60 protein-coding genes and 2 pseudogenes (2 of these 62 only partly in view) are annotated in these 54384 nt (G+C 71.5%); 27 read left to right on the forward strand and 35 right to left on the reverse strand.

Features of this window, described 5'->3' with window-relative positions:
• On the reverse strand, positions 1-197 hold the 5' end (the start) of the coding sequence (locus tag D0Z08_RS10910; RefSeq protein WP_118925263.1) for a protoporphyrinogen/coproporphyrinogen oxidase. It extends 1147 nt beyond the left edge of the window; the window shows 197 of its 1344 coding nt (coding positions 1-197); its start codon is at positions 195-197; its stop codon lies off the left edge, out of view.
• Between the two features lie 41 nt (positions 198-238).
• Here D0Z08_RS10910 and D0Z08_RS10915 point away from each other — a divergent pair, with 41 nt between their 5' ends.
• Positions 239-1117, forward strand: coding sequence for an NYN domain-containing protein (locus D0Z08_RS10915; RefSeq protein ID WP_118925264.1), 879 nt, complete (start codon positions 239-241; stop codon positions 1115-1117).
• 17 nt (positions 1118-1134) lie between these two features.
• Here D0Z08_RS10915 and hemE read toward each other — a convergent pair whose 3' ends face one another.
• On the reverse strand, positions 1135-2187 hold the full coding sequence (gene hemE / locus D0Z08_RS10920; RefSeq protein ID WP_118925265.1) for a uroporphyrinogen decarboxylase: 1053 nt from the start codon (positions 2185-2187) through the stop codon (positions 1135-1137).
• A 95-nt stretch (positions 2188-2282) separates the two neighbouring features.
• Between hemE and D0Z08_RS10925 the strand changes: the two genes are divergently transcribed.
• The gene (locus D0Z08_RS10925) at positions 2283-2897 is read left to right on the forward strand and encodes a DUF3000 domain-containing protein (RefSeq protein WP_118925266.1); all 615 of its coding nucleotides are present in this window, start codon (positions 2283-2285) and stop codon (positions 2895-2897) included.
• Positions 2897-4276: an HRDC domain-containing protein gene (locus D0Z08_RS10930; RefSeq protein ID WP_118925267.1), complete on the forward strand. Its 1380-nt coding sequence runs from the start codon at positions 2897-2899 to the stop codon at positions 4274-4276. Before D0Z08_RS10925 ends, D0Z08_RS10930 begins: the two co-directional genes overlap by 1 nt.
• Here the strand turns inward: D0Z08_RS10930 and D0Z08_RS10935 are convergent.
• The 6 genes and pseudogenes from D0Z08_RS10935 to D0Z08_RS10955 form a co-directional block, all read right to left on the reverse strand.
• A complete protein-coding gene (locus tag D0Z08_RS10935; protein WP_118925268.1) occupies positions 4273-5673 on the reverse strand; it encodes an extracellular solute-binding protein in 1401 nt (466 codons plus the stop codon). The genes D0Z08_RS10930 and D0Z08_RS10935 overlap by 4 nt on opposite strands.
• A 264-nt stretch (positions 5674-5937) precedes the next feature.
• Entirely contained in the window at positions 5938-6537 is a 600-nt protein-coding gene (locus tag D0Z08_RS10940) for a hypothetical protein (RefSeq protein WP_118925269.1), read from the reverse strand.
• Between the two features lie 80 nt (positions 6538-6617).
• Positions 6618-8960 (reverse strand): annotated as a pseudogene (gene hrpA, locus D0Z08_RS32945) (ATP-dependent RNA helicase HrpA); the annotation flags it as partial.
• A 127-nt stretch (positions 8961-9087) separates the two neighbouring features.
• Positions 9088-10512 (reverse strand): annotated as a pseudogene (gene hrpA / locus D0Z08_RS32950) (ATP-dependent RNA helicase HrpA); the annotation flags it as partial.
• A gap of 163 nt (positions 10513-10675) precedes the next feature.
• Positions 10676-11572: a hypothetical protein gene (locus D0Z08_RS10950; protein WP_118925270.1), complete on the reverse strand. Its 897-nt coding sequence runs from the start codon at positions 11570-11572 to the stop codon at positions 10676-10678.
• Positions 11572-12072: a SigE family RNA polymerase sigma factor gene (locus D0Z08_RS10955; RefSeq protein WP_118925271.1), complete on the reverse strand. Its 501-nt coding sequence runs from the start codon at positions 12070-12072 to the stop codon at positions 11572-11574. Before D0Z08_RS10955 ends, D0Z08_RS10950 begins: the two co-directional genes overlap by 1 nt.
• 229 nt (positions 12073-12301) lie before the next feature.
• Between D0Z08_RS10955 and rocD the strand changes: the two genes are divergently transcribed.
• Together rocD and D0Z08_RS10965 are read left to right on the forward strand one after the other, a co-directional pair.
• Positions 12302-13528: an ornithine--oxo-acid transaminase gene (gene rocD / locus D0Z08_RS10960; protein WP_118925272.1), complete on the forward strand. Its 1227-nt coding sequence runs from the start codon at positions 12302-12304 to the stop codon at positions 13526-13528.
• Positions 13529-13590: 62 nt separating this feature from the next.
• Positions 13591-13803: a hypothetical protein gene (locus D0Z08_RS10965; RefSeq protein WP_118925273.1), complete on the forward strand. Its 213-nt coding sequence runs from the start codon at positions 13591-13593 to the stop codon at positions 13801-13803.
• A 4-nt stretch (positions 13804-13807) separates the two neighbouring features.
• Here the strand turns inward: D0Z08_RS10965 and D0Z08_RS10970 are convergent, their stop codons facing one another.
• Genes D0Z08_RS10970 through D0Z08_RS10980 form a run of 3 tightly spaced genes read right to left on the reverse strand, consistent with a single transcriptional unit; the run spans position 13808 to position 15871 of the window.
• Entirely contained in the window at positions 13808-14617 is an 810-nt protein-coding gene (locus D0Z08_RS10970) for a hypothetical protein (RefSeq protein ID WP_147381397.1), read from the reverse strand.
• Positions 14614-15222: an RNA polymerase sigma factor gene (locus D0Z08_RS10975; RefSeq protein WP_118925275.1), complete on the reverse strand. Its 609-nt coding sequence runs from the start codon at positions 15220-15222 to the stop codon at positions 14614-14616. Before D0Z08_RS10975 ends, D0Z08_RS10970 begins: the two co-directional genes overlap by 4 nt.
• 55 nt (positions 15223-15277) lie before the next feature.
• Entirely contained in the window at positions 15278-15871 is a 594-nt protein-coding gene (locus tag D0Z08_RS10980) for a TetR/AcrR family transcriptional regulator (protein WP_118925276.1), read from the reverse strand.
• 49 nt (positions 15872-15920) lie between these two features.
• On the opposite strand from D0Z08_RS10980, the gene D0Z08_RS10985 reads away from it, so the two are divergent.
• Both D0Z08_RS10985 and D0Z08_RS10990 read left to right on the forward strand, forming a co-directional pair.
• Positions 15921-17468, forward strand: coding sequence for a flavin-containing monooxygenase (locus D0Z08_RS10985; protein WP_118925277.1), 1548 nt, complete (start codon positions 15921-15923; stop codon positions 17466-17468).
• Entirely contained in the window at positions 17465-18298 is an 834-nt protein-coding gene (locus D0Z08_RS10990) for an SDR family NAD(P)-dependent oxidoreductase (RefSeq protein WP_118925278.1), read from the forward strand. Before D0Z08_RS10985 ends, D0Z08_RS10990 begins: the two co-directional genes overlap by 4 nt.
• Positions 18299-18301: 3 nt before the next feature.
• Here the strand turns inward: D0Z08_RS10990 and D0Z08_RS10995 are convergent, their stop codons facing one another.
• Positions 18302-19666: a threonine/serine exporter family protein gene (locus D0Z08_RS10995; protein ID WP_245993867.1), complete on the reverse strand. Its 1365-nt coding sequence runs from the start codon at positions 19664-19666 to the stop codon at positions 18302-18304.
• Positions 19667-19695: 29 nt separating this feature from the next.
• Between D0Z08_RS10995 and D0Z08_RS11000 the strand changes: the two genes are divergently transcribed.
• Entirely contained in the window at positions 19696-20211 is a 516-nt protein-coding gene (locus D0Z08_RS11000) for a ribonuclease FAU-1 family protein (RefSeq protein WP_118925279.1), read from the forward strand.
• Positions 20212-20266: 55 nt separating this feature from the next.
• Here D0Z08_RS11000 and D0Z08_RS11005 read toward each other — a convergent pair whose 3' ends face one another.
• From D0Z08_RS11005 to D0Z08_RS11020, 4 genes are all read right to left on the reverse strand, one after another.
• Positions 20267-20629 (reverse strand): hypothetical protein, encoded by a 363-nt coding sequence (locus D0Z08_RS11005; protein WP_182481268.1) that lies wholly within the window; start codon positions 20627-20629, stop codon positions 20267-20269.
• A gap of 5 nt (positions 20630-20634) precedes the next feature.
• Positions 20635-21852, reverse strand: coding sequence for a fatty acid desaturase family protein (locus D0Z08_RS11010; RefSeq protein ID WP_118925281.1), 1218 nt, complete (start codon positions 21850-21852; stop codon positions 20635-20637).
• 15 nt (positions 21853-21867) lie between these two features.
• On the reverse strand, positions 21868-22956 hold the full coding sequence (locus tag D0Z08_RS11015) for a ferredoxin reductase (protein WP_118925282.1): 1089 nt from the start codon (positions 22954-22956) through the stop codon (positions 21868-21870).
• 75 nt (positions 22957-23031) lie between these two features.
• The gene (locus D0Z08_RS11020; RefSeq protein ID WP_245993870.1) at positions 23032-24159 is read right to left on the reverse strand and encodes an FUSC family protein; all 1128 of its coding nucleotides are present in this window, start codon (positions 24157-24159) and stop codon (positions 23032-23034) included.
• Positions 24160-24199: 40 nt separating this feature from the next.
• Here D0Z08_RS11020 and D0Z08_RS11025 point away from each other — a divergent pair, with 40 nt between their 5' ends.
• Together D0Z08_RS11025 and D0Z08_RS33715 are read left to right on the forward strand one after the other, a co-directional pair.
• Positions 24200-25330, forward strand: coding sequence for a glutamate--cysteine ligase (locus D0Z08_RS11025; RefSeq protein ID WP_118925284.1), 1131 nt, complete (start codon positions 24200-24202; stop codon positions 25328-25330).
• Positions 25331-25651: 321 nt separating this feature from the next.
• Positions 25652-25759, forward strand: a complete 108-nt coding sequence (locus tag D0Z08_RS33715) for a hypothetical protein (protein WP_425454050.1) — start codon at positions 25652-25654, stop codon at positions 25757-25759.
• Between the two features lie 88 nt (positions 25760-25847).
• On the opposite strand, the gene D0Z08_RS11035 is transcribed toward D0Z08_RS33715, so the two are convergent.
• From D0Z08_RS11035 to D0Z08_RS11055, 4 genes are all read right to left on the reverse strand, one after another.
• Complete coding sequence (locus tag D0Z08_RS11035) at positions 25848-27077, reverse strand: DNA polymerase IV (RefSeq protein WP_118925285.1); 1230 nt, start codon at positions 27075-27077, stop codon at positions 25848-25850.
• Positions 27078-27151: 74 nt separating this feature from the next.
• Positions 27152-27499 (reverse strand): hypothetical protein, encoded by a 348-nt coding sequence (locus D0Z08_RS11040; protein WP_118925286.1) that lies wholly within the window; start codon positions 27497-27499, stop codon positions 27152-27154.
• Between the two features lie 148 nt (positions 27500-27647).
• Positions 27648-29237 carry an FG-GAP repeat domain-containing protein gene (locus D0Z08_RS11045; protein WP_147381399.1) on the reverse strand — a complete coding sequence of 530 codons (1590 nt, stop codon included), beginning with the start codon at positions 29235-29237 and terminating at the stop codon, positions 27648-27650.
• A gap of 51 nt (positions 29238-29288) precedes the next feature.
• Positions 29289-30809: an FG-GAP repeat domain-containing protein gene (locus D0Z08_RS11055; RefSeq protein ID WP_147381400.1), complete on the reverse strand. Its 1521-nt coding sequence runs from the start codon at positions 30807-30809 to the stop codon at positions 29289-29291.
• A 99-nt stretch (positions 30810-30908) separates the two neighbouring features.
• Here D0Z08_RS11055 and D0Z08_RS11060 point away from each other — a divergent pair, with 99 nt between their 5' ends.
• On the forward strand, positions 30909-32345 hold the full coding sequence (locus D0Z08_RS11060) for a WS/DGAT/MGAT family O-acyltransferase (protein ID WP_245993872.1): 1437 nt from the start codon (positions 30909-30911) through the stop codon (positions 32343-32345).
• On the opposite strand, the gene D0Z08_RS11065 is transcribed toward D0Z08_RS11060, so the two are convergent.
• The gene (locus tag D0Z08_RS11065; RefSeq protein ID WP_425454049.1) at positions 32342-33532 is read right to left on the reverse strand and encodes a site-specific DNA-methyltransferase; all 1191 of its coding nucleotides are present in this window, start codon (positions 33530-33532) and stop codon (positions 32342-32344) included. The genes D0Z08_RS11060 and D0Z08_RS11065 overlap by 4 nt on opposite strands.
• A gap of 49 nt (positions 33533-33581) precedes the next feature.
• Between D0Z08_RS11065 and D0Z08_RS11070 the strand changes: the two genes are divergently transcribed.
• Positions 33582-34847, forward strand: a complete 1266-nt coding sequence (locus D0Z08_RS11070; protein ID WP_118925290.1) for a phosphodiester glycosidase family protein — start codon at positions 33582-33584, stop codon at positions 34845-34847.
• Here the strand turns inward: D0Z08_RS11070 and D0Z08_RS11075 are convergent.
• Entirely contained in the window at positions 34844-35320 is a 477-nt protein-coding gene (locus D0Z08_RS11075) for a hypothetical protein (RefSeq protein ID WP_118925291.1), read from the reverse strand. The genes D0Z08_RS11070 and D0Z08_RS11075 overlap by 4 nt on opposite strands.
• Before the next feature lie 66 nt (positions 35321-35386).
• Here D0Z08_RS11075 and D0Z08_RS11080 point away from each other — a divergent pair, with 66 nt between their 5' ends.
• Both D0Z08_RS11080 and D0Z08_RS11085 read left to right on the forward strand, forming a co-directional pair.
• A complete protein-coding gene (locus D0Z08_RS11080; protein ID WP_220454141.1) occupies positions 35387-35977 on the forward strand; it encodes a mismatch-specific DNA-glycosylase in 591 nt (196 codons plus the stop codon).
• Between the two features lie 45 nt (positions 35978-36022).
• Positions 36023-36442, forward strand: coding sequence for a hypothetical protein (locus D0Z08_RS11085; RefSeq protein WP_118925292.1), 420 nt, complete (start codon positions 36023-36025; stop codon positions 36440-36442).
• Positions 36443-36469: 27 nt separating this feature from the next.
• Here the strand turns inward: D0Z08_RS11085 and D0Z08_RS11090 are convergent, their stop codons facing one another.
• Positions 36470-37213, reverse strand: coding sequence for a hypothetical protein (locus D0Z08_RS11090; protein ID WP_147381401.1), 744 nt, complete (start codon positions 37211-37213; stop codon positions 36470-36472).
• 169 nt (positions 37214-37382) lie between these two features.
• On the opposite strand from D0Z08_RS11090, the gene D0Z08_RS11095 reads away from it, so the two are divergent.
• From D0Z08_RS11095 to D0Z08_RS11105, 4 genes are all read left to right on the forward strand, one after another.
• Positions 37383-37787 carry a hypothetical protein gene (locus D0Z08_RS11095; RefSeq protein WP_118925294.1) on the forward strand — a complete coding sequence of 135 codons (405 nt, stop codon included), beginning with the start codon at positions 37383-37385 and terminating at the stop codon, positions 37785-37787.
• 15 nt (positions 37788-37802) lie between these two features.
• On the forward strand, positions 37803-38297 hold the full coding sequence (locus tag D0Z08_RS11100) for a hypothetical protein (RefSeq protein WP_118925295.1): 495 nt from the start codon (positions 37803-37805) through the stop codon (positions 38295-38297).
• A gap of 109 nt (positions 38298-38406) precedes the next feature.
• The gene (locus D0Z08_RS32075) at positions 38407-38565 is read left to right on the forward strand and encodes a hypothetical protein (RefSeq protein WP_182481269.1); all 159 of its coding nucleotides are present in this window, start codon (positions 38407-38409) and stop codon (positions 38563-38565) included.
• A gap of 124 nt (positions 38566-38689) precedes the next feature.
• Positions 38690-39022: a WhiB family transcriptional regulator gene (locus D0Z08_RS11105; protein WP_118925296.1), complete on the forward strand. Its 333-nt coding sequence runs from the start codon at positions 38690-38692 to the stop codon at positions 39020-39022.
• Positions 39023-39042: 20 nt separating this feature from the next.
• Here the strand turns inward: D0Z08_RS11105 and D0Z08_RS11110 are convergent, their stop codons facing one another.
• From D0Z08_RS11110 to D0Z08_RS11120, 3 genes are read right to left on the reverse strand one after another with little or no spacing between them, the layout of a single operon-like run.
• Positions 39043-39810 carry a class I SAM-dependent methyltransferase gene (locus tag D0Z08_RS11110; RefSeq protein ID WP_182481270.1) on the reverse strand — a complete coding sequence of 256 codons (768 nt, stop codon included), beginning with the start codon at positions 39808-39810 and terminating at the stop codon, positions 39043-39045.
• Between the two features lie 43 nt (positions 39811-39853).
• Positions 39854-40456 (reverse strand): hypothetical protein, encoded by a 603-nt coding sequence (locus tag D0Z08_RS11115; protein WP_118925298.1) that lies wholly within the window; start codon positions 40454-40456, stop codon positions 39854-39856.
• On the reverse strand, positions 40453-40887 hold the full coding sequence (locus tag D0Z08_RS11120) for a MarR family winged helix-turn-helix transcriptional regulator (RefSeq protein WP_118925299.1): 435 nt from the start codon (positions 40885-40887) through the stop codon (positions 40453-40455). Before D0Z08_RS11120 ends, D0Z08_RS11115 begins: the two co-directional genes overlap by 4 nt.
• A gap of 97 nt (positions 40888-40984) precedes the next feature.
• Between D0Z08_RS11120 and D0Z08_RS11125 the strand changes: the two genes are divergently transcribed.
• Both D0Z08_RS11125 and D0Z08_RS11130 read left to right on the forward strand, forming a co-directional pair.
• Entirely contained in the window at positions 40985-42268 is a 1284-nt protein-coding gene (locus D0Z08_RS11125) for a cytochrome P450 (RefSeq protein ID WP_118925300.1), read from the forward strand.
• A 26-nt stretch (positions 42269-42294) separates the two neighbouring features.
• Positions 42295-43578: an MFS transporter gene (locus D0Z08_RS11130; RefSeq protein ID WP_245993874.1), complete on the forward strand. Its 1284-nt coding sequence runs from the start codon at positions 42295-42297 to the stop codon at positions 43576-43578.
• A 6-nt stretch (positions 43579-43584) separates the two neighbouring features.
• Here the strand turns inward: D0Z08_RS11130 and D0Z08_RS11135 are convergent, their stop codons facing one another.
• Positions 43585-44391 (reverse strand): thermonuclease family protein, encoded by an 807-nt coding sequence (locus D0Z08_RS11135; RefSeq protein WP_118925301.1) that lies wholly within the window; start codon positions 44389-44391, stop codon positions 43585-43587.
• 118 nt (positions 44392-44509) lie between these two features.
• On the opposite strand from D0Z08_RS11135, the gene D0Z08_RS11140 reads away from it, so the two are divergent.
• The gene (locus D0Z08_RS11140; protein ID WP_118925302.1) at positions 44510-44905 is read left to right on the forward strand and encodes a DUF2237 family protein; all 396 of its coding nucleotides are present in this window, start codon (positions 44510-44512) and stop codon (positions 44903-44905) included.
• On the opposite strand, the gene D0Z08_RS11145 is transcribed toward D0Z08_RS11140, so the two are convergent.
• Complete coding sequence (locus D0Z08_RS11145; protein WP_147381402.1) at positions 44902-45717, reverse strand: hypothetical protein; 816 nt, start codon at positions 45715-45717, stop codon at positions 44902-44904. The two genes, D0Z08_RS11140 and D0Z08_RS11145, sit on opposite strands and share 4 nt — an antisense overlap.
• 164 nt (positions 45718-45881) lie before the next feature.
• Between D0Z08_RS11145 and D0Z08_RS11150 the strand changes: the two genes are divergently transcribed.
• From D0Z08_RS11150 to D0Z08_RS11170, 5 genes are all read left to right on the forward strand, one after another.
• On the forward strand, positions 45882-46994 hold the full coding sequence (locus tag D0Z08_RS11150) for a sensor histidine kinase (protein ID WP_118925304.1): 1113 nt from the start codon (positions 45882-45884) through the stop codon (positions 46992-46994).
• The gene (locus D0Z08_RS11155; RefSeq protein WP_118925305.1) at positions 46991-47659 is read left to right on the forward strand and encodes a response regulator; all 669 of its coding nucleotides are present in this window, start codon (positions 46991-46993) and stop codon (positions 47657-47659) included. Before D0Z08_RS11150 ends, D0Z08_RS11155 begins: the two co-directional genes overlap by 4 nt.
• A 62-nt stretch (positions 47660-47721) precedes the next feature.
• Positions 47722-48351 (forward strand): hypothetical protein, encoded by a 630-nt coding sequence (locus D0Z08_RS11160; RefSeq protein ID WP_118925306.1) that lies wholly within the window; start codon positions 47722-47724, stop codon positions 48349-48351.
• Between the two features lie 39 nt (positions 48352-48390).
• Complete coding sequence (locus D0Z08_RS11165) at positions 48391-48822, forward strand: hypothetical protein (RefSeq protein ID WP_118925307.1); 432 nt, start codon at positions 48391-48393, stop codon at positions 48820-48822.
• A 77-nt stretch (positions 48823-48899) separates the two neighbouring features.
• On the forward strand, positions 48900-49391 hold the full coding sequence (locus D0Z08_RS11170) for a hypothetical protein (RefSeq protein WP_118925308.1): 492 nt from the start codon (positions 48900-48902) through the stop codon (positions 49389-49391).
• Positions 49392-49429: 38 nt separating this feature from the next.
• On the opposite strand, the gene D0Z08_RS11175 is transcribed toward D0Z08_RS11170, so the two are convergent.
• Positions 49430-50569, reverse strand: a complete 1140-nt coding sequence (locus tag D0Z08_RS11175; protein ID WP_118925309.1) for a WD40 repeat domain-containing protein — start codon at positions 50567-50569, stop codon at positions 49430-49432.
• Between the two features lie 110 nt (positions 50570-50679).
• Here D0Z08_RS11175 and D0Z08_RS11180 point away from each other — a divergent pair, with 110 nt between their 5' ends.
• Positions 50680-51099, forward strand: a complete 420-nt coding sequence (locus D0Z08_RS11180) for a (deoxy)nucleoside triphosphate pyrophosphohydrolase (RefSeq protein ID WP_281271724.1) — start codon at positions 50680-50682, stop codon at positions 51097-51099.
• On the opposite strand, the gene D0Z08_RS11185 is transcribed toward D0Z08_RS11180, so the two are convergent.
• The 6 genes from D0Z08_RS11185 to D0Z08_RS11210 all read right to left on the reverse strand — a co-directional run.
• Entirely contained in the window at positions 51068-52042 is a 975-nt protein-coding gene (locus D0Z08_RS11185; protein WP_118925311.1) for an ERCC4 domain-containing protein, read from the reverse strand. The genes D0Z08_RS11180 and D0Z08_RS11185 overlap by 32 nt on opposite strands.
• A gap of 52 nt (positions 52043-52094) precedes the next feature.
• Positions 52095-52481 (reverse strand): PIN domain-containing protein, encoded by a 387-nt coding sequence (locus tag D0Z08_RS11190; RefSeq protein WP_118925312.1) that lies wholly within the window; start codon positions 52479-52481, stop codon positions 52095-52097.
• Entirely contained in the window at positions 52474-52716 is a 243-nt protein-coding gene (locus D0Z08_RS11195; protein ID WP_147381403.1) for a hypothetical protein, read from the reverse strand. The genes D0Z08_RS11190 and D0Z08_RS11195 overlap by 8 nt, the downstream gene beginning before the upstream one ends.
• A gap of 133 nt (positions 52717-52849) precedes the next feature.
• Positions 52850-53248 carry a carboxypeptidase-like regulatory domain-containing protein gene (locus D0Z08_RS11200; RefSeq protein ID WP_118925314.1) on the reverse strand — a complete coding sequence of 133 codons (399 nt, stop codon included), beginning with the start codon at positions 53246-53248 and terminating at the stop codon, positions 52850-52852.
• Positions 53249-53303: 55 nt separating this feature from the next.
• Complete coding sequence (locus D0Z08_RS11205) at positions 53304-53717, reverse strand: PLD nuclease N-terminal domain-containing protein (protein ID WP_220454142.1); 414 nt, start codon at positions 53715-53717, stop codon at positions 53304-53306.
• 76 nt (positions 53718-53793) lie between these two features.
• Positions 53794-54384, reverse strand: partial view of a hypothetical protein gene (locus tag D0Z08_RS11210; protein WP_147381404.1) — the 3' portion only. The gene runs 579 nt beyond the window's last position; only the last 591 of its 1170 coding nucleotides appear in the window; its start codon lies beyond the right edge, outside the window; it ends in the stop codon at positions 53794-53796.

Here is a 54384-nt window from a genome sequence, read left to right on the forward strand (position 1 = left end):
TCGACCCCCTCCGGGCGGCGGTTGATCATCGCCTCGGCGCCGACGTCGACCGTGATGCCGGCGACCTCGCCGCGCCGCAGCTTGCCGCCCACCCGGTCGGTCGCCTCGAGGACCAGCACCTCGTGGCCGGCGTCGGCCAGGCCGCGGGCCGCGGTCAGCCCGCTGATCCCGCCACCCACCACGATGAACCGGCTCACGGCACCAGCGTGGCAGACGCTGACAGGACATGATGGGTCGCATGTCGACCCCGAACGCGCGCCTGGCTGTCCTGATCGACGCCGACAACACCTCGCCGAAGCACGCCAGTGCCCTGCTCGACGAGCTGGCGTCGTACGGCGTCGCGTCGGTCAAGCGTGCCTACGGCGACTGGACGACCCCGCAGCTGGGCGGCTGGAAGAGCGCCCTCAACCAGCACGCGATCGTGCCGATCCAGCAGTTCGCCTACACGACCGGCAAGAACTCCACCGACTCGATGCTCATCATCGACGCGATGGACCTCCTTTACTCGGGCAACCTCGACGCGTTCGCGCTGGTGTCGAGCGACAGCGACTTCACCCGGCTCGCGACCCGGATCCGCGAGTCCGGCAAGACCGTCTACGGCCTCGGGCTGCGCAAGACGCCGGCGTCGCTGGTGGCCGCGTGCGACCGGTTCATCTACCTCGAGGTGCTGGGGCGGGAGCCCGCCCAGCCCGCCAAGGTGTCGTCGCCGGAGGAACCGCCGCTTCCCGATCTCGAGAGCCTGCTGACGCGCGCCGTCGACCACTCGTCCTCCGATGAGGGCAGCGTCGGTCTCGGGTCGCTCAGCAACTACCTGCGGAGCCAGAGCGCCTCGTTCGACCCGCGCCTCTACGGCTACTCCAAGCTCTCCGCGCTCGTGCAGGCCCAGCCCTACCTGACCGTCACCGGCAGCGGGAGCGGGATCCAGGTGAGCCTGAAGTCGGCTGCTCAGGCACCGCCCGCCAAGAAGGCGACGGCGAAGCGGGCTTCCGCACGGCGGACGCCGGCCAAGAAGGCGACGGCCGAGAAGCCGGCCGAGAAGGCCGTCGAGCAGCCGACGGAGAAGCCGGAGAAGCCCGCCTCGCAGAACACGGCGTCCAAGAGGCGGCGCGCTGGCTGACGCCCGCGGCTCCAGGACTAACCGAGCGGGTAGGACTGCACGAACTCCGTCAGCCGGGCCAGCTGGTCGGGATCGGTCGACGGGATCACACCGTGCCCGAGGTTGAAGACGTGGCCGCGGGCGGCCCGCCCGGCGTCGATGATCTCGGCCGCGCGGGCGGTCATCACGTCGGTCGGGGCGAAGACCAGGGTCGGGTCGAGGTTGCCCTGGACGGCCCGGTCACCGACGACCGGGATCGCGGACGCGAGCGGGGTGCGCCAGTCGACACCGACCACGTCGGCACCCGCCTCCCCCATCAGGCCGAGCAGGTTCGTCGTACCGACGCCGAAGTGGATCCGGGGTACGCCGAGGGCGCCGACCCGCGCGAGCACGGCGGCGGAGTGCGGCATGACGTACTGCTCGTAGTCGGCGGGCGTCAGCGCGCCGGCCCAGGAGTCGAAGAGCTGGACGGCGGAGGCGCCGGCAGCGACCTGGACCTCGAGGAACGCCGCAGAGACGCCGGCGATCTTGCGCATCAGGGCGTCCCAGACGTCCGGCGCGCCGAACATGAGCGCCTTGGTCTTCGCGTGCTCCTTGGAGGGCCCGCCCTCGACGAGGTACGACGCCACCGTGAACGGCGCGCCGGCGAAGCCGATGAGCGGCGTGCCACCGTTGATCCCGGCCAGCTCGCCGACGAGCGACCGGACCGCCTCGGTGATGAACGGGACGTGCTCGGGTGTCAGGTCCGGGATCGCCTCGACGTCGGCGAGGGTGCGGACCGGCTGGGCGACGACCGGGCCGACCCCCGGCTTGATGTCGAGGTCGACACCGACGGCCTTGAGCGGCAGCACGATGTCGGAGAAGAAGATGGCCGCGTCGACGCCGTACCGCCGCACCGGCTGGAGGGTGATCTCGGTGACCAGCTCGGCGTTCATGCAGGACTCGAGCATGTTGGTGCCCTCGCGGATGGCGAGGTACTCCGGCAGCGATCGGCCGGCCTGGCGCATGAACCACACCGGGGTGTGGGGCACGGGCTCGCCACGCACCGCCTTGAGGAATGCGCTGTCGCTGAGGTCGTGAGGCTCGCCCATATCGGACCTAGGATCTCAGGCGGCCCCGGGTCGGCGCACACCGGTAGGCGGCGTGCCGCGGACCCGATCCCGCCGCCGTCTCCTATGGTGGCTTCATGGTCGCCCGGCAGGAGTCGCACCAGGGGTCCGGCGCGGCCGGCGAGCCCCCGGAGTTCAGCGCTGCCGTGGCGGCGATGCGTGAGGCGGTCCTGCGCCCCGAGATCTTCTGCGAGGAGATGCCCGCGCCGCAGCGGATCGCGCCGTTCGCGACCGCTCTCTCGGCCGACGTCACCCTCGATGACGAGGAGGTCGCGACCGGCCGGATCGTGCTGCTGCACGACCCGGCGGGCAACGACGCGTGGGACGGCACCTTCCGCTGCGTGGCCTACTGCCGGGCCGAGATCGACCGCGACCTCGCCACCGACCCGATGCTCACCGACGTGGGCTGGACCTGGCTCACCGACGCGCTGGAGTCGCACGCGGCGGCGTACACCGCGCTGTCGGGGACGGTGACGCGGGTCGCGACCGAGAGCTACGGGACGATGGCCGGCGACGGCGGCTCGGCGCAGCTCGAGGTCCGGGCCTCCTGGACCCCCACCGACGCCCCGGCGCTCGGCGCCCATGTCGAGGCCTGGGGCGAGCTGCTGTGCACGGCAGGCGGACTCGAGCCGGTGCCCGACGGAGTCGCGGTGATGCCGTCGCGACGTGGCCAGCGGGGCGCCCCACTCTGATGCCGCAGGACGACCAGCCCGCACCGGAGACCGATTCGGCGCCTGCGGAGGCTGTGCCGGAGCCCGAGGTCGCGCTGCTCGCGCTGTCCGAGGGGCTGCCGCCGCTCATCGACACCGACGAGGCGCTGGCGGAGTACGCCGCCCAGGTCGCCGCAGGGAGCGGACCGGTCGCGATCGACGCCGAGCGGGCCTCGGGCTACCGCTACTCCAACCGCGCCTACCTGATCCAGGTCCGCCGAGAGGGCGCCGGCACCGGCCTGATCGACCCGATCACCCTGTCGTCGCTCGAGCCTCTGCAGGAGGCGATCGGGGACGCCGAGTGGATCCTGCACGCGGCGACGCAGGACCTGCCGTGCCTGGCCGAGGTCGGGCTCACCCCGGTCGCACTGTTCGACACCGAGCTGGCCGGCCGCCTGCTCAACTACCCGCGGGTCGGGCTCGCGACCCTGGTCGAGACCCTGCTCGGTGCCCGGATGAAGAAGGAGCACTCCGCGGTCGACTGGTCGACCCGGCCGCTGCCCGAGCCGTGGCTCGAGTACGCCGCGCTCGACGTCGAGGTCCTGGTCGAGCTCCGGCAGCTCCTGGCCGACCAGCTCGTCGAGGCCGGCAAGGACGACTGGGCGCGTCAGGAGTTCGACAACCTGCGCTCGTTCGAGGCCGCGGTCCGCACCGAGGCGTGGCGTCGTACGTCGGGCCTGCACAAGGTGCGCGGGCGACGGGCGCTCGGCGCCGTCCGGGCGCTGTGGGAGGCCCGGGACGAGATCGCCCGCGAGCGCGACGTCACGCCCGGCCGGCTGATCCCTGACGCGGCGATCGTGGCCGCGGCCACCGCGATGCCCACCAGTCGCGCGGCGCTGATGTCCACGCCGGGCTTCCACGGCCGCGGCGCCTCGCGCTACTCCGCCACCTGGCTGCAGGCATTGCGGTCGGCGGCCGAGATGGACGAGGCCGACCTCCCCAGCCGCACTCCGCGCGGCGACGGTCCCCCGGCCCCGCGGGCATGGGCGGAGAAGAGCCCCGTGGCCGCACGGCGGCTCGAGCTGGCCAGGGCCGCGGTTGCTGCGCTCGCGGAGGAGCACGACCTGCCTGCCGAGAACCTGCTCACCCCCGACCACCTGCGCCGGGTGATGTGGGAGCCGCCGTCGACCCGCGACCCGGTCGAGCTGCTGGAGCGGCTGATCGACCAGCTGCGCGCGCTCGGATCGAGGAGCTGGCAGATCGGGCTGACCGCCTCGGCGCTCGCCCGCGCCGTGCTCGACGCGGATGCGCAGGCGAAGGAGAAGAGGGCGTCGAAGCAGGCGAAGCCGGAGCCCGACGCAGAGGCAGACGTCGCGGCAGACGTCGAGGCGGACGTCGAGGCGGACGTCGAGGCCGACTAGTTCGTCGGGCTGGTCGACTCGCTCGGCCCGTCGGTGCCTTCCGGCTCCTCGGGATCGAGCACTGCCTGCGACCTCTCGTCGATCGCCTCGAGCTCGGACTCGAGGTCCTCGAGCAGCGGCTGGGTGAGCAGGCGCTCGAGGTCCGGGTCGACGGCCGCTTCGAGCTCGGGCCAGCCCTCGATCAGCGGGGACAGCCGGATCGAGCGGACGGAGTTGACGAACGCCCGCGCGTTGGCCGGTTGCAGGTTCGGCTGCAGGAACGCCTCGGAGAAGCTGACGTTGATCTTGATCGGCATCACGGAGCCGGTGGCGGCCAGCTTGGACACCGCGTCGTCGCTGAGCAGGTTGACCAGGAAATCGGCCGACTGCTCGACGCGCTCCTGCGGGCCCTCGGCGACGCACACGCCGGTGAGGTCGCCGACCGTCGCGTCGTCGTCGAGCTCGGGCATCGGCATCACGTCGAAGCGCAGCCCGTCGACCTCGCGCAGCTCGGGAGTGAGGTCGCGGAAGCCGGCGACCATGCCGAGCCGGCCCTCCTTGAAGTACTCCAGAGCCGACTTCTCGCGCAGCTGCCGGTTGGTGAGGGTGATCGTCGGGTCGCGCAGCACCTCGAGGGTCTCGCGGAGGGAGTCGACGGAGTCCTCGTCCGACAGTGCGAGCGACTTCGGGTCGTCGTCCTCGTCGAAGAGCTTGCCGCCGCCGGCGTACACGAACGGGGCCAGGCCCCGCAGCGTCGGCTGGATGTAGACGCCCTTGGTGTCATTGCGCGGCCGGCTGGCGAATGCCGCGGCCGCCCGGAACATGTCGAGCGTCCAGTACTCCCTGTCCTCCGGCGGCACCGGCAGCTCGCGCGCTGCCATCCGCTCGAAGTCGATCAGGTCGGTGTTGTAGTACATGACCATCGGCGAGCCGGAGTACGGCATGCACTGGAGGTTGTCGTTGGCGGTGAACGCCGAGATCGCGTCGCGGGGGAACTCGTCACCGAACGCCACGCCGCGCTCGTCCAGCAGGTCGAGCAGGGGCCGGTTGCGGCCCGCCTCGAGGGTCTCGGCGAGCTCGTCGCGCGGCAGCAGGTACAGGTCCGGAGTGACCTCGCCGGACCGGACGTCGGCCAGCATCGCCGATGAGTCGGGCCAGGCCTCGAGGTGGACGTCGACCACCACCGACTCCATGTTGTAGTCGGCGACGATCGAGCGGTAGGCCGCGACCTCCTGCTCGTTGCCCCACACGGCGAAGACCAGCCGGGACATGCCCGAGGGTCCTTGGGTCGGGCTGGTGCCGCCATTGCGGGTCGGTCCCTCGCCGTCGGAGTAGAGAACCATCGCCACGACGACGCTGATCGCCACCACGACAACGGCGACGAGCGTGCGCCAGTCGAAGCGCGTCAAGCTGAACATCAGTTGCGTTCTCTCCCCTGTGGCCCCTGCGGTGCGTTCCCGGCCGCCCACCCTACCCACCGGTAAGGACACACCACGACGGAGTTACGCGGCCGCACGAGCCAGCGGTACGACGTTCCTGGCTGTTGAGTGCACCGGGCCGGGAGCGCCTCACGGCGCGTGGCCGCTCTAGGCGGCTAATTTTGGGACCCGGGGCTGCCGCGACCCGGCGCACTCGTGGGCGAGTTTAGAGCAGGGTCGGTGATCCACCCTGCATTCGCGAATTCAGCCGAGCCCGCGCTCGAGCTCGACGTGACCGGCGGCCTCGAGCTGCTCGGCCAGGCCGAGCATCCGTCGTACGCCGTCGTCACTCGCGCTCGGCAGCGCTGCCCGCCCGGTGGCGACGACCCGGGCGAACGCTGCGGCACGGAAGAGGACGTCGGCGAAGTCGCCGGAGGCGATGCCGCGCAGCACCTCGTCGATCATCGAGCGGAGCTCGTCGGGTCCGGGCGGATCGGCGACGCCGGCCACCACCCGCGCCACCTGGGCTGCCGAGCGTCCGGCCTCGAACTCGCGCGCGACGGCCGCCGGGTCGGCGTACACCCACGACCTCAGGAGGTAGAGGCGCCACAGGCACCCGGCCAGGGAGTCCGGCGCCGATCCCGACCAGACCTCGGCGATCGCCTCGATCCCCTCGGTGTCGGCCAGGTGCACGAGCCGGTCGGCGACGGTGCTGTCCGAGCTTGCCCGGGCACCTCGCACCAGGAGGTTCGCGGCCCGGTCGGCCGCCTCCCGCAACAGCTCCGGATCACTGCCCGACGCGAACGCGTCGAAGAAGTCCGCCGTGCGCGCGGAGGGGCGGTGGTGGGGGCGTCCGTCGGACATCTGGTCAGACTACGACTGGCGGCGTAGTCCCTGACGATTCTGCTGCCGAATCGCCCGAATCACGACAGATTCGTCAGGGACTATCGCGCTTTCGGCCCGTCAGCGTTGTCCAGCAGCTTGCGGATGCGGACGTCGCTGACCTTGCCGGCGGTGCCGAGCTGGGGCGCCCAGAGCGACACCCGGAACTCCTCGAGCTGCCAGCGGACCTGACGCAGTGTGGCACCGGGCGGGCGACCTTCGGGGAGCGCGTCGATGCGGTGGAGGTAGGCCTCCTGCAGGGGTCGTACCCGGTCGAGCCACTCGCGGTCGCGCAGCACTGCGGTGCGTCCCTCGCCGAGCTGCTCGCGGCGGCGCCGGATCGCCCCGAGATAGACCGGGTAGCGCCGCAGCTGCGTCACCCCGGCATCGCCGACGAAGCCGGCGGGCACCAGCCGTCCGAGCTGCGCCTGCATGTCGGAGAGCGCCGGCAGCAGCGCGAGCTCGGCGCGGCCGGCGAGCAGGCGGTCGGTCTCGCGGTGCGCGTCGAGCACCCGCAGCAGGTCCGGCAGCAGCGCTCGTACGGCGCCCGCGGCCCCCTCGTGGCCTGCGCGGATCGAGGCGAGCAGGGCGTCGCACTGCTGCTGGGTCCGGACCATCCCGCCGGCCTGCGCCGCGTCCACGGCCTCGGTGACGACCGCGCGGAGGCAGTCGGCGAGCAGCGCCTGCACCGAGGGGTACGACGTGCCCGCCAGGCGCAGCTTCTCCTCGTTGGAGAGGCCGGCCAGGAGACGGTCGGTCAGTGAGGAGCTCCGTTGGTCGAGCTTGTCGAGACCGATCAGCAGCAGCCGGATCAGCCCGAGCCGGTGCCGGGCGTCCCGCTCGGCGGCCGATCCGAAGACCTGGAGCCCCACCGTGGCGCCCTCGTCGACGAGACCCGGGTAGGCCTCCACCTCGTGGCCGGCGCGGGTCCAGGTGGCGGTCGCGGCGATGTCGCCGAACTCCCACGAGGTCTCACCGGTGCGCGCGACACCGCTGTCCGCCGCGACCTCGGCCATCGCCTGCTCGAACCGCGGCCGCAGCGGGGCCTTGAGGGCGGCGAGATCCTTGCCGCGTGCCTGCTCGTGGCCCTTCTCGTCGACGACCCGGTAGCTCGGCCGCAGGTGCGGCGCGAGCGCGTCGAGTCCCCAGGCCTCGCGCGGGACGTGGACGCCCGTCGTCGAGCGGAGGTAGCGCTCGAGGGCGTCGAGCAGCGGCTCCTCCCCCGCCGGCACGTCGGCGAGGAACGCACGGGCGGTGTTGGGCGCGGGGACGAAGTTCACGCGAAGCTGCTTGGGCAGGCTGCGCAGCAGCTCGGTCACGAGCTCCTCCCGCACGCCCGGGACGTTCCACGAGAAGTCGTCGTCGCCGACCCGGTTGAGCACGGCCACGGGCACGTCGATCGTGATCCCGTCGTCGGCGGCGCCCGGCTCGAAGTGGTAGGCGACGTCGAACGTCAGGCCGCCGTCGGCGACCCACTGCTCCGGGTAGTCCTGCTCGGTCACCTCGGCCGCGGCGTCATGGGTGAGCATCGCCGGGTCGAAGGTCAGCAGGCCGGGCCGCTCGCGCCGTACTCCCTTCCACCACTGGTCGAAGTGGGCGCCGCTCACCACCTCCGCCCCGACCCGGGCGTCGTAGAAGTCGAAGAGCGTGTGCTCGTCGACGACCAGGTCCCGGCGGCGGGCCCGGTGCTCGAGCTCCTCGGCCTGTTGGAGGAGCAACCGGTTGTGGTGGAAGAACTCGTGTCGCGTCGACCACTCGCCGTAGACGAGGGCATGCCGGATGAAGATCTCCCGCGCGAGCTCGCGGTCGACCTTCCCGTAGGAGATGAGCCGGTCGGTGACGAGCGGTACGCCGTACAGCGTCACCCGCTCGCGCGCCATCACCGACTGCCGCTTCTGCGACCAGTGCGGCTCGGAGTAGGTGCGCTTCACCAGGTGCGCGCCGAGGCGCTCGGCCCACTCGGGCTCGATCGTGGCGTTCTGCCGGGCCCAGAGGCGCCTGGTCTCGACCAGCTCGAACGCCATGACGTACGGCGGGTTCTTCCGGGCCAGTCCGCTGCCCGGGAAGATCGCGAACTTCGCGCCGCGGGCGCCGAGGTACTCCCGAGGGCCGGGCCGCCGCTGCTGCTTCTGGCCCGGTCGCGCCTTCTCCCGTTCCTCAACGACGCCGATGTGGCTCAGCAGGCCGGACAGCAACGCCTGGTGGATGCCGTCGGCATCCGGCTCGCCCTCCCCGCCCTCGATCCGGATGCCGATCTCCTTGGTGACCTGGCGCAGCTGGCTCTGGAACTCCTGCCACTCGCGGACGCGGAGGTAGTGCAGGTACTCGCGCTTGCACATCCGACGGAACGCACTGCCGGACAGCTCGCGCTGCTGCTCGCGCAGGTAGCGCCACAGGTTGAGCCAGGTGAGGAAGTCCGAGCCTTCGGCCTTGAACCGCGCGTGCGCCTGGTCGGCGCGCGCCTGCTCGGCCGGCTGGTCGGCGCCCGGGCAGCTCCCGCGGGTCCTGGAGCGACAGCGCCGCGACGATCACGAGCACGTCCCGGACGCAGCCCAGCCGCTCGGCCTCGAGCAGCATCCGGCCGAGCCGCGGGTCGATCGGGAGCCGGGCCAGGCGCTGTCCCACCTTGGTCAGGCGCTCACCCCGGATCGCGCCGAGCTCCTCCAGCAGTTGCTGTCCGGCCTGGACGTTGCGCCGGTCCGGCGGCTCGAGGAACGGGAACCGCGCGATGTCGCCGAGTCCGAGCGCGGTCATCTGCAGGATCACCGACGCGAGGTTGGTGCGCAGGATCTCGGGATCGGTGAACTCCGGTCGTCCGTCGAAGTCCTCCTCGCTGTAGAGCCGGATCGCGACACCGGCCGCCACCCGGCCGCACCGCCCGGACCGCTGGTTGGCCGACGCCTGGCTGATCGCCTCGATCGGCAGCCGCTGCACCTTGGTCCGCGAGGAGTAGCGCGAGATGCGCGCGACGCCGGTGTCGACGACGTACCGGATGCCCGGCACCGTCAGCGACGTCTCGGCGACGTTGGTGGCGAGCACGACCCGCCGCCGCGAGCTGCGGGCCGGCGCGAAGACCCGGTGCTGCTCGGCGGCCGAGAGTCGCGAGTACAGCGGCAGTACGTCGATGCCGCGGGGTCCGTCGGCCAGCGGCTGCAGCGCCTCGGCCGTGTCCCGGATCTCGCGCTCGCCGGGCAGGAAGACGAGGACGTCGCCCGGCCCCTCGTGCCCCCGGGATTCAGCACTGAGCTCCTTGATCGCGTCGACGATCGCCTCGGTCTGGTCCCGGACGATCGGCTCGCCCTCCTCGTCGGCCTCGGGGAACGCCATGAGCGGCCGGTAGCGGACGTCGACGGGGTAGGTGCGGCCCGAGACCTCGATGATCGGCGCCGGCTTGCCGCTGCGGTCGGAGAAGTGCTCGGCGAACCGCTCGGGGTCGATGGTGGCGCTGGTGATGATCAGCTTGAGGTCGGGGCGCTTCGGCAGCAGCTGCTTGAGGTAGCCCAGCAGGAAGTCGATGTTGAGGCTCCGCTCGTGCGCCTCGTCGATGATGATCGTGTCGTAGCGCTTGAGCGACCGGTCGCGCTGCAGCTCGGCGAGCAGGATGCCGTCGGTCATCACCTTGACCCGGCTGGTCTTCGACGTACGGTCGGTGAACCTGACCTGGTAGCCCACCACCTCGCCCAGCTCGGTGCCGAGCTCCTCGGCGATCCGCTCAGACACCGAGCGCGCGGCGATCCGGCGCGGCTGGGTGTGCCCGATCATCCGCGGCCGGCCGTTCTCGTCGGGAGTGCCGCGGCCGAGCTCGAGACAGATCTTCGGCAGCTGGGTGGTCTTCCCCGACCCGGTCTCGCCGGCGACGATCACGACCTGGTGGTCGCGGATCGCCCGCGCGATGTCGTCGCGTCGGGCGCTGACCGGCAGCTCCGGCGGGTAGGTGATGTCCACGGCGGGACGCATTCTCCCCTGCCGGCCCGACGCGGTGCCATTCGCTTTCCGTCGCGCCGCCGAGGCACGTGCGCCGCCGAACGGACCGATCAGCTCCCCGGGGTCCGTTTCCCCGCCTCAGGAGACACATCAGTCTCAGCAGTCCCGAACGGTCCGTTCGGCGGCCGAGACCCCCTCAGCGGACGTGGGGCAGCGTCAGCGCGGGGTCGAGCAGGACGGCGAACAGCTCGTCGGACGTCCACGGGAGCGGCGGCTCGGGGTTGCCGATGTCGTTGACCTGGATGAGCGAGACGGTCTCCCCGTTGGACTTGTCGACGATCGCTCCGACGAGCTGGCCGTCACGCTCGAGGTAGCGCGCCTTCACGACGTCGTCGCGGCCCAGGTCGACCTCGTGGCACACCACCCTGCCGCCAGCACCGCCGTCGTCCCAGCCACCCTCCGGCGGCTGCCCCTCGGCGTGCTCCTGGTGGGGCGGGATGTCCTCGACGTCGAGCGAGAGCGAGGACCGGCCGTCGGGCGTCCGCAGCACGAAGTCGGCGCCGAGGAAGGACGGATCGATCGTGAACCCGGTGGCGCCGTCACCGGACGGCTCGGCGTCGCCTTGCATCAGGTGGTCCCGCGCCGCCGCGGTGAGGTCAGGGCCGCCGCCCGCGCCCTCAGGGTCGAGGCCGGCGAGCACCGCCGCCTCGTAGCCGGCGATCGCTTCGTCGACCTGCTCCGACGGGAAGCTGAAGGACTCGGATGGCTCGAACCCCCGGTCGGTGCCGCTGTCGCCCGAGACGGTGATCTCCGGCGGCCGCGGGTCCGGCGTGGCCGACGCGCTGGGGGAAGGAGGTCCCGCCGTCGCCGGGTCGATCGACCGCGCGTTGTCTTCGCCACCACCGGCGAGCGAGACCGCGCCGCCGGCCACCGCGGCGACCGCGAGAGCGGCACCGCCCACGGTGACCGCGCGCTGTCGTCGGAGGCCCGCCCGCCCGCGCCGTACGTCGTCGGCCGGATCGGTCGCCGGAACGGCGATCCCTCCTCCGGCCCGGTGCATCCGGTCGTGCAGCTGCTGCTCGAGGGTGTCCATCAGTGCGCTCCTTCAGAGGGTTCGGTCGCCAACAGGGTGCGGAGGGCGGCGAGGGCGGCCGACGTCTGGCTCTTGACCGTGCCGGCGCTGATGCCGAGGTCCGCAGCGGTCTCCTCGACGCTGAGTCCCCAGTAGTGACGGAGCACGACGATGCGTCGCTGCCCCACGGGCAGCTCCCGCAGCGCCGCGAACAGCGCGTCGTTGTCCTCCACCGGCGCAGCCGGCACCGAGGAGTCGGGCACGTCGTCCGAGTCGGGCACCTCGCGCCGCCACGGCCGCCGGTGCTCGTCGAGGTGGCTGTTGACCAGCGATCGCCGGACATAGGCGTCGACGGAGTCGGCCCGCTCGACGCGGTGCCAGGCGACGTACAGCTTGGTCAGCGCCGCCTGGACGACATCTTCGGCCCGATGCGGGTCACCGCACAGCAGGACCGCAGCCCGGTAGAGCTGGGGTCGACGCTGCGCGACGTACGCCGCGAACGCCTGGTCCCGCCGTGCCATCCCGTCTCCTCACGTCCCCGGACCCATCCGGTCCTGCATGGTTGACGGAGCGGAACCATCATCGGTTGGGACGGGCCCGAGATCGAGGGGCTGATGTCGTCGCATGCGATCCGCTGACGACTCACCGGGCATCCGTTACCGTGGTTTATAGATTGTCAGACAATCCGTGATAGACACTGGCCTGACAGGCTCGCCACGACAGGCACGGGCAGACGAAGGAGGCGGAAACATGAGCATCATCACCGGTACGACGAGCACGACCAGCACGCCGTCGGAGGTCGAGCGGGCAGAGGCCCGGACCGCCCACAATTACCACCCGCTTCCCGTGGTCCTCGCGCACGGCGAGGGAGCCTGGATGACCGACGTCGAGGGCCGCCGCTACCTCGACCTGCTCGCGGGCTACTCCGCGCTCAACTTCGGCCACAGCCACCCGCGCCTGGTCGCCGCCGCGCACTCCCAGCTCGACAAGCTGACGCTCACCAGCCGCGCGTTCATCCACGACGCGTTCGCCGACTTCTGCGCCGCGCTCGGTGACCTGTGCGGCAAGGAGCTGGTGCTGCCGATGAACACCGGCGCCGAGGCCGTCGAGACCGCGATCAAGGTCAGCCGCAAGTGGGGGTACGACGTCAAGGGCGTGCCCGCCGACCAGGCCCGGATCATCGTGGCCGGCGGCAACTTCCACGGCCGCACCACCACCATCGTCGGCTTCTCCGACGACCCCGACGCCCGCGACGGCTTCGGTCCCTTCACGCCCGGCTTCGACATGGTCCCGTACGGCGACCTCGCCGCCCTCGAGGCCGCGATCACCCCCCACACGGTGGCCGTCCTGATCGAGCCGATCCAGGGCGAGGGCGGCGTGATCATCCCGCCCGAGGGCTACCTGCGCGCGGTGCGCGAGGTCTGCACCCGGGAGGACGTCCTCCTCGCCGCCGACGAGATCCAGGCCGGCCTCGGCCGCACCGGCCGGACGTTCGCGTGCGACCACGAGGGCGTCGTGCCCGACCTCTACGTGCTCGGCAAGGCGCTCGGCGGCGGCATCATCCCGGTGTCCGCGGTCGTCGGCAACCGCGACGTGCTCGGCGTGCTCAAGCCCGGCCAGCACGGCTCGACGTTCGGCGGCAACCCGCTCGCCTGCGCGGTCGGCCACGAGGTGGTCGACATGCTGGCGACCGGCGAGTTCCAGGCCCGCGCGACCGACCTCGGCCTGGTGCTGCGCGAGCGGCTCGACGCGCTCGTCGGGCACGGCCTGATCGCCGTACGCTCGCGTGGCCTGTGGGCCGGGGTCGACATCGACCCCACGCTCGGCACCGGCCGGCAGATCTGCGAGCGGCTGATGGAGCGGGGCGTCCTCGCCAAGGACACCCACGGCTCCACCGTCCGGTTCGCTCCGCCGCTCGTCATCACCGACGAGGACCTGCACTGGGGCATCGACCAGCTCGCCGCCGTCCTCGGCTGACCCGAGCCCGCAACGGCTGAGGCCCGCCGCCCTGGGTACCTGCCTGGCAACAGGAGGTAGTCATGAACCGAGGCAGCGGCATCGGCGGCCTGATCGTGGTGATCTGGCTCTTGATCGGGGTGCTCGCCGCGTTCCAGCGCGGCTACTTCGGGCCTGACAAGGACGTCAACTGTCGAGACTTCGCCGACACGTCACTGACGATCATCGCGGGGCCGCTGAACTACTTCGGCGTGAACCCGAAGGTGGAGTGCAAGACCCCGAGGCCCTCGAAGTAGCGGGTTACGGCAGCGCGAACTCCGGGTCGGCGGCGGTCGCGACAAGGTCGTGGATCGTGAACTCGAAGCCGGAGACCGGCGTGACGGCGTTGTTGCCGAACAGCGGGTCCGCAAGGATCCCGACGGCGAGGCCGTCGGAGCGGGTGACGAGCACGGCCATCCGGTCGCCGTCGCCGGCCACCTCGGCCCTCTCGACGCCTGGCAGGCCCGAGTGGACGCCGTCCCAGACGTCGAAGGTCATCCCGACCTGACTGTCGCGTCGGGAAGTGCTCACCTCGACCTGGACCATCCCGAGGCCGTCCTCGCCGGCGACGTTCCACCCCAGCTTGGTACCGAGCGAGTCGAAGCCGCACTCCGGCGAGCCACCCGCCTGGATGTTGGTCACCCGGCGTTCGAGGTGCGCGTCGCGGGGATCGAGGTGCCGGACGAGGATGTCGCGGTAGGACTGCAGCGACGGAGCAACCGCGGGGTCACGCCACAGCGGGGTGGCGGCCCTGTCCCGCATCGACTGCTCCGGCTCCTCCGCCGTGATGTCGCCGCACACCGGCGTGGGCTGGGTGCTCGGCGTCGCGGTGCCGCTACCGGCGACGTCCAACGACCGCTCGGGCCGCTGGTCGGGAGCGCCGTTGTCACCGAGCCGGGTCACCGCGTAGCCGCCCCCGACCAGGCCCGCCACCACGGCCGCCGCCGCGACCGGCGCCAGCCAGCGCCGGGTACGGGTGTCGTCGGCGGTGATCGCCTCCATCAGCTCGGTACGACGCCGCGCCCTCGCCTCGTCGCTCAGCCGGCGCTCGGGGATCTGCTGGTCCATCATCGGTTCCTCTCCTCGTCGGATCGGCTCATGAGCTCGGCGAGACGGGTGCGCGACCGGGACAGCCGGCTGCGCACGGTGCCGACGGGGACGCCGATCACCTCGGCGGCCTGCTGGTAGGTCAGTCCGTCCCAGGCGACCAGCATCAGGATCTGCTGGTCGGGCTCCGGGAGCTGCTCCACGGCGGCGACGAGCTCGGCCATCCGGCGCTCGTCGTCGACCCGGCCGGCCACCGCGTCGGCGTGGTCGTCCTCGTGGACGCCGCCCTCGACGAGGTGCAGCTTGGCGCCCAGCGCGGTCTGCCGTCGTTGGCTGCGCAGGCTGTTGCGGCACACGTTGCCCGCCACGCCGTACAGCCACGGCAGCAGCTCACCGTCGTACGCCACCGCACGACCGCGGACCCGCCACACCTCGAGGAAGGCCGCCGCCATCGCGTCCTCGGCGACCGACCACGACGCCGTACGCCGGAAGCAGAAGTTGTAGATCCGGTCCGCGTAGCGGTCGTAGATCTCCCCCATCGCCTCCGGGTCGCCCGCCCGCAGCCGGGCCGCGAGGACGTCGTCGGTCACCCCGTCACTCTCGCGGATCCCGAGCTCACTTGCCTTCATGCCGGGTCATGTCCGGCACCGGCACGAGGGTTCCCGATCGAGGAGGACCCGTTGATCAGTCGAGGGTGGCGACCAGCGCCGGCAGCGCGTCGGTGACGATCTTCGCCAGCTCGTCGCGGGTCACGCCGTCCGGAGCGTCGCACCAGGCGAGCACCGTGTCCTCGACGAACGCCACCCAGCCGCGCACGACCAGGCGGGTCGCCGGGGTGTCCGCCAGCAGCGCGTCGACGCCGGGGGTCGCGAAGGTCCGGTCGATCATCGCCGCTCGGGCGTTCTCGTAGATGGCGCGCACGGTCTCGTTGCCGCCCGCGGCGGCCCGGACGAGCGAGCGGTAGCCCTCGTAGTTGGCGATCACGTAGTCGACGTACGCCGTCAGCGACGCCAGCAGCTTCACGATCGGGTCGTCGCCCTCCGGGGGCTCCGTCTGCGCGATCAGGTCGTCGGCTGCGCGTTGCACGACGGCCTCCCGGAAGCCCTGCTTGCTCCCGAAGTAGTGGTAGATCAGCCCGCGCGAGATCCCGGCCTCCTCGCTGAGCCGGTCGATGGAGATCTCGTCGATCGTGGTGCCGGCGAAGAGCCGCAAGCCGAGCTCGAGCAGCTGCTCGCGGCGCTGCTCGGGCGTGAGTCGGGTGCGGGTGGTGGCGGTCACGTGGACATTCTATTGACGAAAATTCAATAGCGCCAGTACGTTCGTCGGCATGGCCAAGAAGACCACCCCGAAAGCCGGCGCTCCATCGACCTCGCAGCTGGTCGACCACCTGATCATCGGTGCCGGGTTCGCCGGCCTCGCTGCCGCCATCAAGCTCGACCAGGCAGGCGAGAGCGACTTCGTCGTCATCGAGAAGGACAGCGACGTCGGCGGCACCTGGCACATCAACACCTATCCCGGCGCGGAGTGCGACGTCCCGAGCCAGCTCTACTCCTACTCGTTCGCGCTCAACCCGAGCTGGTCGAAGGTCTACTCCCCGCAGCAGGAGATCTGGGAGTACACCAAGCGGGTCGCCGAGGACGCGGACGTGCTCGACCGCTTCGTCTTCAACACCGCCGTCGTCGACGCGACGTGGGACGACACCGCGCAGCGCTGGCGGGTGACGACGACCGATGGTGAGTACGCCGCCCGCACGGTCATCTCCGGCTCCGGCGGCCTGTCCGAGCCGCGACTGCCCGAGATCGACGGCATCGACACCTTCCAGGGCGAGGTCTTCCACTCCGCCCGCTGGAACCACGACGTGGACCTGACCGGCAAGCGGGTCGCGGTCATCGGCACCGGCGCCTCGGCGGTCCAGCTCGTCCCCGAGCTGCAGAAGACTCTGCAATCGAGTGGCGGCCATATCGACGTCTACCAGCGCACCCCGAACTGGATCATCCCCCGCAACGAGCGCCGCTTCACCGCCATCGAGAAGGCCGCGTTCAAGCACGTGCCCGGCCTCCAGCGCGCGGCCCGCGCCGCGGTCTACGCGACCCTCGAGGGCCGGGTGCCGGCGTTCAACCGCTTCCCCGCGCTCCTCCAGCTCGCCGAGAGGCAGGGCAAGCAGAACATCGCCAAGGCGATCCAGGACCCGGAGCTGCGGGCCAAGGTCACGCCCGACTACCGCGCGGGCTGCAAGCGGATCCTGATCTCCAACGCGTGGTATCCCGCGCTCGCCTCCGACAACGTCGACCTGGTCACCGACTCGATCGCCAAGGTCACCGGCGACGCGATCGTCACCGCCGACGGCGTCGAGCGGCCGGTCGACGTACTCGTCGTCGCCACCGGGTTCTACGTCACCGAGCCGCCGATCGCCCAGCACGTCACCGGCCGCGACGGCCGGACCCTGGCCGAGGTGTGGGACGAGCACGGCATGGCCGCCTACAAGGGCACGACCATCCACGGCTTCCCGAACCTGTTCCAGCTCGTGGGGCCCAACACCGCGCTCGGGCACTCGTCGATGATCTTCCAGATCGAGTCCCAGGTGCGCTACGTCGTCGACGCGGCCCGCACCATGCGGCGCGAGGGCCTCGGCGCGGTCGAGCCCACCGCGGCCGCGCAGGAGGAGTGGACCTCGGCCATCCAGGAGCGGATGGGTCCGACCGTGTGGACCACCGGCGGCTGCGCCAGCTGGTACCTCGACAAGTTCGGCAACAACACGACGCTGTGGCCGGGCCAGACCTTCACGTTCCGCGCACATCTGTCCCGCTTCGACGTCGACCAGTACGACACTTACACCCGAGCCCCGCTCACCACTGCCGAGGAGGCACTCGCATGAAGTCGCTGCAGGACAAGGTCGTCGTCATCACCGGAGCCGGCTCCGGGATCGGCCGCGCACTCGCCCTGAACCTCGCCGACAAGGGCGCCCGGCTCGCACTGTCGGACGTCAACGAGGAGGGCCTCGCCGAGACCGTCGTCCTCGCCGAGAAGGCGGGCGCCGAGGTCCGCAGCGACCGCCTCGACGTCGCCGACCGTGCGGCGTTCGAGACGTACGCCGCCGCGATCGCCGCCCACTTCGGGCAGGTCAACGTCGTGATCAACAACGCCGGCGTGGCGCTGGCCGGCGACTTCGTCGACCTCGAGATGAAGGACATCGACTGGATCATGGGGATCAACTTCTGGGGCGTCGTGCACGGCTCGAAGTTCTTCCTGCCGCACCTGATCGAGTCCGGCGACGGCCACCTGGTCAACATCTCCTCCCTCTTCGGGCTGGTCTCGATGCCGGGCCAGAGCATGTACAACGCTTCGAAGTACGCCGTCCGCGGCATGACCGAGGCGATCCGCGAGGAGATGCTGATCTCCGGCCACAAGGTCGGCGTCACGGCCGTCCACCCCGGTGGCATCAAGACCGCGATCGCCCGCAACGCCCGGGTGTCCGAGCACGAGGACAAGGCCGCGACCGCCAAGCTCTTCGACGAGAAGCTGGCCCGGATGACCCCGGAGCGGGCTGCCGAGATCATCGTCAAGGGCATCAAGAAGAACCAGGCCCGGGTGCTCGTCGGCCTCGACGCCCACGCGCTGCACACGTTCGGCAAGCTCGCCGGCTCGCGCTACCAGGACGTCGTCGCGTTCGGCTCGAAGCGGATCCTGCCCGCGAAGCCCCTCTGACGGCTACTCGTCCCCGGACGGTCCCCGGCCCCGCTGGCGTCGCCGGCGGTACCGGGTGACGCCGACCAGCCGCGGCCCGGCCAGCCGGGTCTCGACCCGGCGGGCCTCGCGCTTGACGGGCTGGGCGACGTACTCCCCCAGGATCACGCCGGCCGCGAGCGCCGTGGCCACCGAGGCCGCGGTCACCATCGCCAGCAGGCCCTGGGCCGGCGCCGGGTCGGCGTTCGCCCCGAGGAGCGAGAGGCCGCGGTAGATCGACAGACCGGGCAGCAACGGCACCACGGCCGACACCACGACGACCAACGGCGGGACCCGCAGCCGCCCGGCGAGGGTGTAGCTGACCAGGCCGACGGCGAACGCCGCGATGCCGACCGCCCAGGGTCGTCCGAAGTCCTGGCCGGCGACCGCTTCGGTGATGGCGAGCGCGCCTCCCGCCAGCAGGCCGATCGGGGCGAGCGTCCGCAGCGGCGCGTACGACGAGAACGAGAACGCCGCCGCCGCGACGGCGGCTCCGAGCGCCGCGACCGTGACGCCGACCAGGTCCGTGCGCGCGGGCTCCAACGGAGGCAGGCCGAGTCCGACCGCGGTGGCGAAGCTGAGCCCGCCGCTGACGCCGGCGATGATCCCGGCGGTCGCGAGCACCGCCTCGAGCAGCCGCGCACTTCCGGTGACGTAGAAGCCCGACATCGCGTCCTGGATCGCTCCCATGAACCCGATGCCGGCGAGCAGCATGATGATGTTCGCGGTGACCACCAGGGAGGCGTCCATGGTGACGAGCGGCTCGGTGGCACGAGTGGCGGCCGCCGCCAGCACGGTCGCGACCGCGCCGCCCGCGATCTGCTGGTAGAACACCGGCACCCGGCGCTTCGTCAACGCGTGCTGGAGCCGGTCGATCGCCACCGCCGCGACGAAGGCGACCGCGAGCACAGCGGGGCTGCCGCCCAGTTGCAGGGCGATCCCCGCACACATCACGCCCCAGCCGACGGTCGCGGCCCACCGCGGCCGGGCGTGGCCGGAGGACGCGATCCGGGCGATCTCCGCACGCGCCTCGCGCAGGCCCGTCCGCTCCGCCACGACGTCGCGGACCAGGTGGTCGACCTTGGTCAGGTCGTCGTAGTCGATCTCCCGCTGGGTCACCGACCGGATCTGCACGATCGCCGGCTCGTCCGGCTCGGCCTGCGCGCTCATCGCCAGCTGCGTGAACGTCACATCGACCTCGGTCCGCCGTACGCCGAGCGCGTGCGCGACCGCTCGCATCGTGGCCGTGACGTCGGCAGCGCCTGCACCCGACGCGAGCAACATCTCGCCGACCCGCAGGCAGAGGTCGAGGCGCTGCGTCAGCTCCCGGGCATCGACCATGCGCGCCATGCTGGCACGCCTCTGGTAGACACCGTTGCGTGACTCCCGACCAGCCGATCCGGGTCGTGATGACCAAGTGGGGCGACCGGCCGCACTGGGAGTACGACGCCGTCTACCTCGGCAGCGACCAGCACGGTGACTGGCTCGGCTGCCCGGTCGGCACCTTCTACCGCCGGCCCGGGATGGAGTTCGTCGCGCCGTTCGCCGGGGTGGTGCTGGTGCCGGCGGGTGGGGAGGCCCACCTGGCGGCGTTCAACGACGAGCATGCGAAAGCCTGGACGTACGTCGACATGACCACCCCGCCGGTGTGGGACGGCACGACCCTGCGCGCCGTGGACCTCGACCTCGACGTGGTGAAGAGGCAGGACGGCACCGTGTACCTCGATGACGAGGACGAGTTCCTCGAGCACCAGACCACCTTCGGCTATCCCCCGGAGGTGGTCGCGATGGCCGAGCGCTCCGCCGCCCAGGTGCTGGCCGCCGTACGAGCGGGGGCAGCGCCGTACGACGGCACGGCCGACGCCTGGCTGGTGCGGCTCATGCGTCGTACCTGAAGTTCCGGCCCTGAAATCGGCGAAATAGGGGCCGAAAGTTCAGGTACGACGCGCGCTACGACGGGCTGCTGAGCACCGAGTTCGGCTGGAAGGTCGGGCGCCGGTCCACGTCCTCGCGGGACGGGCGGACGAACTCGAAGCCCGCGGTCGCGACGACCTCCCACCCGGGATCGGCGCCGGGGTCGCGGAGCAGGGCGTCGGCGCAGGCACGGTGCAGCGGCGGGGCGTGGAAGGCGTTGCGGCCGACCTCGTCAGGCGTGCCGACGAAGACCACCGGCCGGCCGAGCGACTCCGCACAGACGCCACAGATCCGGCTCAGCGCGCACTGGGTGACCCGACGGCCGACCAGCTCCCCCAGCCCACCTTCGGGCGAGGGGTCCCAGGCGAACGGGCCGTCCATGCCGTTCGGCGTCTGCATCGCCATCAACCCCGTGCCTCCGAGTGCGAGCGGGACCACCCTCCGAGCTCGGTCCGGCGCGAGGGACGCTCGTCGTCGCCGCGGCGCTTGCGGTCGTGCGGCGGGGTCGGCGGCTCGGGCTGGTCGCTGCTGGTCCACGAGTTCGGCAGCGAGAGCTTCAGGATGGTGCGCAGCGCCTGGCCGTACTGCCGGTAGAGCGGACCGGTCGTGTAGGGGATGTCGTACTTGGCAGCAAGCGCCTGGACCTTCTCCGAGATCTCGGGATACCGGTTGCTCGGCAGGTCCGGGAAGATGTGGTGCTCGATCTGGAACCCGAGGCTGCCCGACAGGACGTGCAGCATCCGGCCGCCCTCGAAGTTGGCGGAGCCGAGGATCTGCCGCAGGTACCACTCCGCGCGAGTCTCGTCCTCGATCTCCTCCTCGGTGAAGTGCACCGCGCCGTCGGGGAAGTGGCCGCAGAAGATGATCATGTAGGACCACAGGTTGCGCGTGATGTTGGCGGCGACATTGGCCGTCAGCACGGACTTCCACTGCTTGCCGGCGAGCGGCGGGTAGACGACGTAGTCCTTGAGGACCTGGTTGCGACCCTTGCGGAAGATCTGCTTGAGCTGCCGCTTCATCTCCTTCGGGTCCTTCTCGCCCTTGCGGATCCGCTCGATGTCGAGGTCGTGGAGGGCGACGCCCCACTCGAACAGGGTCGCGAGCAGGCTGTTGTAGATCGGCTGCCCGAGGTTGTACGGCGACCACTTCTGCTCACGCGCCATCCGGAGGATGCCGTAGCCGATGTCGTTGTCGTAGCCGAGCACGTTGGTGAACTGGTGGTGGATGTAGTTGTGCGAGTGCTTCCACTGCTCAGCGGGCTGTGCGGTGTCCCACTCCCAGTTGGACGAGTGGATCTCCGGATCGTTCATCCAGTCCCACTGCCCGTGCATGACGTTGTGGCCGATCTCCATGTTCTCGAGGATCTTGTGCAGCCCCAGGAGACCGGCGCCCAGGACCCACGCCGGCTTGCGGGTCTCCTTGAACTGGGTGCCCACCAGCAGCGTGACCCGACCGGCAGCGGCGAGGGCACGCTGGACCCTGATCATCCGGTTGATGTACGCCGCGTCGGACTCGCCGCGCGACTCCTCGATCTCTGCGCGGATGGCGTCGAGCTCACGGCCGAGCTGGTCCACCTCCTCCTCGGTGAGGTGGGCGTACTCCTTCACGTCTGAGATGGCCATGTGGTGTCTCTCCAATCAGATGTCGAGCGTGCAGTCGCCTACGGCGGCGGTGCAGCAGGTCTGGACGGGTTCGTTGGGGCTGTCGTACTCGTCGCCGTTGCGCAGGTCGCGCACCTTGCCCGAGAGCAGCGTCAGCGTGCAGGTGTGGCAGATGCCCATCCGGCAGCCGTAGGGCATGCCGACGCCGGCCTCTTCGCCGGCTTCGAGCACGGTGGTGGCGCCGTCGGCCTCGATGGTCTTGCCCGAGTTCTGGAAGGTGATGGTGCCCCCCTCGCCGCCCTCGCCACCGAGCTCGAGCGAGAACCGCTCGAGGTGCAGGTGCTCCTCGAGGTCGTTCTCCTCGTAGTGCTCGGTGATGGCGTCGAGCATCGGGCCCGGGCCGCAGGCGTAGGTCTCGCGCTCCCGCCAGTCCGGGCAGACGTGGTCGAGCTCGGCGAGGTCGAGCATGCCGTCCACGTCGGTGTGGAGCCGGTGGATGGTCAGCCCGTCGTGCTTCTGCTCGAGCCGGTCGAGCTCCTCGCGGAAGATCATCCGGTCCTCGGTCGGCGAGGAGTAGTGCATGACGACGTCGGGCATCGCTCTGCCGTTTTCTTGGGAGCGCCGGTCGAGCGTGCGGAGCATCGCCATCACCGGCGTGACCCCGCTACCGCCGACAAGGAAGAGGATCCGCCGGGGTGGGGGGTCGGGGAGGACGAAGTCGCCTTCCGGGAGTGCGAGCCGGACGATGGTGCCCGGCTCGAGGCCCTTGACCAGGTGGCTGGAGAGCTTCCCCTCCGGCATGGCGCGCACGGTGATCGTGATCGTGCCGCGCCGCCTCTCGGGCGGCGAGCTGACGGAGTACGAGCGCCACTGGAATTTGCCGTTGACCTGGATGCCGATGCCGACGTACTGGCCGGGCTTGTGGTTGTAGCGCCAGCCCCAGCCGGGTTTGATCACCAGCGTCGCGGCGTCCTCGGTCTCCGGGATCACGGTCTCGACCCGTCCGCGCAGCTCTCGCGCGCTCCAGAGCGGGTTCACCAGTCGGAGGTAGTCGTCCGGGTGGAGCGGCGTCGTCAGCTTGGACGCCGACCGACGCACGCGTTCCCAGGGAATCGTGCTTGTCATAGGTTCCAGAGAACAACTGTGCACCGAAGAGTTCAACCCGAATACCAAACCGGGTGCTGGGTAGTGGCGGCCGGCTCAGCGTCGCGGCGGTGGCAGCGCGTCCGTCGACTCGAGCTGCCCCATCCCGGTGACGAGCAGCAGGTCGACCACGATCGAGCGCAGCTGGGCGAGGATCGCATCGCCGGCGAGCGACTCGCTCCGCTCGACCAGGCTGGTGGCCTGACCGACGGCGAGCACCTGGGGGCGAGCGGCTTCCGGTAGCCGTTCGGCGGCGAGCTCGTCGGCGACCGCCTCGACGGCCAGTGCGAGGTCGGCCGTCAGGTCGGCGTACGACGACGGCACCGGCCGGTGCCGGTACGTCGCCACCGCCGTCTGCCGCACGAGGACGCGGGTGCTGCGCAGGGCGCGGTCGAGCGGATCGACGAGCTCCACCATCCGCCGCACTCCGGCGCGGTGACGACGGCGGAACGGCGAGGACCGGACGACCGACATCCCCTCGTCCGCGGCTGCCTGGAGCTCGCGGACCATCCGGTCGGTGGCGCGGGCGTCGGCCAACAGGTCGAGCGCCGGGTCGGGCTCCCCGTCGAGCATCACGTGGCTCGCGGCCCGGAGCAGCTCGGCGATCTTGTGCGCGACCTTCGCGGCCTGCTCGCGGGGCCTGCGGAGCGGGGCCGCCGGCACCGCGGTCGCCGCGACGAGCGCGACCGCCCCGCCGATGAGGGCGTCGGTCCACCGGGTGAGCGCCGCGTCGGGTTCGGGCACGAGCGTCGCGACGACGATGGACTGCACCGCGGCCTGGGTGACGAAGAGGGTGCCCGCGTCGAGGAGCAGGGCGGTCGACATCGCGAGCCCGACGATGAGCGCGAGCTGCCACGCCCCGGAGCCGATCCAGATCACGAGCACGTCGGCGACGAAGACCCCGATCGCCACCCCGAGTGCGACCTCGACGATGCGCCGGTGGCGCTGCCCGTACGACGTCCCGAGCGACACCACCGCCGCAATCGGTGCGAAGAAGGGGGTGTCGTGCTCGAGCAGGTCGGCAGCGACCCACCAGGCTACACCGGCCGCGATCGCGCACTGGACGATCGCGAAGAGCTTGCCGCGCCACCGCTGCACCCGGCCCCGCACCGACAGCCGGCTGCGCTCCCACAACCTGTCCAGCGGCGCCTCCACCCGCCGATCGTCCCAGACGACTCGCTCCACGCCGAGCCACGCACCTGGCGATGTGTGGAACGCTGGGCCTGTGCGGATCGACTTCCATGGTTCCCCGGAGCCGACCCTCGGCGTGGAGTGGGAGTTCGCCCTCGTCGACCGCCGTACCCGCGACCTGCGCAACGACGCGGCGCACCTGTTCGCCCGGGCGAAGGCGCGGATGCCCGATCCCGGACGGCTCCACAAGGAGCTGCTGCGCAACACCGTCGAGGTCGTGACCGGCATCTGCCACACCGTCCCCGAGGCGATGGCCGACCTGCGTCGCGCACTGGAGTACGTCGTACCGGCCTGCGACGAGCTCGACCTCGACCTGTACGGCGCCGGCACCCACCCGTTCGCGTCCTGGACCGGGCAGCAGCTGACCGAGGGCCACCGCTACGAGGAGCTCATCAACCGCACCCAGTGGTGGGGCCGGCAGATGCTGATCTGGGGCGTGCACGTGCACGTCGGGATGCCCGAGAAGGAGCGGCTGATGCCGGTGCTGTCGGCGCTGCTCAACTGGTACCCCCACCTCCAGGCGCTGTCCGCCTCCTCCCCCATCTGGGCCGGCGTCGACACCGGCTACGCGTCGAACCGGGCGCTGATGTTCCAGCAGCTGCCGACCGCCGGCCTGCCGTTCCAGTTCGAGCGGTGGGAAGAGTACGAAGCGTTCGTCCACGACCAGCTGGTCACCGGCGTGATCGAGGAGCTCAGCGAGATCCGGTGGGACGTCCGCCCGGCGGTCGGTCACGGCACCCTCGAGAACCGGGTCTGCGACGGCGTCTCCACGTTCTCCGAGATGGCCGCCCTGGTGGCGCTGATGCACTGCCTGGTCGTGTGGCTCGACGAGCGCTGCGCCGCCGGCGAGACGCTCCCGACGATGCCGCCGTGGCACGTGCAGGAGAACAAGTGGCGGGCCGCCCGGTACGGCGTCGACGCGATCATCATCCTCGACGCCGCCTCCAACGAGCGGCTGGTCACCGAGGACCTCGCCGAGCTGGTCGTCCAGCTCGAGCCCGTCGCGGAGCGGCTCGGCTGCTCCGCGGAGCTCGCCTCCGTGCTCGACATTCCGACGCGCGGGGCGTCGTACCAGCGTCAGCGCGCGGTCGCCGAGCGCACCGACGGGGACCTGGTCGCGGTCGTGGACTCCGTGGTCCAGGAGCTGCGCAACGATCTGCGCTGACCGCCGCCGCCTCGTCCTCGGGGACGACCTTGCGGCGTTCGAGCGCCGAGCACGGCCCGCCGATGCTTGTCTTCCCGTGCCGCGGCTCCTCGGCTCGGGATCGATGATCCGCGACGGCATGCTCAGATCGCCTGAGACCTGATCCAGAGGGGTTGCCACCATGATCGATCGCCGGGTCCTTGCGTCCATCGTCAGCCTTGGCCTGAGCGTCCCGCTCGCTCTCGGACCCGTCGGAGGCAGCCGTCTGCCCAGGCCACCTGGGCCACCGCCGACGCCAACCAGACGTACGCCACGGCCAGTGCCGAAGCGGTCACGGGCGCGATCGCGGCCGGCGCCAACCACACCTGCGGCGTACGTGCCACCGGGGTGCTCGCCTGCTGGGGCCGCAACCACGCCGGCCAGACCGTGGTGCCCCACGACTTCGGGTGAGACCGGGGTTGGCCTGGTCACCAGCGACCGGCGAACGGACCGATCGGTACAGGTGTGACCAATGTGCTCGGTGAGGTGCCTCGCAGACTCAGTCGACCTTGATCGGTCCGTTCTTGGGCTGCTGCCCCTCGGCGCCTGAGGACGGAGCGGGACCGGCGTCGCCCTCCGGAGGCGTCATCTCGAGCCGGACACCGAGCAGCCGTACCGGGCGGTCCTTCTCGACGCGGTCGAGCAGGGCGACCGCCTCGGCCGCCAGCAGGTCCGGATCGGTGGTGGGCTCGGCGAGCTTGTGGCTGCGAGTGAGGGTGAAGAACGGCCGGTAGCGCAGCTTCAGCTCCACCCGGACCGCAGGGCGGCCCTCGGCCTGGATGTCGGCCACCACCCGACGGGCGATCCGGTCGACCTCGCTCTCGACGTCGGCCCAGTCGGCCAGGTCCTCCTGGAACGTCTCCTCGCGGCCGTGCCCGCGGGCGACGTACGGCGTCGCGTCGACCTCGCTCGACGCGACTCCGCGTCCCAGCCGGCGCAGCCAGGGCCCCGTCGTCGGGCCGAGCTGCGCGGCGAGCAGCTCGGGGTCCGCACGCGCGAGGTCCTCGACGGTGACGATCCCGAGCAGCGCCAGCTTGTCTGCGGTCTTCTTGCCGATGCCCCAGAGCGCGCTGGTCGGGCGGGCGCCCATCTCGTCGTACCAGCTGTCGTCACTGATGACGTAGGTGCCGCGACCGCGCTGCTGGCCACCCGGGCCCGACTCCTCGCCGATCCCGGCGCCGGCCTCACGCGCCACGGCACCCTCGACCCGCTGCTTGGCGAAGCCCGTAGCGAGCTTCGCCTGGAGCTTGTTGTCGCCGATGCCGACGGCACTGGCCAGTCGCGTCCGGTCCAGCAGCGTCGTCCGGATGCGCTCGGCGAACACCACCGGGTCGCCGAGGTCGCCGTGGTCGGGCCCGGGTCCGACGAACGCCTCGTCCCACCCGAGCACCTCGACCAGGACGGGCACCCCGCCCCACTCCAGGCCGCGGAGCACCGCCATCACCTCGGCGCTGGCGGCGTCGTACGCCCCTGCGTCGACCGGCAGGAAGACCGCCTCCGGGCTGGCGTTGCGCAGCTTGCGGACGGCGAGGCGCAGTGGCATCCCGGAGCCGACGCCATAGCGGCGGGCCTCGTAAGACGCCGTCGACACCACGCCCCGCTCGGTCGGGTCGCCGCGGCCACCGACGACCACCGGGAGCCCGGCGAGCTCGGGCCTGCGGAGGACCTCGACCGCGGCGATGAACTGGTCGAGGTCGACGTGCAGCACCCAGCCCGCCGGTCCGGTCATGCGTCGATGGTGCCATCCAGCGGCGACGGTCTCCTGACGGTCGCTGCGCGACCTCCTCGACCAACGGGTGCCCGTTACAGCAGCGAGCGGTAGTAGTCGGTGGTCTCCCGGAAGCCGGCGAGCGCGCGGTACCACGTGCGGGTGCTGACCCGGCACCGGATACGGCGCACCAACCGGTCGTACTCGTTGCACTCGGCGGTCGTCTCCGAGTCGGTGGGCGGGAACTCCCAGGAGCCGTCGTAGTGCTCGATGCTGAAGCCGTTGGCCGCGTCGCCCTCGACGTGGACGATCGTGTCCGCGGGTGGCACGTAGGGCTCGGTCAGCGTGGCCGCAGGGTCGGCCGCTGCGGAGGCGGCGAGACCTCCGACGGCGAGGAGGGCGAGCAGGAGGGCGGCGATGCGCCGCAGGACGAGGTCGGACATGGGAGCTCCCGAGGGTCAGGCGCCGGCGAGTTCCGGCGTCGCGACGGGACGTTAGGAGCGCGACCCGACCACGACGTCGCGCCGGCGCCTTCGCTGTGGACGAAGGGACACCGGCGCGTTGCCGGTGGACGGTTGCTGGTCCGGGCCGCTACTGAGTCGGGTAGTAGTCGACCTGGCAGTAGTCGCCCGAGCAGTCGGGCAGGTCGGCCCACTTGGTGGGCGTGTCGATCCCGCCCTCGGCGTCGGCCACTGCCGACCAGACTCCGAAGAAGCTGTAGTCGTCGATATCCACGCTAGTGAACACCAGGTCGTCGAGCTGGTCGCCGTTGAGGTCGACGGCGGTGACCGCGTCCAGCACGCCGTCGCCGGCGACGCCGTACTGCACGGTGTCGCCCGTCGGCCGCATCGTGGTGCCGTCGTACTCGTAGAGGACGAAGGTGTCCTCGTAGTAGTTGTCGGTGACGAGGGTGTCCGTGCCGTCGCCGTCGAAGTCGCCGACGGTGTACTCCTCGTCGTACAGCGCCTCCTCGACCGGCCCGATGCCGCCGATGTCGAACGACGGACCGTCGGCGATCAACGGCACCACGCCGAAGTCGCCGTACCAGTAGTAGTCGTCGAAGTCGCCGCGGACCAGCGGCTCGTCCGGGACGACCGCGAGCGCGTCGTCGGCGCCGTCTCCGTTGTAGTCACCGACGATCAGCTGGGTGGAGCCGTACGACGCGTTCGGGAGCGCCGCCCACATCGCCGGCTCCTCGAATCCCTCGCCGGAGTTGCGCATCACCCAGACAGCCACCTGGCTGCGGTGCCGCTGGCCGTAGGCGGCGATGTCGGTCAGGCCGTCGCCGTCGAAGTCGCCGAAGACGGCCTTGATGCCCTGCACCTTGAACCACAGGTCGAAGTCCTGCGTCTGCCCGAGCTCGCTGTCCTCGACGTCGAACTGCAACGTGCCGTTGGCGTTGAACCAGGACGCGATGTCGCTGCCGCCATCGCCGTCGAAGTCGGCGACGACGAGCGTCTCCTCCTGCTGCACCGGCTCCTGGGCCATCTCGAAGGACCCGTCGGCGTTGGTGAGCGTCAGCCGGTTCTCGGTCTCGTCGTAGAAGCGGCCGACCACGTCGCCGAGCCCGTCGCCGTTGATGTCGCCGCGGACCGCGCCGCCCTCGGTGGTGGTCGTCGTCTCGGTCGGCTCGGTGGTCTCCTCTCCGCCGCCCTTCGAGGCGCTGTCCTTGTCGTCGTCGGACCACGGCTGCACCACGAGGAGCGTCACGACCGACGCGATGACCACGATCAGCACGACGGCCAGTGCCACCCACAGCCACAGCAGGCTCTTCTTCTGCCGGGGCGGCGTCGGGTACGACGGACCGCCCGCGCTGCCGTACGGCGACCCTGGTGGCGGCCCCTGCGGCGCCCCGGCGCCGGGCGGCGGGCCGCTGGGTGCCACCTGGCCCGGGCCCGCGTTCGGAGAGACCGGCCGGAACTGGGTCGGCGGTGCCGAGCTCCCGGCCGGCGCGCCGGAGGACTGCGGTGCCCACGGCGAACGCTGTCCTCCCCCGGCAGGCGGCGCCTGGGCGGGCGGCGCCTGGGCGGGCGGTGCCGAGGGGTTGGGCCACTGGGGCGACGCCGGCGGCACCTGCCGCCGGTCCGCGGTCCACGCGAACCCGTCCCAACGGCGCTCCCAGCCCGGTCCGTCCGGATACCAACCTGGTGGCGCTGCCGAGCCCCCGTCACCGTTCGTCATGGCGAGATCGTCCCACGCCCCGCGGTCCGACAAGCAGCAGATGCAGTGGTCTCAGTAGCTGTTCTGGAAGTAGAACGAGCACGCGCGCGCCCGGCACCGCGGCGTCGGCGCCCACACGTCACGCGGGTCGACGGACGGACGCCCGAGGCTCAGCACCCGGAACCCGCCGTACTCCCGACCGCGGCCGGCGTACGTGGTGTAGACGACGTCGTCGTCCCGATCGCCGTCGACGTCGGACACGACGGCGTCGACGATCTCGCCGTCGCCGTCGCCCCGCGCCGCAATCCGCCGATCGAGCACCAGGCGCTCCCCGTCATGGCGCAGCCCCGTGACCTCGATCCCACGACGGCCGGCACCGATCAGCAGCACCCGCGGCGTCCCGTCGCCCGTGAAGTCGCCGACCACCGCCTCGGCGTCGTCGGCGAAGGCGGTGGGGCGCTCGAGCGGTCCGGGGATGAACGCGCTGCCCGTCGACAACAGGAACGAGAAGCCGAACCTGACCGGGTCCCTCCGCTGCCGCGTGCCGTCCATCGGCACCCGGACCGCGAGGTCGGTGAGACCGTCACCGGTGAAGTCGGCCGGGAGCACTGTGGTCAGCGCGTAGGTCGTGCTCGGGACCCGCATCCACTCCTCCGGTGCGGAGAACCGGCCGTCGTCGTTGCGGATCACCCAGACCGACACGGTGCCCGGGTGCTCCACGCCGTAGGCGACCAGGTCGACGGCGCCGTCGCCGTCGAAGTCGCCGGGCTTCAGGGTGACGAACGGCTGGCGCTCGTCGAGCCGGAGCCGGAGGTTGAGCTCGCGGAAGTCCATGTCCTCGGACGTGATCGTGAGACCGCCCCCCAGCTGGTAGCTCCAGGAGATCTCGTCCAGCGCCCCGTCGCCGTCGAAGTCCGCCCACGTCCGGTCGTCGAAGGCCGCCGCCGGCTCACGGCCGACCTTGAACGAGGTCCCCGTGCTCGACAGCACCACCCGGTCGATGATGTCGCCCGACCCGATGACGGCGGCAGCGTCGCCGTACCCGTCGCCGTTGAGGTCCGCGGTCACCGGTCCCGACGCGCCCGGAGGCGTCGGCGTCGCGCTGACCTCCGGCTCGGACGGGACGGGCTCCGGCTCGGTGGACTGCTCGCCCTGGTCCGACGGCGCGGAGTCGCGCGGCTCTGCCGTGGTGTCGCGATCGCTGCTCGGGTCGTCGTCCCACGGCTGGACGACGGCCAGCGTCGCGGCGGAGCCGACGACGAGGACGGCCACCGCGGCGAGGGTCACCCAGAGCCAGGCCAGGCTCCGTCGTACCGGAGGAATCGGGAAGTACGGCGACGCGGGCGGGGGTGGCGGCGGAGGCGGCGGCGCTGCCTCGACCGGCTCAGGGGCCACCGGCTCGGGCACGACCGGATCGGGCGCCACCGGTTGGGGGGCCCGGGCGCGCGGCGGTTGGGCCGGCCACTCCCCCGGCTGGACGGTCTGCAGCTGGTCCGGGGTGGAGACCTGTCCGGGCGGTGCCACCGGGCGCGGTGGAGGCCGCGTGGGATCGTCGTCCGGCGTGGGTACCCCGGGCGGTTGCTCGCTGCTCACGGGCGGCATCCTTCCACTCGGAGGCCGGCACGAACCCACCCCCTTGTGGCGACGGTCACCAGGCGGAAGGATCAGCGGCCCACGACGAAAGGTGCTCACGTGGTCTCACTGCCCAAGCCTCGGCCGATCGACCCGCCCTCGGCGGCCTTCCTCCTCGCTGAGAGCAAGAACCAGCCGATGCACGTCGGCGGGCTCCAGCTCTTCGAGAAGCCGGAGGACGCGGGGCCGGACTTCGTCCGCGAGCTCTTCGACCTCGCGATCTCGAGCGGCGACGAGGTGAGGCCCCTCTTCCTCAAGCACCCCTACCGCTCCGTCAAGACCGCGGGCCAGCTCTTCTGGCGGGAGGACGAGCAGTTCGACATCGAGCACCACGTCCGCCACAACGCCCTGCCGAGCCCCGGCCGGATCCGCGAGCTCCTGGAGCTGTGCTCGCGCCTGCACAGCACCCGGCTCGACTGGGAGCGCCCGCTGTGGGAGGCCCACCTGATCGAGGGCCTCGCCGACGGCCGGGTCGCGATGTACACCAAGATCCACCACGGTCTCGTCGACGGCATCTCGGCGATGCGGCTGATGCAGAGCACCCTGTCGACCAATCCCGACGATCGCGACATGGCCGCGCCGTGGGCGAAGCGGCCGGCCCCCTCCCGCCCGAAGCCCGAGCCGGAGACTCCGATGGCCGAGGCCGCGCGCGGTCTGGCCGGGCTCCCCGCCGACGCGCTCCGGACGGCGCTCGGCGTCACCGCGGAGGCTGCCGGCATGCCGGGCGCGCTGATCAAGACGCTCTCCAAGGGCATGCGCAACGAGACGTCGACGATGTCGCTGCACACCCCGCGCACGATGTTCAACCGCAACATCACCAGTGCGCGGCGGTTCGCGGCGCAGGACTGGCCGATCGAGCGGCTCCGGGCGATCGGCAAGGCGACCGGGTCGACGATCAACGACGTGGTGCTCGCGATGTGCGGCGGCGCGATCCGCACCTACCTCATCGAGCACGACGCGCTCCCCGACGCGCCGCTGGTGGCGATGGTCCCGATCGGGCTCAAGGCGAAGGAGTCCCACCTGCCGTCGGCCGAGGGCGGCAACGCGGTCGGCGCTGTGATGGCCCGGCTCGGCACCGACCAGGCCGACCCCGCCGACCGGCTCAAGGCGGTCCAGAAGTCGATGAAGGACGGCAAGGACGCGCTCAAGTCGCTCACCCCGGTCCAGATCCTCGCGATGAGCGCGATCGGCCAGGCGCCGGCACTGCTCGGTCCGGCACTGAAGATGCAGGGCATCATCCGGTCGCCGTACAACCTGATCATCAGCAACGTCCCCGGCCCCCGCTCCACCCACTACTGGAACGGCGCCAAGCTGGTCGGCAACTACCCGCTGTCGATCCCGATCAACGGCATGGCGCTCAACATCACCTGCACGTCGTACGACGGCAACATGGGCTTCGGTCTCACCGGCTGCCGGCGGACCGTGCCGCACCTGCAGCGGCTGCTGACCTTCCTCGACGACGAGATCGGCGCGCTGGAGAAGGCGGCGGGGATCTAGCTGTCCGCCCGCCGCGCTTGTCGGGGCGCCTCGACAAGCTCGGCGTACGTCGCTCCCTCGACTCGCGCAGCGACGGCCTGCAGCCGGGCGCGGGTGATGTCGGCGACGGTGCGGTAGCCGGCCAGGTCCGCGTTGGAGCCCGCACGCACCGGCTCGGCGAGGTTGATCGAGAGGCAGGTACGGCGCCCGCCGTCCGCTGCGTTGGCCAGCGCGACCGCGTGCCCGGTCGTCCCGCTGCCGGCGAAGTAGTCGAGCACCCGGACGTCGTCCGGCATCGTGTCGAGGATTCGCCGCACCAGCCCGGTCGGCTTCGGCGACTCGAAGACGTGGCCGAGGACGTCCTTGAGCTCCGCGACGGCGGTGTCGGTGGAGCCGATCTCCTCGGCGAGCCAGATCGTGCGTAGCTTCTTGCGGCGCGCGCCGCCGGTCGGATGCCGCCAGTCGCGCTGGAAGACGTCGATCCGATCGCCGGCCACTCCCCGGACGCGTCGGCAGACGAGGTCGTCAGGGCGCTCGTCGATCCGCGGCCGGGACCAGCGCCAGACCGCGGGCGAACCGTCGCCGAAGACCGGCTTGATCTCGACCGCGCCCGGGAACGGCGTCGTCCGCACCTCGCCGGTGTCGGGGTCGCCCCAGATCGCGAAGTGCAGGGTCGGCGCGGTCAGCGGGTTGAACTTCTTGTTGGTGTTGCGCAGCGGCAGCCGCCGGTAGCGACGGCCGTCCTCGGCCACGAGCGGGAAGTCGGCCTCGACCACCAGGTCGGCGCTCGACGCGTCGAGCACGCACTTCCGCGGGTCCTTGGCGTAGGCCAGCAGGTACTCGTGCGAGGTCGCGAAGCCGCTCCCCAGCTGCCGTCCCTTGGGGTTGAGGTTGACGACGATCTGCGCGAGGAAGGCCTGCTCGCCGTAGATCTCGTCCATCAGCAGCCGCAGGTGCGCGGCCTCGTGGTCGTCGATGCTGACGAAGACCGCGCCGGTGTCGGCCAGCACCCGCCGTCCGGCCTCCAGCCGCGGTCGCATCATCGCGGTCCACGCCTGGTGCCCGGCGAAGCGGTCGCGATAGGCGAAGGCGCTGCCGGTGTTGTAGGGCGGGTCGATGTAGATCAGGTCGTACGACGCCGCAGGCAGGCCGGCGAGCACCGCGAGGTTGTCGCCCTCGGTGAAGGAGTTGCAGGGACCCGTCGACACGCGACCCATCATCCCGGACAGGACCGTCAGATTTCTTAACCTGGGACCCATGCGTCCTCGGCTGCCGGAACTGCTCGTGCTCGCACTCCTGGCGACCGCTGGCGCGCTGGTCTTCGTCGACTCGGACCCGTCCGACCCGCCCGAGCCGCCCGCCGCCGAGCAGGCAGCCGCTCCCGAGGTCGCGCCCGCCCCGGACCCCGACGACCCCCACACCTGGCAGACCTCCGACCAGGTCCCGGGAGAGATCGCACCCGACCTGGTGCCCGGCCAGCGGGTGGTCCTCGGCCGGACCAAGCGGTACAGCTACCAGCCGTCGCCCGGCGTGAGCGTGACCGCGTGGGACGCGCGGACCCAGCGCGGACCGGTGCACTACTTCGTGACCCGGGTCAACTGGACGACGCCGGGCCTGACGATCGACTACGCGCACGGCAAGCGGGTCCGTCGTACGCAGACGGTCACCGAGATGATCTCCGGCACGCCCGACGTCGTCGCCGGCATCAACGGCGACTTCTTCGACATCAGTGACACCGGGGCGCCGCTCGGCGTCGGCCACGAGCACGGCGGCAGGCTCTGGCACGCCATCGACGACGGGTGGAACAACGCGCTGTCGGTCAACACCAACGGCAAGTGGCACGTCGGCGAGCTGCCGATGGTCGCCTGGGTGGCGCGGCATCCCGAGATCGTGGTCACCAACTACAACTCGCCGCGGGTCAAGATCGGCGGCACCGGCATCTACGACTGGCGGTTCGGCCGTGCGGCGGGCTACGGCTGGACCGACAGGCAGCGTCGGCAGGTGCGGCTGGTGCAGATCGTCGACGGCAAGGTGGTCCGCAACGTCGATCGCCTGCCCGACGACGTCGGCATCAAGGGCACGTTCCTCATCGCGCGCGGCGACAAGGCCGAGGACAAGCTGCAGGCGCTCAGGGTCGGTACGTCGCTCCGGGTCCGGCACCGCCTCGACGGTCCGATCGCGATGGCCCTCACCGGCAACTCCCTGCTGCTCAAGAAGCGGCAGCTGCTGGTCTCCGACGACGGCGAGATGCACCCGCGTACGGCGGTCGGCGTCGATCGCGACACCAAGCAGCTGATCTTCCTCGTGGTCGACGGGCGCCAGGACTTCAGCCGCGGCTACACGATGTGGGAGACCGCCAAGATGCTGAAGCGGCTCGGCGCCGAGGACGCGCTCAACCTCGACGGCGGCGGGTCCACCACCCTCGCGGCGGTCCGTCGCGGCCGGCTCCGGGTCCTCAACTCGCCCTCGGACGGCGCGCAGCGCGCGGTGCCCAACGGGCTCGAGGTCACCTACAGCCCCTAGCGCGGCAGGTCGAGCACCGCGACGCTGGTCACGGGTGCGAAGCACTCCTGGTGCGGGTTGACGACCTTGCCGGGCGTGACGACGAACGCCTCGCCGTCGGTCGTGACGGTGGCCGAGGGCGGCTCGTCGCACGAGATCTCGATGACGGCGAGGCCCAGCACCCGGTCGTCGGCCAGCGGGTGCGCGTCGATCGCGTCGGTGAGGTCCCCGACGAACGGCGAGGAGTCGAACTGCCTCAGGTAGCGCTCGAGGTCCTGGTCGTCCTGGATCACCGTCGCCGTCGCCGCCACGTCGCCGTCGACAGCGGAGCCGGAGACGATGTCGACGACCTGCGGGTCGGCCGAGTCCGTCTGGCCCTGGGTCGTCCGGCCCTGGGTCGCCGGGTCGTCCGCGCGGTCGTCGGGCTCCTCGCCGCACGCCGTCAGCGCGGTGAGTGCGGTGAGGACGAACAGGGATCCGACCAAGCGCCTCATGATGAGTGGGACGGTAGCGCGCAGGTGCCGGTTCCTCACCCGTCCTCAACCGGCAGACTGGGCCGCGTGCGCCGTACCTTCTCGCGAGCGGAGCTCGAGTCCTTCCGCGACGCCGTGGTCCCCGACCTGCTGCCGACCCGGCCGGGGCAGGAGCTGCGGCTGCTGTTCGTCGGCATCAACCCCGGGCTCTGGACGGCGGCGACGCAGACCCACTTCGCGCACCCGGGCAACCGCTTCTACCCCGCGCTGCTGCAGGCCGGTGTGGTCACCGAGCGGATCGACCCGGCAGCGGGGTTGACCGAGGACGAGCGGGACCGGCTCCGCGACCGCGGCATCGGGATCACCAACCTCGTGCACCGCGCGACTGCGAAGGCGTCCGAGCTCGACACGGCCGAGCTGAAGGAGGGCGGCGCCGCACTCACTGCGCTGGTCGAACGGCTCCGCCCGCGAGTGGTGGCGGTCGCCGGGATCACCGCCTACCGGACCGCTTTCGGACGACCGAAGGCCGTCATGGGCCGCCAGCCCGACCAGCTGGGCGGGGCCGAGCTGTGGGTGGTGCCGAACCCGAGCGGCCTCAACGCGCACGAGACGATCCCGAGCCTGGCGACGGCGTACGGCGAGGTGGCGCGCGCCGCGGGCCTCCTTGTGGACAGCTGACCGACCCCCTGCCGCACCGAGCCCGACCCGCGCAGGGTGTCGGCCATGACAGACGATCGGATCACCAGCCAGGCCGACCTCGAGCAGGTCTGGCAGACCCTGATGGAGCCCCTCGGGTTCACCCGCACCAGCCTCTGGATGGTCTTCCTCCATCCCGACGGCCGACCGCACAAGACGCTGATCGAGGTGCCCGCGCCGGACGACATGGTGGCGCCCGACCCGACCGCTCCCGAGCTGCTCGACCTCCTCGAGGAGTGGACGACCGAGCAGGTGCCGGGCGGCCGGGTCGCGTTCCTGCGCACCCGTCCGGGCCGGGGCGGCCTGGACAGGTCCGACCGGCTCTGGGCGGCCGCGCTCTACGCCGCCGCCCAGCTCGCCGGCGTGCCGTGCGAGGTCGTGCACGCGGCCAACAACGACCGGCTGCTGCCGGTGCCGCTCGACGAGATCGACATCCTCAGCGCCTGACCTTGCCGCCGACCAGGCGCAGCCGGGTCAGGAGTGGCCCCGGTCGACCTCGTTGCCGTCCTTGTCGTAGTTCACCCACCAGGACTTGCCGAACTCGTCGGACGCCGACGTACGGAACCAGACATCGCTCCCCTCCGCCGGCTTCGAGATGAACACGTAGCAGTCGTCCTTCTCGGCCCCGTCGGCCTCGGCGAGGACCGGGTCGCACATGCCGTCGATGACGCTGGGGTCGATCTCCTTGAGGTCGAACCGCGCGTCGGTCGACGTACCCTTGGTCCACTCCTCCAGGTCGCCGCCGCGCCAGGTGTAGCTGATCTCGCGGTCGTCACTCGGGTCGTCGGTGTAGGGCACGTCCACGATGATGTAGTCGGTGTAGAGGCCGACCCAGGTGACCACGGTCGTGTCCTTCTCGTCCTCGAGCTTCTCGACCATCTCGGCGAAGTCGTCGGGGTCCTTGGCGTCGATGCCGCCGATACCGCCGGGACCGCCGACCGCCGCGAAGATCCCCGCCGCAGCGGCAGCAACGCCGCCGAGCACGGCGACCCCGATGATGACGAGCGCCAGCTTCGGCACGCCCGCCGACGACTTGGTGACGACCACCGGGTTGTAGGTCGGCGTCTGGCCGTAGGGCACCTGGGGGGCATTGCCGTACGGGACGTTCGGGGGGTCGGGCGTGGGCGCCGGCTCCGGGTCAGGCGTGTCGTCCCCTTCGTACACGCGCCACTCGTTGGGGGGATCGGGCTCGTTGGGGGGATCGGGCTCGTTCGCCATGCTGCGAAAAATAGGCCACCCAGCGCCGAGATGGCATGGCCCATCGGGATGGTCTTCTCCGGTTGAGACGACGTTGAGACGTAGGTCCCTTTCAGCCTCGACTCCCGGGCTCTACCTTCGCGAGTGGGGGCTGATCAAGGTCGCGGTGCGGCCGGAAGGGGACATCACCATGGGATTCTTCAGCAAGGCCAAGGACGCGCTCGCCCAGCAGGCGGCCGCGGCACAAGCGGCTGCACAGGGACAGCAGGGGCAGCAGGGACAGCAGCCCGGCATGGTGCACGTGCAGGGTGCCGGTCCCATCGATCCGGCGATCCTCGGCGGCCCGTCGACCCGCTCGGTCGCGGAGAACGACCCGATCTGGGAGCCGATCAACGGCGTCTCGCTGCAGGACTACGCCGACTGGGCGCGTGAGGCGCAGACCCGGGGCATCAAGGACGAGGCGGGCCTGATCACGCTCGCGGGCGAGAAGGGCGTGTCCGCTGCGGATGCCAAGGCGGCGCTCGACGGCTGGGTCGCTCGGATGGGTCAGTCGCAGGCGGTCGGGCAGCAGTTCCGCAAGTTCCTCGGCTACTGAGCCAGGGGCCCGGACATGGGACTCTTCGGCGACTGGCAGCGGATGTACCGCGCCAACCAGCGGCACCTGGAGCAGCAGGGGCGCCCGTCGTCGTACCTGGGACAGCTCGCCGACATCCCGAACCAGATGAAGGCGGCAGCCGACAACGCCGACCTCGGCCTGCGGATGTCACGCCACCTCCAGCTGACCAACGGCGAGGGACTGCCGGCGGTCGCGATCATCGACGCGTCGTGGCAGATGGGGACTTACGCCAACACCACGCCCGTCGTCCGCCTCCAGGCGCGGGTCGAGCGGGCGGACGGCACCGAGCCGTACGTCGTGACGTGCGACCACGTCGTTGCCGCGATGCACCTGGCTCGGATGCAGCCGGGCTCGAAGCTCGGGGTGATGGTCGACCCGCTGAACCCGCACGACTTCGCCATCGACTGGATCCGGACCGGCCAGCTCGGCCCTCCTCCCCCGGGCTCGGTGCCCGGCCCGGGCGCGCCCGGCGCCCGGCGCGAGATCTGACGCGACGTCGTTAATGCGTTAGGCCGGAGCGGCACCGGGCATCTACCGTTGACTGGTCGGGGACAGACCCGGCGCGCCGCCAGGACGGCATCACCGAAGGAGACATGACGTGGGCAGCTATCGCACCCTCATCGACGCGAACCGCAGTGCGGTCCGCGCGCTGGGTGCTGCCCACGAGTGCCCGGAGCTCGGCGGCCTCTGGTTGGGGACGTCCTCGCGACGGACCGAAGACCAGAAGCTGCCCCCTGTGCTGGAGCCGCCCGTGTAGGTGCACCTCGCACCCGGACACCGGGCCGCTTCAGCGCGAACCGCGCAGAAGCGGCCCTTCTGCATTTTTCGACCCCTGCACTGCTCAACCCACCCATCGCCACGACACAAGGAGGTGAAAGGCGATGACTGCACGGAAGATCCTGGCCCACGAGGACCGGTTCGACACGAAGGGCGTGACCATCGCCTTCACCGCACCGACCCCGCACGACCCGAAGCTCGTGTGGGCATGCGCGGACCACCCGGACCCCGACCTGTTCCACCCGACCGACGAGGCGACCCTCGCCGCGGCCCAGGCGTTCTGCGCCGACTGCCCGGTACGGGAGCTCTGCCTCGACCTCGGTGTGCGGCGGGACGAGTACGGCGTCTGGGGCGGCGTGCTGCTCGAGAGCGGCAAGCCGCAGTCCGTCGTACCGCGGCGGGGCCGGCCTCCGAAGAAGGTCAGCACCGCTGCGTGACAGCCGCGCTCCTGTGAGCGCTACACGACGCCGGTGGCGGTCCACGCACCCGCCTGGATCGTCACCGGCCCGTCGCCGTGCTCCTCGCGGAGCGCGCCCTCCAGCCCGACCCGCTCGATCTGGTTGAGTCCACGGACGTAGGCGCCCGCGGGACCGACCCCCAGCGTGAACGGCTGCCACCACTCCTCGAAGGTGGCGAACTCGCGCCGTACCTCCAGCAGCGTCTCGTCGACCTCGCGCAGCCCGGCGTCGACGAACAGCCGGGTCAGGTCGCCCGCGGTCGATCCCGCCAGCGTCGCCTCGCCCTCGGCCTCGGGGTCGCAGCGCTGCACCACCCGCCAGAAGCCCGACAGCGCACCTCGGCCGCCGGCGTGGTCCCACACGCATGCCGACACCCGGCCGCCGGGCACCGTCACCCGCGCCATCTCGCGCACCCCCGCGGCCGGGTCGCGCATGAAGTGCACGACGAGCTGGGCGAGCGTGGCGCCGAAGGTGTCGTCGGCATAGGGCAGGTCCTCGGCGGTGCCGCCGCGTACGTCGACGCCGGGGTACGACGCCGCGGTCGCCCGCACGAACGACTCGACCGGGTCGATGGCGCTGACCCGGGACGCCCCCTGGCGCCGTACCAGCTCGCAGGTCAACATGCCCGGCCCGCAGCCGACATCGAGCACCCGCGCCGACCGATCGACACCGGCCAACCCGACCTCGGCGAACGGCCCGGAGAGCGGCGCGGAGAAGCGGCCCATGAAACGCACATAGGCATCGGCCGCGACGTCGAACACCCCCACGCGCCGATCGTGGCACCGCCGCGGGCGCCCCACCATGGCGAATTCAGGCCAGACGACTAGCCACTCTGGCAGCGGCCACGAACGCAACCGGGTCATCCACGAGGAAGGTGACCGCGACGACCGTCATCGGTCCCTTCGGCGTGGTCACCTCGGTCGGCCCGACCAGCGCGAGGTGCACGTTGGCGCGGGCGCTGACGCCGATCTGGAGGTCGGTACCGGCGTCGGTCTCGAGCGGCTGGTGGGTCCGGATCGAGGACGGCAGGTCGCGGTCGACCCTGGTCACCGCAGCGACCCGGTCCCACGGCACCCGCAGATCGGCGAACTTGCCGTAGCGGATCCGCACGCCGTCCTCGTCGGCCAGGTGCGGGTAGACCCTGATGCTCGCCAGCATCCCGAGCATCCAGAGCAGCCCCCACACGGAGACGCCGAGCAGGACCAGCCGCACCGAGTCCCACGGCACGAGGACGTGGACCAGCGGCACCTCGAGCGCCGACGCGAAGATCCACAGGCCCATGACCGGCGTGACGTCCCGGCTGTAGCCCCACGGCGTGGTGGCGGCCGGCACCTGGGGCCGGCGCACGATCCACCGGCCGAGGGCGACGTAGAGCGCCAGCTCGAGCTTGATCAGCCGTACGACGAGCCTCATCCCCACTCCTCCTCGAGCCGGACGCGGAGCCGGCCGAGCACCGAGTCCAAGGTGCGCCGGAACGCCGCGAGCTGGCGCGCCGACAGGCCTCCGAACAACACGTCGTGCATGTCGGCGTACCCCTCGACCATCGCGTCGGTGACCCGGCGCCCCTCGGGGGTGAGGTCGACATGGGTGGCGCGCCGGTCGGTCGGGTGCCGGCGCCGTACGACGTGGCCGCTGTCGACCAGGCCATCGACCAGCCCGGTGATGTTGCGCGGGGTGACGCCGAGGGCATCGGCCAGGTGCCGCTGGGTGACGGGTCCGTCACGCAGCACCCACAGCAGGTGGGCGCGGGCCTCGGTCAGGCCGTCGCGCTCGAAGGACAGCGCCATGTCGCGCTGGAGCAGCGAGACCAGCTCGAGCACCTGGTCGACCGCGGTCGGCGTCATATTGTGAAGTTACTACATGATGTAGAGACTACCCAATTGACCGAAGGTCCGACCGTGGTCGGATGCGGCGATCCGAACCCCGTCCTACCGTGACTTCATGAGGCAGGGTCCGCAGAGCCCTAAGGAAGCCGCCCGGTTCGTGGCGGGGATCTATCGCACCAAGCTGTGGCAGTGGCGGGCCCAGCGGTCCGGCTCGCCGATCGCGGCCTTCGACACCGATGAGGGCCGGCGCGACCCCTACCCGATCCACGAGCAGGTGCGCGCACTCGGGCGGGTGGTGCCGGGCATGCCGGGCTACGCGGCCACCGCCGAGCACGACCTCTGTCACGAGCTGCTCCGGCGCCGCGACTTCGGCGTCCGCGACCCCGGGACCAACGTCGTGCACGGCGCGATCTACCAGGACGGCGACACCATCGACCGGTCCCTGCTCGGCCTCAACCCACCCGAGCACACCCGGCTCCGGCGGCTCGCCGCCCACGGCTTCAGCCCGAAGCACCTCGCGTCGTACGAGCTGGCGATCGAGAAGCGGGTCGGTTCGCTGCTGGACGAGGTCGAGGGCCGCCGGTCCTTCGACCTCGTGCACGCGTTCGCCGCTCCACTGCCCATCGGCGTCATCTCCGACCTGCTGGGGCTGCCGGATGCGGACGTGCCGGCGTTCGAGCGGTACGGCCAGACGATGGCCTCGGCGCTCGACGGCATCAGCAACCTCCCCCACGCGCAGCGGCTCGCCACGGCATCGCTCCGGCTGGAGCGGATCCTCGACCGGCTCTTCGAGCTCCGGCGTCACGACCCGCGCGACGACCTGGTGAGCTCGCTCGTCGCGGCCGAGGCCGACGGCCGGATGACGCCGCGTGAGCTGTTGTCGATGTGCCAGGTGCTGCTGGTCGCCGGGTTCGAGACGACGGTGAACCTGATCAGCAACGCCGTACTCGCCCTGCAGCGCACGCCCGGCGCCTGGGAGGCGCTGGTCGCCGATCCGGGGCTCGCCGGCCTCGCGGTCGAGGAGGCGCTGCGCTACGACCCGCCGGTCCAGCGCACCATCCGGGTGGCGTTCGAGGACACCACCCTCGGCGACCACCCGATCGCGAAGGGCACCTGGGTGGTGGCGCTGATCGGCGGCGCCAATCGCGACCCAGCGGTCTTCGACGCACCCCAGGAGTTCCGGATCGACCGCTACGCCGACGCTGCCACTCCCGCGCACCTCGCCTTCTCCGGTGGCGTGCACTACTGCATCGGTGCGCCGCTCGCCCGGCTCGAGGCCACGGTCGCGCTGCGCGGGCTGGCCGAGCGTGTTCCGACGCTGCGCCTGGCGGGCGAGCCGACGATGCGGAAGACCACGTCGGTCCGCGGACCGGAGTCACTGGAGGTGGCTGCGGGCTGACCCGGCCGGCCGAGTACGTTTCGGGCGTGGACAGCACCCCTCGACGCGCCTGGCTGGTGTGGGGCGTCGCGCTGGCGATCTACGTGGTCGCGGTCTTCCACCGCACCAGCCTCGCGGTGGCGGGGCTCGCGGCCACCGAGCGGTTCGACCTGTCGGCGAGCCAGCTCGGCGCCTTCACGATGCTCCAGGTGCTCGTGTACGCCGGGATGCAGGTGCCGGTCGGCCTCCTCGTCGACCGGTTCGGACCGCGCACGGTGCTGACGGCCGGCGTCGTCACGATCACGCTCGCCCAGGCCGGCTTCGCGCTGGCGACGTCGTACCCGGAGGCGCTGGTGGCGCGGGTCTTCGTCGGGCTCGGCGACGCGATGACGTTCATCTGCGTGCTGCGGCTGGTGAGCAGCTGGTTCGGGCCGCGGCGGATCCCGCTGGTCACCCAGCTCACCGGCAGCACTGGCCAGATCGGGTCCATCGCCGCCGCGGTCCCGATGACCTGGGCGCTGTCCGAGCTCGGCTGGACCACCGCCTACCTGGTCGCGGCCGCCACCGGACCGGTCCTGCTGGCCGCTCTGCTGCTCCTCGTGTGGGACACCCCGGAGCAGCGGCACCAGCGCGGGCAACCGATGTCCCGGCTCGCGCTGCTGCGCACGCTGCGCGCGTCGTGGGACCAGCCCGGGACCCGGCTGGGCTTCTGGGTGCACTTCACGACGCCGTTCAGCGCGCACCTGCTCGTGCTGCTGTGGGGCTTCCCGTTCCTCGTGCTGAGCGAGGGCGTGTCGGAGACCGTGGCCGGCGTGCTTCTGAGCCTGATCATCGTCGCGGTCGTCGCGTCCGGCCCGGTGCTCGGCTTGGTCGTCGGCAACCATCCGTGGCACCGGTCCACCGTCGCGCTCGCGACGATCGCCGGGATGGTGGTCGCCTGGACGGCGGTGCTGGCGTGGCCGGGTCAGGCGCCGCTGTGGCTGCTCGTCGTGCTGGTCGTGGCCTGCGGCTGCGGTGGACCTGCGTCGATGATCGGCTTCGACGTCGGCCGGACCTCGAATCCCCCGGACCGGATGGCCAGCGCCACCGGCATCATCAACGTCGGCGGCTTCATCGCCGCGGTGATCGTCGTGTTCGGGGTCGGCGCGGTGCTCGACCTGATGACGCCGGGGTCGTCGACCGACTTCACGCCCGGCGCGTTCCGCGCGGCGATGAGCGTGCAGTACGTCCTCTGGGGCATCGGCGCGCTGCAGATCTGGCGCTACCGCACGCTGGTCCGCCGTACCCTCGGCCGCGACGTCGTCGAGGGCGGCTCGACGATGGTCGGCTGAGGACCGCTACTCGCAGGCCACCCCGTCGTCGTCGGCGTCGAGCCCGTGCGGATCGCTGCCCGTCACGGAGATCGGCCCCTCGACGTCCGCACAGTCGACATCGGGCGGGTAGACCGGGACGCACGGCGAGTAGCCGGACGCGCAGCCCGAGGGCGGCTGCTGCGGCGGCGGCTGCTGCGGCGGCTGCTGCGGCGTGAAGTGGCGCGGCTCGTGGCACGTGATGTTGGGCGCCCCGCGGTCCTCGCGGATGTACTCGGGCTCGCGCGGGTGGAAGCCGTAGCCGTCCCGCGAGTCGTACCGGGCGATCGCCAGCCCGTCCTGGAGCAGCCGTAGGCCGGCGTCGACCGGCCCGGCGTCGACGTACCGCAGCAGCCGGCCGTACCGGTCGCGGTCCTCGTCGGACTGCACCAGCGTGACCCGCTCGCCCTCGACCAGGGCGACCAAACGGTTCCGTGCCTTGTCGTAGCCGCACTCCCCGACCTCGGGGGTGTCGATGCCGACCAGGCGCACGGTCTCGCCGTTGGCGAGGTCGATGGTGTCGCCGTCGACGACAGAGGAGACGAGGTACGTCGGCTCGGGCGGCTCCTCTGCGACCGGCTGGCGGTCGCGCCTCCGCTTGCGATCGGGATCCCCGCCCTCGTCGTCGCCCTCGGAGGTCGCGCCCGGTGGGCCCGAGGTGCCGCGGCTCGGATCGGAGGACGACGTATCGCCGAGGTTGCCGACCACCAGGATCACGAGCACCACCCCCACGACCGACAACGCCTTGTGGTGCGCGACCCAGCCCCAGATGCCAGGGCTCGGGCGGTCGGTCATGTCGCTGAACGTAATTTCCGATCGCCGGCCGTGGGGCGGAACGGACGAAGATGACTCCGAATGACTAACGGGTCCGAACCCTTCGACCCGGCGCCGCGATCGTGGCAGGCTCGGAGTCGTGACCGAACGCAACGTCCTCGGCGGCGAGCTCGAGCAGTGCGGCACCGACCCGATGACCGGCTTCTACCGCGACGGCAGCTGCGCGTGCGGGCCGGAGGACCAGGGCGTCCACGCGGTCTGCGCCGTCATGACCGAGGAGTTCCTGGCCCACCAGAAGGCGGTCGGCAACGACCTGTCGACACCCCGCCCGGAGTGGAGCTTCCCCGGCCTGAAGCCGGGCGACCGGTGGTGCGTGGTCGCCCTGCGCTGGCTGCAGGCGTACGGCGACGGCGTGCCCGCGCCCGTCGTACTCGCCTCCACGAACAAGCGCGCCCTCCAGGTGATCCCGATCGAGGCGCTGCGCGCGAACTCGGTCGACGTGCCCGACGACCCTGCCTCGCTGGCAGCGGACTAGTCCCGGTCCGGGAGCAGCGCGATCGCCGCGGCGATCGGAACCGCCGTCGTGGCGACGACCGCTGCCAGGATCCCGTAGACGTCACCGAAGATCCCCTGCAGCGTGCTGTCGAGGAGGAACAGCCCGGCCAGGACGCCTACTCCGGCACCGAGGATCCCGATCTGGCGCCGGGTCCCGGGCTGCGCACCTCGCAGCCGGAGCAGCAGCGACGCCAGGCAGGTCAGCACCAGGACCGCGAACATCAGCAGCGTCGCGAGCTCCAGGGCCTCCAGCAGGTCCCCGGCACCACCCAGGCCGATCGGGTTGTCCGGCGAGGTCGCGTCATCGTCGTCGACCGGGCCGGACATCAGCAGGACCGGCGCCGCGGTGAGCGGGTAGAGGAACCCGACGGCCCACGCGACGACGCGCCACCGCCGCGACGGCAGGTGGCCCGTCGGGAACAGGAGCGGCAGCACGGTGAGCAGGGTCTGGATCGTCGCCACGAAGGTCACCGCGGCGAGCAGCTCACCGACCGGTGCGCCCGGCAGGTCGCTGTCGGCGTACGCCCCGGCAAGGAACCCGGCACCGAGCAGCACGCCGACCAGGCAGAAGATCCTGGCCAGCACGGGAACCTTGCCACGGAGGAGCAACAGCCCACCCACGAGCGGGAATCCGGCCAGGCCGATGGCGTCGACGATGTCCTCGACGTGGACGTCGTCGGCAAGGGCGGTGCCGGCGACGACGCCGGCCACACAGGCGACCAGTGGCGCGAACGCCAACAGCGCGGGAGTCGTGGTGGGGCCCGCAGCTGCGGGCCTGGCGATGACGGACATGGTGACCTCCTGGGTTCGGGTGTCCGTCGACGGTAGGAGCGGCACCACCGCCCGCGGATCGGGCGCGATGCCCCACCCGGGTCATCGCGCCGGATGAATCGCGCCGGGCCAGGATCAGCCGCGAAGCTGATACAGGGACCGGGCGACGTCGGTACGTTGCGGAGATGGAGTCCGGTCGCCCGAGCGTGGTCGACCTCGTCCTCACCGGCGTGCTGACGGCCGCCGCGTTGACCGAGGCGCTCCTGACCGAGCAGTACGACGACCGCGCGGAGATCCCGCTCGCCGTCATCTTCGCCCTTCCCCTGCTGGTACGACGGAGCCGGCCGCTCTGGGCTCTCGCCGGGGTCATGACGGTGCTGTTCGTCCAACGGCTGGCGTTCGGCGAGATCTGGGACGCGGGCTCGAGCCTGGCCATCCCGATGGTGGCGGTCTTCGCGGTGGCCGCGTACTCCGCGCTGCTGCCGGCAGCCGTCGGGCTGGGTGTCGCGGTCGTCGCGATGTCGCTCGCCGACATCGGCCCCGACGGGCCCGATGTCGCCTTCCTGACTCTCATCCTCGGCGCGATCTGGCTGGCAGGACTCGCCTTCCACCGCCAGCGCCGACTGGTCGCGACCGTGGCTGCCCAGGCTCTCGAGCTCGAGGCGGCCGCACGGGAGCGCGAGGAGCTGGCCGCGGCAGCCGAGCGCACCCGGATCGCCCGCGAGCTGCACGACGTGGTGGCGCACGCGGTCTCCACCATCGTGGTGCAGGCCGAGGCCGGCCAGGCGCTGCAACAGCGGGCGCCCGACCGCGCGGCGGACGCGTTCGTCGCGATCCAGACGACCGGGCGGCAGGCGCTCGACGAGCTGCGCAGGATGCTCGGCGTCCTCCGTGACAGCCCTGGTACGGCGGACCTCGCACCCCTGCCCGGCCTGACGGAACTGCCCGCGCTCGTGGACTCGGCGCGGGCGTCGGGCCTCGACGTCGACCTGGTCGTCGACGGACACGGTGATCTCGCGCCGGGCCCGGACCTGACGGCCTACCGGGTGGTCCAGGAGGCGCTGACGAACATCCTCAAGCATGCGTCGGCGACCCGGGCGACGATCCGGATCACCCATGGCGACGGAACCCTACGGATAGAGGTCGCCGACGACGGCCGCGGTGACCGCGGCGGGACCAACGGCGCCGGCCACGGTCTGACCGGGATGAGGGAGCGCGCACAGCTGCACGGCGGGACCGTCGACGTCGTGAGCACGCCGAGCGGGTTCACGGTCCGGGTGGACCTGGTGACGACGTGATCCGGGTCCTCGTGGTCGACGACCAGGCACTGGTCCGCGACGGGCGCGCGGCGATCCTCGAGTCGGAGCCCGACATCGAGGTGGTCGGCGCGGTCGACGACGGCTCCGAGGTGCTGACGGCGGTACGGGAGGGACACGCGAACGTCGTACTCATGGACATCCGGATGCCGGGCATGGACGGGATCGCGGCGACCCGGCAGCTGCTGGAGAAGGGGCCGGCCGGCGTGCGGGTGCTGATGCTGACGACGTTCGACCTCGACGAGTACCTCTACGAGGCGATGAAGGCGGGGGCGAGCGGCTTCCTGCTCAAGGACACCCCGCGCGTCCAGCTGCTCGAGGCCGTTCGCCGGGTTGCTGCCGGCGACGCGACGCTGTCGCCGACGCTGGTCCGCCGCCTGGTCGACGACTTCGTACGCCGGCCCGCCCCCGGCGCCGCGCTCCCGGCATCCCTGCACTCGCTCACCTCGCGGGAGACCGAGGTGCTGCGGCTGCTCGCCACGGGCATGAGCAACGCGGAGCTGGCGTCGGCCCTGTTCCTCAGCCAGGCGACGGTGCGCACGCACATCGCCCACATCTTCGAGAAGCTCGGCCTGCGGGACCGGGTCCAGGCGGTCGTCCTGGCCTATGAGTCGGGGCTGGTCGCGCCGGGCGAGGCCGGCGCCTGATCCCTCGGTTGCCGGGACCGGTTGCGCAGGACGGGGAGGTCCGGGATAACGTCCGAAGAGCAATGGACAACACTCCCCCGGACCCGACCGCAGACCCGCTCGCCGACGCTGTCTACGCGCTGCGCGAGGAGGGGTACGTCGTCAACCGGCCCCTGCCCGGCGCCCTGCTCGTCGAGGGCCGCTTCCTCAACCCGGAGCGGATCGCGCTGCACGCCGCGGGTGAGGCGGGTGACGCGACGCTCGGAGTGTGGGCCGTCAGTCGTGAGAACGACTGGACGCTCGTCGCGTGGTCCCGGCCCGACCTGGTCACGATCACGCAGCGCGGCGCGGCGGTGCCCCGGTGGCGGCACCGGCGCCTCCCGCCGGCGATGCGCCCCGACGCCCAGACCTTCCTCGAGGGCGGCGCGTCCCCGCACGACATCGTGACCACCCCCAAGCACCGGCCCACCGACGCCGCCCGCGAGGTCCTCGCCGGCCTCGGGATCACCGAGCCGGAGCCCCCGGGCTGGGAGCCGCCGCCCCCGCCGCCCGCCCCGGTCGCGGCGCCGGTCGCACCCCCCAAGCCGAGGCGCACCCGCGTGCCTGCGGCGAAGCCCGTCTCGACCCGCGGCAAGCCGGACCCGGTCGTGAACGTCTGCCCGACCTGCTTCATGGCGATCCCCGCGACCGGAATCTGCGACAACTGCGGCTGACCTGCGCCCCTCGGGGCCGATTCACGCCACCATGGGGTCATGACGGACCCGCCGGCCAAGGAGTCGCTGACCATGCGGCTGGTCATCAACGTGCTGGTGACCGTGGTCCTGGTCCTGCCGTTCGTCCTCGTCGGCGCCGGTGGCTGGCTGCTCTGGCAGCGCCAGACCGGCGAGCAGGTCGAGGCCGAGGTGATCAGCTGCGACTTCGACATCAACTACAAGACCTCGTCACAGCACTGCCTGGCCCGGTGGACCGAGGACGGGGTCGAGCGGACCGGACCGATCCAGGGCTCCGGCGATCACGAGGTCGGCGAGACGGTCACGGCCACCCTGCGCGGGGACGAGCTCTACAGCCGGTCGCTGACGCTGCCGGTGGTGCTGCTCGGGCTCGGCCTGCCGCTGTGCTTCTTCCCGATCCTCTGGCTCAAGCACCGGCTGACGCGGAGTCGGGTGGGTGAGAGTGACCAATAGATCACCCTCACCCACCCGACTTGATAACACAGCGCGAAGCGCTGACAGGACCGCCGAGCAGTTCTACGCTCGCTCTTGTGGCCACGTCCGCGAACTACTACGACGAGCTCGTCGACGCGTTCGGCGACCCCGAGTCCCTGACGCTGCTGGTGGTCGCAGGAGCGACGCGTGACTGCGTGGCCCGCGCGCTCGAGGTCGACCTCCACGAACCAGTTAGTCATCCGTGGGACGACAAGCACGACGCGGGCTATGCCGCATGGGCGCTCGTGGAGATCGACGGCGGGGTGCTGGGCGTGGAGCACACCGGGTACGGCGACCCCACCGTTGCCGCGCTGCGCGAGATGGCGAGCCACGGCCATGCGGCCGCGGTGGTGCGCGGCAACCCGCAGGCGGAGCTGCGGGTCGGCTGCGTGCGCGACGACGAGGTGCTCTTCGACGGCGCGACCGACGAGTTCGCTGCCGGCCTGGCGAGGGCCGAGGAAGTCACCGGCCTCGAGCTGACCCACGACCAGGCGATGTTGCTGGCGTCGGCCCAGTTCTTCAAGGGCCCTAGCCGGCGCCCCAGCTGATCGTCCGCCGAGCCAGCTCGGGCCCGGCCCGCGACCGGTCAGGGAACGAGGTCGAACTTCGCGAACAGGCGTTGCTTCACCCCGGCGAAGTGGGTGAACCCGCCGCCGGCGTACAGGTACTGCCCGTCGAGCACGAGTGACCAGACGCCCTTGTTGGTGCCCGTCGCGAGCGGGTCCCATGCCGTCATGGCACCGGAGTAGGCGTTGACCGCGGCGAAGAACATCCGCGGGGTGCCCTCGTCGTCGAACTGCGTGTAGTGCCCGCCGAGATAGACCTCGGTGCCGGACCCGGCGATCGCCTGCACGTTGCCGTCGGTGTGGCGCGACCAGCGCGGGGCGAAGCTGTCGGTCTTGTAGGCGTTGACCCGGTTGGCGTTGTTGGCGGTGTAGACCCAACGCCCGTTGGGGCTGAGCGCCAGCGTGATCACGCGGCTGCCGTTGCCGAGCCCGGCGAACGGGGTGGTCTTGCCCGTGACCGCATTGATCGCGCCGAAGTAGGGCCGGTCGGAGCCACGGATCCGGGTGAACTCGCCGCCGATCCACACGTGCCTGCCGTCGGGCCGGACGCGCACCTCGTTGACGGCGCCGTTGACCCAGGTGTCCCAGACGTCGAGGTTGCCGGTGCCGACGTCGACCGCGGCCAGCTTCTGCTTGGCGGAGCCGTCGATGCCGTCGAACCGGCCACCGACGTAGAGGCGGTCGCCGCTCACGGCGAGCGACGACACCATCGGCGTGGTGCCGGTGGTGTCGGCCCGCCATCCGTCGACGAGGTCGCCGGTGTAGGGGTCGAGGGCGGCGAGGTTCTGGCGCGGCACACCGTTGACCTCGGTGAAGGTGCCGCCGATGAACAGCCGGCTGCCGTCCTCCGAGACCGCGACCGCATGGACCGGGCCGTTGACGGTGGGCGCGAAGTCGGGGTCGGCCTTGCCGTTGGCCATGACCGCGCCGAGGTTGGCCCGGGAGTAGGTACCGACCGAGGTGAAGCTGCCGCCGAGGATGACCCGGCCGCTGTCGAGCGCGACCAGGTCGTAGACCGCCTCGCCGCCGAGGCCGGCCGTCTGGATCGGCCTCGGGCTCGGCAGGGCATGGGCGGCGGGCGCGGTCGGCAGGAACGTGAAGGCCGCCGCGAGCATGCAGGCGGCAGCGCGCAGGCGCGCGCGAGCGTGGATGGAGGCCATGACGGCCGGTCCCCCTGTGATTCCCCCGGAGGCCCGATCCCCGAGATTCGATGCTGGAGCTGTTCGTGCTGGAGCCGAATCAGCGTAACAGCGTTCGCTACGGTCGTCAGGTGCCCCAGGTCGTCGTCGGCGCCGTGATCGTCGACCAGCTCGAGCGTCCGTCGTACGTCGTCGCGGCCCGCCGTACGAAGCCCGCTGCCTTGGCGGGCAAGTGGGAGTTCCCCGGTGGCAAGGTCGAGCCCGGCGAGACTCCCGAGGCCGCGCTCGCGCGGGAGGTCGCCGAGGAGCTCGGCGTCGCGATCGACGTGGGCGCCGAGGTCGACGGGACGGACGGCGGGTGGCCGATCTCGGAGCAGTACGTGCTGCGCCTCTACCTCGCCACCGTCACCGCGGGCGAACTGCACGTGAGCGCCGACCACGACGCGCTACGAAGGCTGACCGTCGACGACCTCGCCACCGTCGACTGGCTGCCCTCCGACCTGCAGGCGATCCCCGCGATCAGCCGCCTGATGGCCGGGTCGCCTCGATGAACGCGGACCGTACGGCGGCGGGCACCCTCCCCTTGGGCGAGACCTCGATGCCCCGGGTGGCCGCCCAGACTCGGATCTCGGCGGGTGTCGGCGCGCGCGGCGGCAACGGGCTCGCCTCGGTCAGACCGGCGACGGTCGCGGCGCCGTACTCGTCGAGCTCGGCGGCGGCGAGCGCAGCGGCGAGAAAGCGATAGGTCCATTCCTGGGCCAGCTTGCGGGTCTCACAGAACATGATCGGCACCGTCGGGAACGCGACCTGAGCCTCGGCGAGCGCGTCGGCCACCACCGACGCCCGGACGACCTCGTGTTGGAACGCCCGGCTGTAGCGCTCCTCGACGACGACGGCTGCCCGGGGCACAGCGGCGAGATCCGTGAGCTGGTACTTCAGCTTGCCGGTCGTCAACGACGTGACCAGATCTCCGAGGGCCTTCCGCTCGACCACCGCCACGATCCGGTCGTCGACCATCACCCCGTAGTCGCCCGCGGGGAGGGCGTGGCGGCGGGTATCGGCCTGCTGGTTCGAGAACGACCACGCGTAGCGCTCGTGGCTGTCGACGAGGATCTCGAGCCGGTCGATGCCCTGCGCCCGCGCCGTCGGAGGCTTGCTCCGCGGCCGCGCCTGCTTCGCCGTCCGGGCGGTCTGCCAGAAGATCATCTGCCGACCGCGCGCGACGGTGATCACGAATTGCGAGCGATTCTCCCTGCCACGGTCGAGGACGAGATCGATCGCCGCCCCCCGGCGTACACACGAACGCACGGCGACCCGTTCGACGATCTCGGCGTCAGTGGGCCACTCCTCGACGCGGTGGCAGTAGACCTTGGCCGTGCGCGGCCACGTGTCCCGCGACTTGAGCAGGATGCCGTCACCCAGCGGGACGCGCACGATGTAGGGCAGCGTCGAGTCGCCGTCCGGGTTGCGCGCGATGACGAAGTCGTCGGGCATGGGCCCAAGTCTGCACCGCGGTGCCGGCTGCTGGAGGTAGGGGCATCCGACGTCAGACCACGACGAGTCGCAAGGCCCCACCGACGGCAGCGGCTACCCGCTCGAGATCGTCCGGATCGGACGTGACCACCGCATCTGATCGGCGGACCGCACCTTCCACCACCGCGACATCGATCGTGTCGTCGTGACCGGCCGTTCCGGCCAGCCGGCCGACCGCGCGAGCCTGTTCCTCGGTGAGCGGCTCGACTCGACAGCCCTTGAGCACCCGCGACAGTCCCGCCTGCGGACCTCCGCGCCAGGCCTGAGCCAGAACTCCTGCCGGCACGGTCGGCAGGATTCCGCGGCGGAGCGCGTCCTCGTGGATCGCGCGCATCCGGCGGTCTGCTCGGTCGGCGGCAACCAGTGCGCCCGCGTCGTACGTGATCCCGTATTCAGCCACGGCCGCGGGACTTCTCGGCAAGAGCTCGGTCGAGCGCAGTGCGCGCGGCCGCCCGCTCCACGTCGGTGAGTGGATCCTCCCTGTCCCACTCGGCCATCGCCCGCCGCCCCGAGCGCAGGATCAACTGGTGCTCCGCGGCGGCTGAGAGCCAGCCCGAGAACGAGACACCGTCCTCCCGCGCCGCGATGTCGATCTGCTCGGCGACCTGCTCGTCGAGCGACACGGATCTCTTCACCACACCCACCCTGGCCACGGTAGCACCACCGGTATTACCGAACGCCTGCGTCGGCCGTCACTCTTGTCGCTCCGTCTCGCGCCCGCCAGGCCCAGTCGCCGGGCCTGTGGAAATCCGCAGCGCTGTGGGCGCCTCAACGGATACCGGTGTCGCACGGGATGTCCATGTCGGCGTACGACCCTGCGGAGACCCGCACATCCATGAGCTCACACGACATGCCCGCCTCGGCGGTCACGACGTACTCCCCTGGCTCGAGCTCCACCGTGAAGGACCCGTCGGCGGCCGTGGTGGTCCGCGCGACCTCCGTCCCGGCCGCATAGGCCTCGCCCGGGAGCTGTTCGGACACGATCACCGTCACCCCCGCCGCCGGTTGGTCCTCGCAGGCGTCATCCCGACTCTCGACCGGGCACTGCGGACCGAGGTGGACGACCCCGGTCACGCCGGAGCCCGGCTCCGCAGCACGCTGCTCGTCGCCGCAAGCGACGAGGGCGATCGCGCCGACAGCGAGCGCCAGCAGACGTCCGGCAGCCATACGGGTACGACGCCCCGGACGCGCCGCGGGTTCCGCCGCAGCAGCGCCATCGTGCTCAGGTCACCGGATCGGGGTCCGAGTCCTCGTCGCTCTGTGGCTGCTGCGACTCCTGCGGCTCTCGCTCGGCGCGCTTCTTCTCCTCGTGGCGCCGCCGCTGCTCCTCCGCGCGCTCCCGCACCTGGCGGAGGAACTCCTCGTCCTTCTCCGGGTCAGCAGCGGAGAACCGGCCGCGCCGTTCGTACTCCGGGAAGCTCGGCGCCGCGCCCTGCTCGCGGGTCAGCGGCCGCTCGGCGACCGGCCGTCCGGCGGCGATCCAGGCGATGGAGCCGATCAGCGGGAAGAAGAACACGATCAGCAGCCAGATGTTCTTGCCGAGGTTGCGGATGCCGTCCTCGCGAGAGGTGATCACGTCGATGACGCAGTAGAGCCAGAAGATGAAGATGAGGACTCCGGGCACGAACCTGATCACACGCGGCATTGTGCCCGCTCGGCGGCGCCCCGTTCACGGAATCGCCGTACACCGCGCCGCGCGCCCTCCGCGCGGGTCACGCTGCAGCGCGGGCTCCGACGGCCATCGAACGGCAGACAGCACCGGCCGGTTCGGCGAGGAGACCACCCAGCCGCTCGAGTACGGCGGCGTCCGCGGCGCCGGGTGCGTTCACCACCGCGGACACGATCAGCGGATCGACGACCGCAGCGGCGAGGCACGGCCAGAGCGGCACCTCGTCGGCTGGTCCTCGCCTGAGCCCGGCGTGCTCGGCGAGCGCGTCCTTCGCCGTACTCATCAGGGCCGCGACGATCTCGGCGTCGCTCGGGTCGGCCTTCCAGTCCAGGTCGGGGAGGACGGTCAGCAGCAGGACCACGTCGGGCACGTCGGCGATGAACCCGAAGCGGTGACCGCCGGTCTTGACCTGCCCGCCCGCCTCGCGGTCCTCCTCGAGCGTGTCGCGCCAGCCGAACGGGTCGTCGGCCACCTGGCGGGCGACGTACTCGGGCACCGCCAGCGGCGCGGTCTCGAACATCCGTCCTCCCTCGATGGGCACCAGCCGTCCGATCGCGTGCTCGCCCGGAAGCATCAGCACGCCACTGCCCAGCGCGGGCACCTCGACGACCTCGCCGCTCGCGAGGTCGGCCCA

It is taken from the genome of Nocardioides immobilis (genome assembly GCF_003515065.1).
Classification (GTDB): domain Bacteria; phylum Actinomycetota; class Actinomycetes; order Propionibacteriales; family Nocardioidaceae; genus Nocardioides; species Nocardioides immobilis.

Coding starts and splice junctions, on each gene's coding strand:
- D0Z08_RS10915 (WP_118925264.1), top strand. CDS start 239: ATGTCGACCCCGAACGCGCGCCTGGCTGTCCTGATCGACGCCGACAAC.
- hemE (WP_118925265.1), bottom strand. CDS start 2,187: ATGGGCGAGCCTCACGACCTCAGCGACAGCGCATTCCTCAAGGCGGTG.
- D0Z08_RS10925 (WP_118925266.1), top strand. CDS start 2,283: ATGGTCGCCCGGCAGGAGTCGCACCAGGGGTCCGGCGCGGCCGGCGAG.
- D0Z08_RS10930 (WP_118925267.1), top strand. CDS start 2,897: ATGCCGCAGGACGACCAGCCCGCACCGGAGACCGATTCGGCGCCTGCG.
- D0Z08_RS10935 (WP_118925268.1), bottom strand. CDS start 5,673: ATGTTCAGCTTGACGCGCTTCGACTGGCGCACGCTCGTCGCCGTTGTC.
- D0Z08_RS10940 (WP_118925269.1), bottom strand. CDS start 6,537: ATGTCCGACGGACGCCCCCACCACCGCCCCTCCGCGCGCACGGCGGAC.
- D0Z08_RS10950 (WP_118925270.1), bottom strand. CDS start 11,572: ATGGACACCCTCGAGCAGCAGCTGCACGACCGGATGCACCGGGCCGGA.
- D0Z08_RS10955 (WP_118925271.1), bottom strand. CDS start 12,072: ATGGCACGGCGGGACCAGGCGTTCGCGGCGTACGTCGCGCAGCGTCGA.
- rocD (WP_118925272.1), top strand. CDS start 12,302: ATGAGCATCATCACCGGTACGACGAGCACGACCAGCACGCCGTCGGAG.
- D0Z08_RS10965 (WP_118925273.1), top strand. CDS start 13,591: ATGAACCGAGGCAGCGGCATCGGCGGCCTGATCGTGGTGATCTGGCTC.
- D0Z08_RS10970 (WP_147381397.1), bottom strand. CDS start 14,617: ATGATGGACCAGCAGATCCCCGAGCGCCGGCTGAGCGACGAGGCGAGG.
- D0Z08_RS10975 (WP_118925275.1), bottom strand. CDS start 15,222: ATGAAGGCAAGTGAGCTCGGGATCCGCGAGAGTGACGGGGTGACCGAC.
- D0Z08_RS10985 (WP_118925277.1), top strand. CDS start 15,921: ATGGCCAAGAAGACCACCCCGAAAGCCGGCGCTCCATCGACCTCGCAG.
- D0Z08_RS10990 (WP_118925278.1), top strand. CDS start 17,465: ATGAAGTCGCTGCAGGACAAGGTCGTCGTCATCACCGGAGCCGGCTCC.
- D0Z08_RS10995 (WP_245993867.1), bottom strand. CDS start 19,666: ATGGCGCGCATGGTCGATGCCCGGGAGCTGACGCAGCGCCTCGACCTC.
- D0Z08_RS11005 (WP_182481268.1), bottom strand. CDS start 20,629: ATGCAGACGCCGAACGGCATGGACGGCCCGTTCGCCTGGGACCCCTCG.
- D0Z08_RS11010 (WP_118925281.1), bottom strand. CDS start 21,852: ATGGCCATCTCAGACGTGAAGGAGTACGCCCACCTCACCGAGGAGGAG.
- D0Z08_RS11015 (WP_118925282.1), bottom strand. CDS start 22,956: ATGACAAGCACGATTCCCTGGGAACGCGTGCGTCGGTCGGCGTCCAAG.
- D0Z08_RS11035 (WP_118925285.1), bottom strand. CDS start 27,077: ATGACCGGACCGGCGGGCTGGGTGCTGCACGTCGACCTCGACCAGTTC.
- D0Z08_RS11040 (WP_118925286.1), bottom strand. CDS start 27,499: ATGTCCGACCTCGTCCTGCGGCGCATCGCCGCCCTCCTGCTCGCCCTC.
- D0Z08_RS11045 (WP_147381399.1), bottom strand. CDS start 29,237: ATGACGAACGGTGACGGGGGCTCGGCAGCGCCACCAGGTTGGTATCCG.
- D0Z08_RS11070 (WP_118925290.1), top strand. CDS start 33,582: ATGCGTCCTCGGCTGCCGGAACTGCTCGTGCTCGCACTCCTGGCGACC.
- D0Z08_RS11075 (WP_118925291.1), bottom strand. CDS start 35,320: ATGAGGCGCTTGGTCGGATCCCTGTTCGTCCTCACCGCACTCACCGCG.
- D0Z08_RS11085 (WP_118925292.1), top strand. CDS start 36,023: ATGACAGACGATCGGATCACCAGCCAGGCCGACCTCGAGCAGGTCTGG.
- D0Z08_RS11090 (WP_147381401.1), bottom strand. CDS start 37,213: ATGGCGAACGAGCCCGATCCCCCCAACGAGCCCGATCCCCCCAACGAG.
- D0Z08_RS11095 (WP_118925294.1), top strand. CDS start 37,383: ATGGGATTCTTCAGCAAGGCCAAGGACGCGCTCGCCCAGCAGGCGGCC.
- D0Z08_RS11100 (WP_118925295.1), top strand. CDS start 37,803: ATGGGACTCTTCGGCGACTGGCAGCGGATGTACCGCGCCAACCAGCGG.
- D0Z08_RS11105 (WP_118925296.1), top strand. CDS start 38,690: ATGACTGCACGGAAGATCCTGGCCCACGAGGACCGGTTCGACACGAAG.
- D0Z08_RS11115 (WP_118925298.1), bottom strand. CDS start 40,456: ATGAGGCTCGTCGTACGGCTGATCAAGCTCGAGCTGGCGCTCTACGTC.
- D0Z08_RS11120 (WP_118925299.1), bottom strand. CDS start 40,887: ATGACGCCGACCGCGGTCGACCAGGTGCTCGAGCTGGTCTCGCTGCTC.
- D0Z08_RS11125 (WP_118925300.1), top strand. CDS start 40,985: ATGAGGCAGGGTCCGCAGAGCCCTAAGGAAGCCGCCCGGTTCGTGGCG.
- D0Z08_RS11135 (WP_118925301.1), bottom strand. CDS start 44,391: ATGACCGACCGCCCGAGCCCTGGCATCTGGGGCTGGGTCGCGCACCAC.
- D0Z08_RS11145 (WP_147381402.1), bottom strand. CDS start 45,717: ATGTCCGTCATCGCCAGGCCCGCAGCTGCGGGCCCCACCACGACTCCC.
- D0Z08_RS11150 (WP_118925304.1), top strand. CDS start 45,882: ATGGAGTCCGGTCGCCCGAGCGTGGTCGACCTCGTCCTCACCGGCGTG.
- D0Z08_RS11160 (WP_118925306.1), top strand. CDS start 47,722: ATGGACAACACTCCCCCGGACCCGACCGCAGACCCGCTCGCCGACGCT.
- D0Z08_RS11165 (WP_118925307.1), top strand. CDS start 48,391: ATGACGGACCCGCCGGCCAAGGAGTCGCTGACCATGCGGCTGGTCATC.
- D0Z08_RS11175 (WP_118925309.1), bottom strand. CDS start 50,569: ATGGCCTCCATCCACGCTCGCGCGCGCCTGCGCGCTGCCGCCTGCATG.
- D0Z08_RS11185 (WP_118925311.1), bottom strand. CDS start 52,042: ATGCCCGACGACTTCGTCATCGCGCGCAACCCGGACGGCGACTCGACG.
- D0Z08_RS11200 (WP_118925314.1), bottom strand. CDS start 53,248: ATGGCTGCCGGACGTCTGCTGGCGCTCGCTGTCGGCGCGATCGCCCTC.